The organism is Agrococcus sp. Marseille-Q4369 (genome assembly GCF_018308945.1).
Classification (GTDB): Bacteria; Actinomycetota; Actinomycetes; order Actinomycetales; family Microbacteriaceae; genus Agrococcus.
Map to the genome: position 1 here is coordinate 1,059,202 of NZ_CP070501.1, position 55,363 is coordinate 1,114,564.

The 55,363-nt window shown below is 73.3% G+C and carries 54 protein-coding genes (2 of these 54 running past the window's edge); 20 read left to right on the forward strand and 34 right to left on the reverse strand.

Features of this window, described 5'->3' with window-relative positions; all coding sequences use genetic code 11:
* The 7 genes from JSQ78_RS05345 to JSQ78_RS05375 all read right to left on the reverse strand — a co-directional run.
* Window positions 1–228: the start of a 3-hydroxybutyrate dehydrogenase gene (locus tag JSQ78_RS05345; RefSeq protein ID WP_211449980.1), read on the reverse strand. It extends 519 nt beyond the left edge of the window; only the first 228 of its 747 coding nucleotides appear in the window; the start codon lies at window positions 226–228; its stop codon lies beyond the left edge, outside the window.
* A complete protein-coding gene (locus tag JSQ78_RS05350; protein ID WP_211449981.1) occupies window positions 225–890 on the reverse strand; it encodes a TetR/AcrR family transcriptional regulator in 666 nt (221 codons plus the stop codon). The genes JSQ78_RS05345 and JSQ78_RS05350 overlap by 4 nt, the downstream gene beginning before the upstream one ends.
* Window positions 887–1,927: an AMP-binding protein gene (locus JSQ78_RS05355; protein ID WP_211449988.1), complete on the reverse strand. Its 1,041-nt coding sequence runs from the start codon at window positions 1,925–1,927 to the stop codon at window positions 887–889. Before JSQ78_RS05355 ends, JSQ78_RS05350 begins: the two co-directional genes overlap by 4 nt.
* A 2-nt stretch (window positions 1,928–1,929) precedes the next feature.
* Complete coding sequence (locus JSQ78_RS05360) at window positions 1,930–2,280, reverse strand: ArsR/SmtB family transcription factor (RefSeq protein WP_211450528.1); 351 nt, start codon at window positions 2,278–2,280, stop codon at window positions 1,930–1,932.
* A gap of 68 nt (window positions 2,281–2,348) precedes the next feature.
* A complete protein-coding gene (locus JSQ78_RS05365) occupies window positions 2,349–3,509 on the reverse strand; it encodes a heparan-alpha-glucosaminide N-acetyltransferase domain-containing protein (RefSeq protein ID WP_211449990.1) in 1,161 nt (386 codons plus the stop codon).
* Window positions 3,510–3,793: 284 nt separating this feature from the next.
* Window positions 3,794–4,780 carry a class II fructose-bisphosphatase gene (gene glpX / locus JSQ78_RS05370; RefSeq protein ID WP_031223965.1) on the reverse strand — a complete coding sequence of 329 codons (987 nt, stop codon included), beginning with the start codon at window positions 4,778–4,780 and terminating at the stop codon, window positions 3,794–3,796.
* A 106-nt stretch (window positions 4,781–4,886) separates the two neighbouring features.
* The gene (locus tag JSQ78_RS05375) at window positions 4,887–5,492 is read right to left on the reverse strand and encodes a DAK2 domain-containing protein (protein ID WP_211449992.1); all 606 of its coding nucleotides are present in this window, start codon (window positions 5,490–5,492) and stop codon (window positions 4,887–4,889) included.
* Between the two features lie 118 nt (window positions 5,493–5,610).
* On the opposite strand from JSQ78_RS05375, the gene fbaA reads away from it, so the two are divergent.
* Entirely contained in the window at window positions 5,611–6,636 is a 1,026-nt protein-coding gene (gene fbaA, locus JSQ78_RS05380; protein WP_211449993.1) for a class II fructose-bisphosphate aldolase, read from the forward strand.
* Between the two features lie 57 nt (window positions 6,637–6,693).
* Here fbaA and JSQ78_RS05385 read toward each other — a convergent pair whose 3' ends face one another.
* From JSQ78_RS05385 to JSQ78_RS05395, 3 genes are read right to left on the reverse strand one after another with little or no spacing between them, the layout of a single operon-like run.
* The gene (locus JSQ78_RS05385; protein WP_211449995.1) at window positions 6,694–6,873 is read right to left on the reverse strand and encodes a hypothetical protein; all 180 of its coding nucleotides are present in this window, start codon (window positions 6,871–6,873) and stop codon (window positions 6,694–6,696) included.
* A 4-nt stretch (window positions 6,874–6,877) separates the two neighbouring features.
* Window positions 6,878–7,189 (reverse strand): hypothetical protein, encoded by a 312-nt coding sequence (locus JSQ78_RS05390; protein WP_211449997.1) that lies wholly within the window; start codon window positions 7,187–7,189, stop codon window positions 6,878–6,880.
* A gap of 44 nt (window positions 7,190–7,233) precedes the next feature.
* On the reverse strand, window positions 7,234–8,256 hold the full coding sequence (locus JSQ78_RS05395) for a 4-hydroxy-3-methylbut-2-enyl diphosphate reductase (RefSeq protein WP_502756139.1): 1,023 nt from the start codon (window positions 8,254–8,256) through the stop codon (window positions 7,234–7,236).
* 83 nt (window positions 8,257–8,339) lie between these two features.
* Between JSQ78_RS05395 and xseA the strand changes: the two genes are divergently transcribed.
* Window positions 8,340–9,563 carry an exodeoxyribonuclease VII large subunit gene (gene xseA / locus JSQ78_RS05400; RefSeq protein ID WP_211449999.1) on the forward strand — a complete coding sequence of 408 codons (1,224 nt, stop codon included), beginning with the start codon at window positions 8,340–8,342 and terminating at the stop codon, window positions 9,561–9,563.
* Window positions 9,564–9,674: 111 nt separating this feature from the next.
* Here the strand turns inward: xseA and JSQ78_RS05405 are convergent, their stop codons facing one another.
* Window positions 9,675–10,946 (reverse strand): MFS transporter, encoded by a 1,272-nt coding sequence (locus JSQ78_RS05405; protein WP_211450001.1) that lies wholly within the window; start codon window positions 10,944–10,946, stop codon window positions 9,675–9,677.
* Window positions 10,943–12,133 (reverse strand): acetylornithine deacetylase, encoded by a 1,191-nt coding sequence (gene argE / locus JSQ78_RS05410; protein ID WP_249295942.1) that lies wholly within the window; start codon window positions 12,131–12,133, stop codon window positions 10,943–10,945. The genes JSQ78_RS05405 and argE overlap by 4 nt, the downstream gene beginning before the upstream one ends.
* A gap of 102 nt (window positions 12,134–12,235) precedes the next feature.
* Here argE and JSQ78_RS05415 point away from each other — a divergent pair, with 102 nt between their 5' ends.
* The 3 genes from JSQ78_RS05415 to JSQ78_RS05425 are packed head-to-tail and all read left to right on the forward strand — an operon-like array spanning window position 12,236 to window position 14,563.
* Entirely contained in the window at window positions 12,236–12,478 is a 243-nt protein-coding gene (locus JSQ78_RS05415) for an exodeoxyribonuclease VII small subunit (protein WP_211450002.1), read from the forward strand.
* Window positions 12,475–13,110, forward strand: a complete 636-nt coding sequence (locus tag JSQ78_RS05420; protein ID WP_211450004.1) for a DUF4245 family protein — start codon at window positions 12,475–12,477, stop codon at window positions 13,108–13,110. Before JSQ78_RS05415 ends, JSQ78_RS05420 begins: the two co-directional genes overlap by 4 nt.
* A 49-nt stretch (window positions 13,111–13,159) precedes the next feature.
* Window positions 13,160–14,563, forward strand: coding sequence for a class II fumarate hydratase (locus JSQ78_RS05425; protein ID WP_211450006.1), 1,404 nt, complete (start codon window positions 13,160–13,162; stop codon window positions 14,561–14,563).
* 90 nt (window positions 14,564–14,653) lie between these two features.
* Here the strand turns inward: JSQ78_RS05425 and JSQ78_RS05430 are convergent, their stop codons facing one another.
* From JSQ78_RS05430 to JSQ78_RS05445, 4 genes are read right to left on the reverse strand one after another with little or no spacing between them, the layout of a single operon-like run.
* A complete protein-coding gene (locus JSQ78_RS05430; RefSeq protein WP_211450008.1) occupies window positions 14,654–16,219 on the reverse strand; it encodes a zinc-binding metallopeptidase family protein in 1,566 nt (521 codons plus the stop codon).
* Entirely contained in the window at window positions 16,216–17,817 is a 1,602-nt protein-coding gene (locus JSQ78_RS05435; RefSeq protein ID WP_211450531.1) for a thiamine pyrophosphate-binding protein, read from the reverse strand. Before JSQ78_RS05435 ends, JSQ78_RS05430 begins: the two co-directional genes overlap by 4 nt.
* Before the next feature lie 20 nt (window positions 17,818–17,837).
* A complete protein-coding gene (locus JSQ78_RS05440) occupies window positions 17,838–19,505 on the reverse strand; it encodes an amidohydrolase (RefSeq protein ID WP_211450010.1) in 1,668 nt (555 codons plus the stop codon).
* 1 nt (window position 19,506) lies between these two features.
* Window positions 19,507–20,856, reverse strand: coding sequence for an MFS transporter (locus tag JSQ78_RS05445; RefSeq protein ID WP_211450011.1), 1,350 nt, complete (start codon window positions 20,854–20,856; stop codon window positions 19,507–19,509).
* A gap of 236 nt (window positions 20,857–21,092) precedes the next feature.
* Between JSQ78_RS05445 and JSQ78_RS05450 the strand changes: the two genes are divergently transcribed.
* The 3 genes from JSQ78_RS05450 to JSQ78_RS05460 are packed head-to-tail and all read left to right on the forward strand — an operon-like array spanning window position 21,093 to window position 24,597.
* On the forward strand, window positions 21,093–22,013 hold the full coding sequence (locus JSQ78_RS05450; RefSeq protein ID WP_211450013.1) for an Lrp/AsnC family transcriptional regulator: 921 nt from the start codon (window positions 21,093–21,095) through the stop codon (window positions 22,011–22,013).
* 35 nt (window positions 22,014–22,048) lie between these two features.
* Entirely contained in the window at window positions 22,049–24,112 is a 2,064-nt protein-coding gene (locus JSQ78_RS05455) for a prolyl oligopeptidase family serine peptidase (RefSeq protein ID WP_211450015.1), read from the forward strand.
* Complete coding sequence (locus JSQ78_RS05460; RefSeq protein ID WP_211450016.1) at window positions 24,109–24,597, forward strand: tetratricopeptide repeat protein; 489 nt, start codon at window positions 24,109–24,111, stop codon at window positions 24,595–24,597. Before JSQ78_RS05455 ends, JSQ78_RS05460 begins: the two co-directional genes overlap by 4 nt.
* Window positions 24,598–24,632: 35 nt before the next feature.
* On the opposite strand, the gene JSQ78_RS05465 is transcribed toward JSQ78_RS05460, so the two are convergent.
* From JSQ78_RS05465 to JSQ78_RS05480, 4 genes are all read right to left on the reverse strand, one after another.
* A complete protein-coding gene (locus JSQ78_RS05465) occupies window positions 24,633–25,292 on the reverse strand; it encodes a methionine ABC transporter permease (RefSeq protein ID WP_026373933.1) in 660 nt (219 codons plus the stop codon).
* Window positions 25,289–26,320 carry a methionine ABC transporter ATP-binding protein gene (locus JSQ78_RS05470; protein ID WP_026373932.1) on the reverse strand — a complete coding sequence of 344 codons (1,032 nt, stop codon included), beginning with the start codon at window positions 26,318–26,320 and terminating at the stop codon, window positions 25,289–25,291. The genes JSQ78_RS05465 and JSQ78_RS05470 overlap by 4 nt, the downstream gene beginning before the upstream one ends.
* A 69-nt stretch (window positions 26,321–26,389) precedes the next feature.
* Window positions 26,390–27,298, reverse strand: a complete 909-nt coding sequence (locus JSQ78_RS05475) for a MetQ/NlpA family ABC transporter substrate-binding protein (RefSeq protein WP_211450018.1) — start codon at window positions 27,296–27,298, stop codon at window positions 26,390–26,392.
* A gap of 82 nt (window positions 27,299–27,380) precedes the next feature.
* The gene (locus JSQ78_RS05480) at window positions 27,381–27,926 is read right to left on the reverse strand and encodes a prepilin peptidase (protein WP_211450020.1); all 546 of its coding nucleotides are present in this window, start codon (window positions 27,924–27,926) and stop codon (window positions 27,381–27,383) included.
* Between the two features lie 176 nt (window positions 27,927–28,102).
* Between JSQ78_RS05480 and JSQ78_RS05485 the strand changes: the two genes are divergently transcribed.
* From JSQ78_RS05485 to JSQ78_RS05500, 4 genes are read left to right on the forward strand one after another with little or no spacing between them, the layout of a single operon-like run.
* On the forward strand, window positions 28,103–28,912 hold the full coding sequence (locus tag JSQ78_RS05485) for a DUF4397 domain-containing protein (RefSeq protein WP_211450022.1): 810 nt from the start codon (window positions 28,103–28,105) through the stop codon (window positions 28,910–28,912).
* A 1-nt stretch (window position 28,913) separates the two neighbouring features.
* On the forward strand, window positions 28,914–29,666 hold the full coding sequence (locus JSQ78_RS05490) for a class F sortase (RefSeq protein ID WP_211450024.1): 753 nt from the start codon (window positions 28,914–28,916) through the stop codon (window positions 29,664–29,666).
* Window positions 29,667–29,695: 29 nt separating this feature from the next.
* The gene (locus tag JSQ78_RS05495; protein ID WP_211450026.1) at window positions 29,696–30,265 is read left to right on the forward strand and encodes an RNA polymerase sigma factor; all 570 of its coding nucleotides are present in this window, start codon (window positions 29,696–29,698) and stop codon (window positions 30,263–30,265) included.
* Entirely contained in the window at window positions 30,249–31,007 is a 759-nt protein-coding gene (locus tag JSQ78_RS05500; protein WP_211450028.1) for an anti-sigma factor, read from the forward strand. The genes JSQ78_RS05495 and JSQ78_RS05500 overlap by 17 nt, the downstream gene beginning before the upstream one ends.
* Before the next feature lie 6 nt (window positions 31,008–31,013).
* Here JSQ78_RS05500 and JSQ78_RS05505 read toward each other — a convergent pair whose 3' ends face one another.
* The 3 genes from JSQ78_RS05505 to uppS all read right to left on the reverse strand — a co-directional run bounded on the left by JSQ78_RS05505 (window position 31,014) and on the right by uppS (window position 34,432).
* Window positions 31,014–32,063 carry a DNA glycosylase AlkZ-like family protein gene (locus JSQ78_RS05505; protein WP_211450030.1) on the reverse strand — a complete coding sequence of 350 codons (1,050 nt, stop codon included), beginning with the start codon at window positions 32,061–32,063 and terminating at the stop codon, window positions 31,014–31,016.
* Between the two features lie 67 nt (window positions 32,064–32,130).
* Window positions 32,131–33,465 (reverse strand): RNA 5'-3' helicase PhoH2, encoded by a 1,335-nt coding sequence (gene phoH2 / locus JSQ78_RS05510; protein ID WP_211450032.1) that lies wholly within the window; start codon window positions 33,463–33,465, stop codon window positions 32,131–32,133.
* A gap of 190 nt (window positions 33,466–33,655) precedes the next feature.
* Window positions 33,656–34,432, reverse strand: a complete 777-nt coding sequence (gene uppS / locus JSQ78_RS05515; RefSeq protein WP_211450034.1) for a polyprenyl diphosphate synthase — start codon at window positions 34,430–34,432, stop codon at window positions 33,656–33,658.
* A gap of 73 nt (window positions 34,433–34,505) precedes the next feature.
* Here uppS and trhA point away from each other — a divergent pair, with 73 nt between their 5' ends.
* A complete protein-coding gene (trhA, locus tag JSQ78_RS05520) occupies window positions 34,506–35,261 on the forward strand; it encodes a PAQR family membrane homeostasis protein TrhA (protein ID WP_211450532.1) in 756 nt (251 codons plus the stop codon).
* Window positions 35,262–35,282: 21 nt separating this feature from the next.
* A complete protein-coding gene (locus tag JSQ78_RS05525; RefSeq protein WP_211450035.1) occupies window positions 35,283–36,344 on the forward strand; it encodes a trypsin-like serine peptidase in 1,062 nt (353 codons plus the stop codon).
* 6 nt (window positions 36,345–36,350) lie between these two features.
* Here JSQ78_RS05525 and secA read toward each other — a convergent pair whose 3' ends face one another.
* The 6 genes from secA to mtrA form a co-directional block, all read right to left on the reverse strand.
* A complete protein-coding gene (secA, locus tag JSQ78_RS05530) occupies window positions 36,351–39,152 on the reverse strand; it encodes a preprotein translocase subunit SecA (protein ID WP_211450037.1) in 2,802 nt (933 codons plus the stop codon).
* Window positions 39,153–39,265: 113 nt separating this feature from the next.
* Window positions 39,266–39,949: a ribosome hibernation-promoting factor, HPF/YfiA family gene (hpf, locus tag JSQ78_RS05535; protein ID WP_211450039.1), complete on the reverse strand. Its 684-nt coding sequence runs from the start codon at window positions 39,947–39,949 to the stop codon at window positions 39,266–39,268.
* A 60-nt stretch (window positions 39,950–40,009) separates the two neighbouring features.
* The gene (locus JSQ78_RS05540) at window positions 40,010–40,708 is read right to left on the reverse strand and encodes a ComF family protein (RefSeq protein WP_211450041.1); all 699 of its coding nucleotides are present in this window, start codon (window positions 40,706–40,708) and stop codon (window positions 40,010–40,012) included.
* Window positions 40,709–40,771: 63 nt separating this feature from the next.
* Window positions 40,772–42,418, reverse strand: coding sequence for an LpqB family beta-propeller domain-containing protein (locus JSQ78_RS05545; protein WP_211450043.1), 1,647 nt, complete (start codon window positions 42,416–42,418; stop codon window positions 40,772–40,774).
* A complete protein-coding gene (mtrB, locus tag JSQ78_RS05550; RefSeq protein WP_211450045.1) occupies window positions 42,415–44,100 on the reverse strand; it encodes an MtrAB system histidine kinase MtrB in 1,686 nt (561 codons plus the stop codon). Before mtrB ends, JSQ78_RS05545 begins: the two co-directional genes overlap by 4 nt.
* A gap of 3 nt (window positions 44,101–44,103) precedes the next feature.
* Window positions 44,104–44,790 (reverse strand): MtrAB system response regulator MtrA, encoded by a 687-nt coding sequence (mtrA, locus tag JSQ78_RS05555; protein ID WP_211450048.1) that lies wholly within the window; start codon window positions 44,788–44,790, stop codon window positions 44,104–44,106.
* Window positions 44,791–45,019: 229 nt separating this feature from the next.
* Between mtrA and JSQ78_RS05560 the strand changes: the two genes are divergently transcribed.
* From JSQ78_RS05560 to JSQ78_RS05570, 3 genes are read left to right on the forward strand one after another with little or no spacing between them, the layout of a single operon-like run.
* Complete coding sequence (locus JSQ78_RS05560; RefSeq protein ID WP_211450050.1) at window positions 45,020–46,747, forward strand: carbon starvation CstA family protein; 1,728 nt, start codon at window positions 45,020–45,022, stop codon at window positions 46,745–46,747.
* A 3-nt stretch (window positions 46,748–46,750) separates the two neighbouring features.
* Window positions 46,751–47,044: a cory-CC-star protein gene (locus tag JSQ78_RS05565; RefSeq protein WP_211450052.1), complete on the forward strand. Its 294-nt coding sequence runs from the start codon at window positions 46,751–46,753 to the stop codon at window positions 47,042–47,044.
* Complete coding sequence (locus JSQ78_RS05570) at window positions 47,035–48,006, forward strand: ArsA family ATPase (protein ID WP_211450054.1); 972 nt, start codon at window positions 47,035–47,037, stop codon at window positions 48,004–48,006. The genes JSQ78_RS05565 and JSQ78_RS05570 overlap by 10 nt, the downstream gene beginning before the upstream one ends.
* A gap of 133 nt (window positions 48,007–48,139) precedes the next feature.
* Here the strand turns inward: JSQ78_RS05570 and JSQ78_RS05575 are convergent, their stop codons facing one another.
* Together JSQ78_RS05575 and JSQ78_RS05580 are read right to left on the reverse strand one after the other, a co-directional pair.
* On the reverse strand, window positions 48,140–49,948 hold the full coding sequence (locus tag JSQ78_RS05575; protein WP_211450055.1) for an ABC-F family ATP-binding cassette domain-containing protein: 1,809 nt from the start codon (window positions 49,946–49,948) through the stop codon (window positions 48,140–48,142).
* Window positions 49,949–50,134: 186 nt separating this feature from the next.
* Entirely contained in the window at window positions 50,135–51,055 is a 921-nt protein-coding gene (locus tag JSQ78_RS05580; protein WP_211450533.1) for a 4-(cytidine 5'-diphospho)-2-C-methyl-D-erythritol kinase, read from the reverse strand.
* Window positions 51,056–51,133: 78 nt separating this feature from the next.
* On the opposite strand from JSQ78_RS05580, the gene JSQ78_RS05585 reads away from it, so the two are divergent.
* The gene (locus JSQ78_RS05585; RefSeq protein ID WP_211450057.1) at window positions 51,134–51,346 is read left to right on the forward strand and encodes a hypothetical protein; all 213 of its coding nucleotides are present in this window, start codon (window positions 51,134–51,136) and stop codon (window positions 51,344–51,346) included.
* 119 nt (window positions 51,347–51,465) lie between these two features.
* Here JSQ78_RS05585 and rsmA read toward each other — a convergent pair whose 3' ends face one another.
* The gene (gene rsmA, locus JSQ78_RS05590; RefSeq protein WP_249295997.1) at window positions 51,466–52,293 is read right to left on the reverse strand and encodes a 16S rRNA (adenine(1518)-N(6)/adenine(1519)-N(6))-dimethyltransferase RsmA; all 828 of its coding nucleotides are present in this window, start codon (window positions 52,291–52,293) and stop codon (window positions 51,466–51,468) included.
* A 177-nt stretch (window positions 52,294–52,470) separates the two neighbouring features.
* On the opposite strand from rsmA, the gene JSQ78_RS05595 reads away from it, so the two are divergent.
* The gene (locus tag JSQ78_RS05595) at window positions 52,471–53,427 is read left to right on the forward strand and encodes a hypothetical protein (RefSeq protein WP_211450061.1); all 957 of its coding nucleotides are present in this window, start codon (window positions 52,471–52,473) and stop codon (window positions 53,425–53,427) included.
* A 10-nt stretch (window positions 53,428–53,437) separates the two neighbouring features.
* Here the strand turns inward: JSQ78_RS05595 and JSQ78_RS05600 are convergent, their stop codons facing one another.
* Window positions 53,438–54,262 carry a TatD family hydrolase gene (locus tag JSQ78_RS05600; protein WP_249295999.1) on the reverse strand — a complete coding sequence of 275 codons (825 nt, stop codon included), beginning with the start codon at window positions 54,260–54,262 and terminating at the stop codon, window positions 53,438–53,440.
* Window positions 54,263–54,554: 292 nt separating this feature from the next.
* Between JSQ78_RS05600 and JSQ78_RS05605 the strand changes: the two genes are divergently transcribed.
* Window positions 54,555–55,031, forward strand: coding sequence for a hypothetical protein (locus JSQ78_RS05605; protein WP_211450064.1), 477 nt, complete (start codon window positions 54,555–54,557; stop codon window positions 55,029–55,031).
* Between the two features lie 4 nt (window positions 55,032–55,035).
* Here the strand turns inward: JSQ78_RS05605 and JSQ78_RS05610 are convergent, their stop codons facing one another.
* Window positions 55,036–55,363, reverse strand: the 3' portion of a protein-coding gene (locus tag JSQ78_RS05610; protein ID WP_211450066.1) for an SRPBCC domain-containing protein. 155 nt of this gene lie beyond the right edge of the window; the window shows 328 of its 483 coding nt (coding positions 156–483); its start codon lies beyond the right edge, outside the window; the stop codon is at window positions 55,036–55,038.

The following is a 55,363-nucleotide window of genomic DNA, read 5'->3' on the forward strand; positions in this document are numbered from 1 at the left end:
CACGAGGATGTCGGCCTCGAGCGAGAGCGACTCGAGCGAGGCGACGGCGAGGAGGTCGACCTCCCACGACTCGCCGCCGAGCTCGGTCGCGAGCGACTCGGCGGCGGCGGCGTCGCGGTCGGCGATCACCACGTGCGCGCCCTCCGCGGCGAACGAGCGGGCGATCGCGGCGCCGATGCCCGCGGCGCCGCCCGTGATGACGGCCCTGCGGCCGGAGAGCGTGCTCATGAGTCCTCCTGGGTTGGAGCCGCGGTGGCGGCAGCGGTCAACTGCGACGGGGCGGTGCCGAGCGCGCGCTGCACGAACGCCACCATCTCGTCGAACACATCGTCGGGCACGGGTGTCGCGCCGGTGCCGTACGCGCCGTCGTCCCCCGTCGGCCACAGCACGTAGCGCATCCCGATCATCTCGCCGACGCCCATGAGCGCCCACGCGGCGACCTCGGGGTCGACGTCGCCGATCTCGCCGGCGGCGCGGGCGCGCTCGAGGCCCTCTCGGTAGCCCTCGACGATGCGCTCGTAGTGCGCGCGCATCGCGCCGGGCGAGACGAACTCGGCCTCGCGCACGACGCGGTAGAGCGCGGGGTGCTCGGCGGTGAAGGCGAAGAACTCGCGGAAGCCCTCGCGCTCGGCCTCGGCGCGGTTCGAGCCGCGCGCCGCGCCGTCGCTCATCGCCTTCCGCACGCGCCGGTTGAGGTCGTCGACGAGCTGCTCGAAGAGGTCGAGCTTCGACTCGAAGTAGAGGTAGAACGTGCCTTGCGCGACGCTCGCGCGCTCGGTGATGCGCGCGATCGAGGCGGCCTGGTAGCCCTGCTCGGCGAAGACGCCCTCGGCGGCCGCGAGCAGCTTCGCCTTCGTCTGCTCGCCGCGCTTCGTCCGCGGCTGGTTCATGACACCGCTCCTTGCTGCTCGAGCGACGCGGCGAGCGCGCGGCGGAGCGGCTTGCCCGTGCTCGTGCGCGGGATGCCGTCGACGACCACGAAGCGCTTGGGGTGCTTGAAGTCGGCGATGCGGCCGTCGAGGTGCCCGCGCAGGTCCTCCTCGGTCGCCACCCCCTCGAGCACGAGCCACGCGACGACCTCCTCGCCCCAGCGCTCGCTCGGCACGCCCGCGACGGCCGCCTCGGCGACCGCGGGGTGCTCGAGCAGCGCGAGCTCGACCTCGATGGGCGCGATCGACTCGGCGCCCGAGCGCACGATGTCCTTCATCCGGTCGACGACGCGGATGCGGCCGGCCGCGTCGCGTTCGACGAGGTCGCCCGTGCGCAGCCACGACCCGCACCGCGCCTCGGCGGTCGCCTCGGGGTCGCGGAAGTAGCCCTGGAAGACGGCGGGCCCGCGCACGAGCAGCTCGCCGCGCCCCGGCGCCGACTGCACGCGGCCGTCGACGAGCAAGGCGACGTCGACGTGCGGGTAGGGGCGGCCGGCGGTGCCGTCGTCGCCCTCGTCGCGCGCGAGCGAAACGTTCGGCGCCGCCTCGGTGAGCCCGTAGCCCTGCCGCACGGGCACGCCGTGGCTGCGCAGCAGCTCGGTCGCGCGCGGGTCGAGCATGCCGCCGCCGACGATCGCGGCCTTGAGGCTCGAGAGGTCGCACGCGAGGAAGTCGGGGTGCTGGACGAGCGCGCGGTAGGTCGTCGGCACGCCCATGGTCGCGGTCACGCGGTGCCGCTCGTCGGCCTCGAGCACCTCGCCGGCGATCCCGAGCTCGCCCGCGGCGTCGACCCACACCCAGCGGAACGAGCCGCCGGTGCGCATGTCCATCTCGCACACGGGGAACACGGGGAACTCGGTCTCGGGGTCGGGGCCGAGCAGCCACGAGCGCACGATCTCGGGCTCGGTGTAGGCCCGCCAGACCTCGGCGGCCGGGGCGCGGAAGTCGCGCTCGTAGGCGATGGAGGTGTCGTCGGGCATGGTGAATCGGGTCTTCATGGTCACTCCTTGTCGCTTCCCGACTGGAGGTGCGACTCGAGGCGGTCGCGTCGGGCATCGACCTGGACCTCGAACTGCGAGACGAAGACGGCAGCGCGGATGAGCGGCGCGAGCTCGATGATGCGGGGGATGCGCTGCGCGTCGCGCTCGGCTCGGACGAGGCCGGCCTCCTCGAGCACCTTGCAGTGCTTCGAGACGGCCGGCTGGCTGAGCCCGGCGAGCGCGGTGAGCTCGGTGACGGTCGCGGGCCCCGACCGCAGCCGCAGCAGGATGCGGCGGCGAGTGCGGTCGGAGAGCGCTGCGAAGATGCGGTCGAGCTGCTCGTCGTCGAGCCGCTGCTCTCGCATTTCCATCACCACCCAGTTCTATAACCACCTAGCAATGTACGACTGCGCGACCGACACGTCAAGAGGCGGATGCGTCACTCGCTCGGCGTCGTCGCGGGGCGTTCGCGCTCCCCCGCGGCTCGCGTCGCCGCGGCGCCGACGAGCCGCTCGAGCGGTCCGCGACTGCGCGTCACCGCGAGGATCGCGCCGATCGCGATCGCGATGCCGAGCTGCGCCGCCCACGCGCCCCAGCCGAGCGAGAGCTCCGGCTCGGCGAGCGCGAGCGTCGAGAGCAGCACGACGTGCACGACGTAGATCGTGAGGGGCGCGGCGCCGGCGGCGCGGAGCGGCTCGAGCACGCGGAGCGCGGCAGCCGGGAGGGATGTCGCGAGCAGGCCGAGGAGCGCGATCGCGACGAGCCCGATGCCGACGGTGCGTGCCATGTCGGCGGGGGTGCCGGTGTGGGGCGCGGCGACGAGCTGCCAGGCGGGCTCGGCGCCTTGCGCGGCACCGTAGCCGTTCATGAGGATCGAGTCGCGCACCGCCGCGACCGGCAGCTCGAGCACCGTCTCGGCGACGAGCCGCAGGCCGAGCTCGCTCGCCGCGACGCCGGCCGCGATGAGCGCCGCGCCGATCGCACCGATCGCGGCGAGCGCCCGCCGCTCGCGGCCCCGCGCGCGGGCGGCGAGCAGCGCGCGGGCGAGGAGCATGCCGATCAGCAGGTACGCGAGCCAGGTCACGACCGGGTAGACGCCCGTGAGCACGACGTCGACCGCGGCGGCGAGCAACGCGTCGCCGGGCCCCTCGGGCTCGACGAGCTCAGCGGGCAGGCTCTCGCGGGCGATCGCCGCGAGCGAGCCGCCCGCCGCCCACAGCGCCGCCGCGAGCGCGGCGATCGCCCACGACGGCAGCGTCAGCAGCAGCCCGGCGAGCGCGATGGAGACGCCGAAGGGCACGAGCACGACGAAGACCGCGGTCGCGAGCGGCGCCACGAGGACGCCGAGCACGGCGACGACCGCGCCGCGCGCGAGCGTCGAGCGGATCGCGCCCCGCCGATCCCCCGCCGCGAGCCGCTGCCGCGCGGCGAGCACGACGCTCACACCGCCCAGCACGGCGAACAGCGTCGACGGCGGTCCGTCGACGAGTGCGACGACGCCCGGCGCCGGCTCTTCCCAGAGGACGGTGTGCGCCGCCATCATCCCCGCGACGGCCGCGAGCCGCGCGAGGTCGATGCCCACGAGTCGCGTGCCGGCCACGGCACCATCGTGCCGCACGCGCGGTGGAGCTAGGGGCGGAGACCCTTTCGGGTCTCCGCCGCGACCCCAGCGCCGACGCCCGTCTCGGGCGTCGGACGGCGACTCACGCATTCGCGACTCAGGCTGCTCTCGTGCCACGACCGGACCCGTTCGCGCGGACTCGACCCGCTCTCGGCGACCCGACCGCTTCCGGCAGCGAGTCGACCCGTTCTCGCCCACTCGACCCGCTGCAACGGCTCTACTCGGCGAGAAGCGGTCGAGTCGTCAGGCAGCGGCTCAGGCGATCAGGCCTTCGACTCGAGCCACTTGTCGCTGCGGTGCTCGGCGATGACGCGGCGCGCGGTGCCGGTCTTCGAGCGCAGCACGAGCGACTCCGTGCGGATGAGCGGCCCCTTGCGGCGCACGCCGTCGAGCAGCTGCCCGTCGGTGACCCCCGTCGCGACGAAGTACGTGTTGTCGCTCGCGACGAGGTCGTTCAGCCCCAGCACGCGGTCGAGGTCGTGCCCCGCCGCGACGACCTTGCGGTGCTCCTCGTCGCTCTGCGGCGCGAGGCGGCCCTCCATGAAGCCGCCGAGCGCCTTGATCGCGCACGCGGTGATGACGCCCTCGGGCGTGCCGCCCGCGCCGACGCACATGTCGATGCGGGTCTCCCAGCGCGCAGCGTTGATGCCGCCGGCGACGTCGCCGTCGCGCATGAGGCGCGTGCCGGCGCCCGCCGAGCGGATCTCGTCGATGAGCTGCGCGTGGCGCGGCCGGTCGAGGATCGCGACGACCATCTCGCCGACGTCCTTGCCCTTCGCGCGAGCGAGCTCGCGCAGGTTGTCGCCGATCGACTGCTCGAGCGAGATGACGCCGTGCGCCTCTGGACCGGCGACGAGCTTGTCCATGTAGAAGGCGTCGACCGGGTCGTACATCGTGCCGCGATCGGCGACCGCGATGACGCTCAGCGCGTTCTGGCGGCCGGCCGCGGTGAGCGACGTGCCGTCGATGGGGTCGACGGCGATGTCGCACGAGGGGCCGCGGCCGTTGCCGACGTGCTCGCCGTTGAAGAGCATCGGCGCCTCGTCCTTCTCCCCCTCGCCGATCACGACGACGCCGTCGAACGCGACGGTCGCGAGGAACGTGCGCATCGCGTTGACCGCGGCACCGTCGGCGGCGTTCTTGTCGCCGCGCCCGATCCACGGCACCGCGCGGATCGCCGCCGCCTCGGTCGCCCGCACGAGCTCCATCGCGAGGTTGCGGTCGGGGTGCTCGAAGACCGGTGCCGTCATCGAATCGGAGCTGGTCGCCACGGTGTCCTCCATCGGTTGGCCTTGCCCTTGAGCCTAGTGATGCGGATGCGTTGGCCCGGCCATGCGGGCGCGGCACGCCCGCGCGTCACGCGTCGGCATCCTCGCTCAGCTCGGCGATCGTCGCGGCGAGCGCCCCGAGGATGACCGCCGACGAGGTGGCGCCGGGGTCGGGGTAGCCGATGTCGGGATTGGATGCGTCGAAGCGCGCCTCGAGCGCGGCCGTCTCGAGCGCGGCCTCCTCGGCGATGCCCGCCGCGCGCGCGGCCGCGACCGTGACCGTCTCGCCGCGCACGAGGTGGTCGCGTGCGTCGTCGAGGGCGGGCACGAGCGTGTCGACGACCGACTTGTCGCCGACGTTCGCGTCGGTCATGCCGTGGAGCGCCGCGAGCGCCGCGTCGATCATCGCGACCGGCCCCTGCCGCTCGACGGAGGCTGCGGCGCCGAGCACGGTGCCCCACAGCGGGTTGGAGAAGCCCGCGCCGGCGCGCCACGCCTCGGCGGCGTCCGAGAGCGCTGCGCCCGCGGGAGCGCCCGCGGCCGCGTCGCGCGCGGCCGTCGCGCCCGAGAGCATGTGCTGGCCGTGGTTGCCGTCGCTCGCGACGGCGTCGAGCCCGTCGAGGTCGTCGCTCGCCTCCGCGAGCGCCGCGACGATGCGGTCGAGCGCCGCGCGGACGATGTCGTCGTGCTGCATGCTGACCCTCCTCGAGCCGCGGGGCTCGCCCCCGGCGGATGCCTGAAGCCTAGACTGAGACCGATCCCGCGACGCCGCGCCTGGCGGCTCGCGCCACAGACGAGTCAGGAGCCGCACGATGCCCGTCGCAACGCCCGAGCAGTACGCCGAGATGCTCGACAAGGCGAAGTCGAACGCCTTCGCCTACCCCGCCATCAACGTCTCATCCTCCTCGACGATCAACGCCGTGCTGCAGGGGCTCGCCGAGGCCGGCTCCGACGGCATCATCCAGGTCACGACGGGCGGCGCCGACTACTTCGCCGGCCAGAGCGTCAAGAACCGCGCGGGCGGGGCGATCGCGTTCGCGCGCTTCGCCACCGAGGTCGCGAAGGCCTACCCCATCACCGTCGCGCTGCACACCGACCACTGCCCGAAGGACGCGCTCGACGGCTTCGTCATGCCGCTGCTCGAGGCGAGCGAGGAGGAGGTGCGCGCAGGTCGCGCGCCGCTCTTCCAGTCGCACATGTGGGACGGCTCGGCGGTGCCCCTCGAGGAGAACCTCGAGATCGCGAAGCAGATCCTCCCCCGCACGCACGCGCTCGGCCAGGTGCTCGAGGTCGAGATCGGCGTCGTCGGCGGCGAGGAGGACGGCGTGAGCCACGAGATCAACGACCAGCTCTACACGACGCTCGACGACGCGATCGCGACGGTCGAGGCGCTCGGCCTCGGCGAGCACGGCCGCTACATGGCGGCGCTCACGTTCGGCAACGTGCACGGCGTCTACAAGCCGGGCAACGTCAAGCTGCGCCCCGAGCTGCTGGGTGAGATCCAGGCGGGCCTCGCCGAGAAGTACGGGACGCATGCGAAGCCGCTCGACCTCGTCTTCCACGGCGGCTCGGGCTCGAGCGACGAGGAGATCGCCGAGGCGGTGCGGAACGGCGTCGTGAAGATGAACATCGACACCGACACGCAGTACGCGTACACGCGCTCCGTCGCGGGCAGCATGTTCTCGAACTACGACGGCGTGCTGAAGATCGACGGCGAGGTCGGCAACAAGAAGGTCTACGACCCCCGCTCGTGGGGCAAGACGGCCGAGTCGGCGATGGCGCAGCGCGTCGTCGAGGCGACGCAGCAGCTCGGCTCGGCCGGCTGGTCGAGCAAGTAGGCAGACACGACGATGGGCCCCGCCGCGGCGGGGCCCATCGTCATGTCTCTGGAGAGCTCAGTGCTTCGTGCCGAACTGCAGCCGGTTGCGGAGCTGGATCTCGGCGTTGGCCTGCGCCGCGGGATCGCCGTCGTGGGCGCCCGGCAGCGCGTCGTCGCCGTACGTCTGCACGCCCGAGCCGGTCAGGCCCTGCCAGAACCGCTTGAGCCGTGCCATGAAGCCCCGTCGCTCCGCCATGGTGCTACTCCCAATCGCCCGCATCGATGATGCTGTCGGTGCCCTCGGGCATCGTCGTGTCGTCGACGCCGTTGTCGTCGGAGTCGACGCCGGCCTGCGTGCCGCCGTGCTCGTCGGGGATGTCGGCGGGGTCGTCGCCCTCCCACTCCTCGTCGCGCGACTCGGCGCCCTCGGGGGCGTCGTCGTCGCCGATCTCGTCGAGCTCGTCGGTGGCCAGCACGCGGTCGTCGTCCGCCGGGTCGCCCATCGACTCGTCGAAGTCCTCGCCCTCAGCCATCTGCTCGGCCCACTGGTCGTCCTGCTGCACGTCTGCCATGCGGCGAGCGTATCCATGCAGGCTGGATGACGCCAGGAAGTCGGTCAGCCCCGACGGCTCGGCCGCAGCTCCTTGGGCAGCGAGAAGATGAGGTCCTCCTCGGCGGTGCGCACCTCGGTGATGTCGCCGAAGCCGGCGTCCTCGAGTTCCATGAGCACCTCGCGCACGAGGCCCTCGGGCACGCTCGCACCGCTCGTGACGCCGATCGTGCGCACGCCCTCGAGCCACTCCTGCTGGATCTCGGTCGAGAAGTCGACGCGGTGCGCCGCCTTCGCGCCGTGCTCGAGCGCGACCTCGACGAGCCGCACCGAGTTGGAGGAGTTGGCGCTGCCGACGACGATCACGAGATCGGTCTCGGGCGCGATCTTCTTCACCGCGACCTGGCGGTTCTGCGTCGCGTAGCAGATGTCGTCGCTCGGCGGGTCCTGCAGGTTGGGGAAGCGCGCGCGCAGCCGCCGCACCGTCTCCATCGTCTCGTCGACCGAGAGCGTCGTCTGGCTGAGCCACACGAGCTTGTCGGGGTTCTGCACCTGCACGGTGTCGGCCTCGTCGGGGTTGTTGACGATCGTCACCCGATCGGGCGCGTGACCCGCGGTGCCCTCGACCTCCTCGTGGCCCTCGTGGCCGACGAGCAGGATCTCGAAGTCGTCGCGCGCGAAGCGCACGGCCTCGCGGTGCACCTTCGTCACGAGCGGGCACGTCGCGTCGATCGCGGAGAGCCCGCGGTCCTCGGCGGCCTGCACGACGGCGGGGCTCACCCCGTGTGCGCTGAAGATGACGCGCGCGCCCTCGGGCACCGCATCCACCTCGTCGACGAAGATCGCGCCCTCCGCCTCGAGCGACGAGACGACGTGCTTGTTGTGCACGATCTCCTTGCGCACGTAGATGGGCTCGTCGTACTGCTCGAGCGCCTTCTCGACCGCGAGCACCGCACGGTCGACGCCGGCGCAGTAGCCGCGCGGCGTGGCGAGCAGGATGCGCTTGGGCGCGTCGGTCGGGACGGCCTGCAGGCGACCCCGACGGAGCACCGGACGCGGGGCGTCGAGGGGCACTCTGCCGTTCGTGATCGTCACCGGGCCAGTCTACGATGCCCACCTATGGGCTGCCCCGGCCCCCGGGCTCGACGTGGGGCGGCCGCGAGAGGAGCGCGATGGCCGAGCGGATCACGGGCACGCCGGACGAGCCGTGGAGCGTCGACCGGCTCGGCGCGGAGCTGAAGTCGTACATCGGCCGGCTCGGCCACCTGTGGGTCGAGGGCGAGATCACGCAGTGGTCGGCCTCGCGCGGCAACGTCTTCGGCAAGCTCAAGGACGTCTTGGGCGACTCGACCGTCGCGTTCAACGTCTGGAGCTCGACGCTCGCGCGCATCGAGGGCGACTTCGGCCAGGGCGACCGCGTCGTGCTGCTCGTCAAGCCCGACTACTGGCCGCGCGCCGGCACGCTCTCGATGATCACGCAGCAGATCCGCCACGTCGGGCTCGGCGACCTGCTCGCGCGGCTCGAGGCGCTGCGCCGCTCGCTCGCCGCCGAGGGGCTCTTCGACGCCTCGCGGAAGCGCCCGCTCCCGTTCCTGCCGGGGCGCATCGGCCTCATCACGGGCCGGGACTCCGACGCCGAGAAGGACGTGCTGCGGAACGCCCAGCTGCGCTGGCCGGGTGTCGAGTTCCGCGTGGAGCACGCCGCGGTGCAGGGCGATGCGACGGTGCCGACCGTGCTCGCGGCGCTCGAGCGGCTCGAGGCCGACCCCGAGGTCGACGTCATCATCATCGCCCGCGGCGGCGGCGACTTCCAGAACCTGCTCGGCTTCAGCGACGAGCGGCTCGTGCGCGCGGTCGCGGCGGCGACGACGCCGGTCGTCTCGGCGATCGGGCACGAGGCCGACCGGCCGCTGCTCGACGACGTGGCCGATCTGCGGGCCTCGACGCCGACGGATGCGGCGAAGCGGGTCGTGCCGGATGTCGCGGAGGAGCTCGCCCGCATCGCGCAGGCGCGGGCGCAGCTGCGGCAGCGCGTCACCCAGCACGTCGCTCGCGAGGCGGAGCGGCTCGAGGCCGTCCGCTCGCGCCCGGCGCTCGCGCGCCCCGAGTCGATCGTCGACGCGCGCGAGGAGGACCTCGCGCGGCTCACGGCGCGCTCGGATGAGCTCGCCGCGCGCCTCGTCGACGTCGCCCACCAGCGGCTCGACTACCTCAAGCAGACGCTCAGGGCGCTCAGCCCGCAGGCGACGCTCGATCGCGGCTACGCGGTCGTGCAGACGCGGGCGGGCTCGGTCGTCCGCGACGCGGCAGCGCTCGCGGCCGGCGACGGCCTGCTCGTGACGCTCGCGCGCGGCACCGTCGACGCCGAGGTGCTGGCCGCCCACGCCGAGGCGTAGGCGGTGGTGCTGGCCGCCCACGCCGAGGCGTAGGCGGTGGTGCTGGCCGCCCACGCCGAGGCGTAGGCGGTGGTGCTGGCCGCCCACGCCGAGGCGTGAGCGGCCGCCGCCTCACGCGAGGCGGTAGTGCCGTCGCACGAAGTGCAGGCCGACGAGCGAGAGCACCGCGATCGCCATGTAGTAGATGCTCGGGGTGTTGAGGTTGCCGGTGACCTCGAGCAGCCAGGTGAGCACGAGCGGCGCGATGCCGCCGAGCACCGTGACGCCGACGTTGTAGGTGACCGAGAGGCCAGTGCCGCGCACCTCCGCGGGGAACATGTTCGAGAGCAGTCCCGGCAGCGGCGCGAAGTAGAACGTCATGATGATGCCGAGCAGGCCGATCGCGATCACGAGGCCGGCGACGCTCTGCAGGCCCACGATGATCTGAAAGATCGGCCACGCGAGCACGAGCGCCGCGATCGCCGCCCACGTCATGATGCGCGCCGGGCCGACCCGGTCGGCGAGCCGACCGACGTAGGGCGAGCCGAAGATCGTGATCGTGCCCGCCACGACGCCGCCGAGGTAGGCGGCGGTCGGCGGGATGCCGAGGTTCGTGATCGCGAACGTCGGCATGTAGAGGATCATGTAGACCGAGATGGTCGCGACGCCGATGACGGCCGAGCCGGCGAGCAGTCGGCCCCAGTGCTCGCGGAAGAGCGAGCCGAGCGGCGACTTGCGGCGCTCCCGAGCGCCGAGCTCGTCGGGCTCCGCGAGCCGGGCGCGGATGTAGAGGCCGACGGGACCGATGAGCAGGCCGACGAAGAACGGCACGCGCCAGCCCCAGTCGTTGAGCGCCTCCTCCGAGAGCCACGTGTTGAGCGCGAAGCCGAACGCCGAGGCGAGCAGCATCGACGCGCCCTGCGCCGCGATCTGCCACGAGGCGTAGAACATCTTCTTGTGCGGCGCCGTCTCGATGAGGAACGTCGTCGCGGTGCCGAACTCGCCGCCCGCCGAGAAGCCCTGGATGAGGCGCGAGAGCAGGATGATCACGCCGCCCCAGACGCCGACCATCGCGTAGGTCGGCGCGACGGCCATCAGCAGCGTGCCGACCATCATGAGCATGAGGGTGAGGGTCAGCGCGTTCTTGCGGCCCTTGCGGTCGGCGTAGCTGCCGAGGATCATGCCCCCGAGCGGGCGGATGAGATAGGTCGTCGCGAAGGTCGCGAACGTGTAGATGAGCCCGTACTCGCCGGCGTCGGGGAAGAAGTTGCGGGTGATGACGACCGCGAACGACGCGTAGACGATGATGTCGAACCACTCGAGGGCGGCGCCGATCGAGCTCGAGATCACGGCCTTCCGCGCGGCGGCGAGCCGCTCGGGAGTGGCCTGGACGGTGGCGGTCATGCGGTCTCCTGCGTGCTGAGGTCGGCGATGAGCCGGTCGACGAACGCCTCGCAGCGCGCGATCTGCTCGAGCTCGATGAACTCGTCGGGCGCGTGCGCTTGGGCGATGTCGCCGGGGCCGCACACGACGGTGGGGATGCCGGCCCGGGCGAAGAGCCCGGCCTCGGTGCCGTACGTGACCTTGTCGTCGCTCGGCTCGGCGCCCCACGCGGCGGCGAGGGCGACGATGTCGGCGTCGGCGGGCGTGTCGACGCCGGGCGCGGCCGCGGTGGTCGTGAGCGTGACGCTCGCGCCCGGGTGCCGCTCGCGCATGCCCGCCTCGATGCGGCGGCACTCGGCGCGGAAGCGCTCGACGAGCGCCTCGTGGTCGACGGTCGTGAGCGCGCGGAACTCGAAGTGCACGGTGCACTCGGCGGGGATCGTGTTGATGGCGATGCCGCCATCGATGCGGTTGACGCTCACGGTCGTGAACGGCACGACGTAGCCCTCGTCGAAGGGCCCGTCGACGCGCAGCTCGTCGGCGACGCCCTGCACGAAGCGCACGAGCTCGGCCGCCGCGACGATCGCGTTCTCGCCCTGCGGCGTGAGCGACGAGTGCGCGGCGACGCCGCGCACATCGACGCGGAAGACGTTCATCGACTTGTGGCCGCGCACGATGCGCATGCTCGTCGGCTCCCCCACGACGCAGCCGCGGGGCTCGATGCCCCGGCGCTCGATCTCGGCCACGAGGTCGATCGCGCCGACGCATCCGACCTCCTCGTCGTACGAGAGCGCGAGGTGGATGGGCTCGGCGAGCCGCGCGGTCGCCATCGCCGGCGCCTTCGCGAGCAGCACGCCGAGGAACGACTTCATGTCGGCGCTGCCGCGCGCGTAGAGCCGATCGCCCCGCACCTCGGGCTCGAACGGCGCGCTCGACCACGCCTGGCCGTCGACCGGCACGACGTCGGTGTGGCCCGAGAGCACGATGCCGCCGCGCACGGTGCCGTCGGCGGCGGGGATGGTCGCGAGCAGGTTGGCCTTCGCGCCGTCGGGGCTCGGCACGAGCGTCGACTCGATGCCGAGCTCGCCGAGCCGCGCGGCGACGTGCTCGATGAGCGGCAGGTTGGAGTCGCGGCTCGTGGTGTCGAATCGGAGCAGTCGCAGGGTCTCGGCCATGGTCGCGGCGGATGCGGAGGGCACGGTGAACACGTCCTGACGGTCGGCGGTGGGGATGGGTCGATCCTCGCAGGTGTCCCCCGATCGCGCCCGCATGGGCGCCCGCCGTGGGCGGCCCGGCGGTAGACTGGCGCGGTGACCACCCCCGCGAGCGACGCCGTCGCAGAGCTGACCTATGAGCAGGCCCGCGACGAGCTCGTGCGCGTCGTGCAGGCGCTCGAGTCGGGCGGGGCGTCGCTCGAGGAGTCGCTCGCGCTCTGGGAGCGCGGCAACGCGCTCGCCGACCGCTGCGAGCAGTGGCTGCAGGGGGCGAAGGCGCGGCTCGACGCCGCGCGCGCCGCAGGGTCGCCGGCCGCCGAGGGGGCCGCCGAGGCATGAGCCCGAAGCAGCCCAGGATCGTCGCGGAGCTCGGCCGCCCCGAGACGCCTGAGGAGACGGCCGCGCGCAAGGCGGCCGCGTCGAGGCGGCACCGCGAGAACCAGACCTTCTCGAACCTCCTCGTCGCGATCGCCGCGTGCCTCGGCGTCGTGCTCGTCATGGTGCTCGTCGTGCTGCGGCCATCGCCGCCGCCCCGCGAGCCCGTCGACGTCGCCGCCGCTGCCGCCTCGGCCGAGGCGAGCGTCGGTGCGACGCTCATCGCGCCGGTGCTGCCGGAGGGCTTCGACTCGAACGCGGCCGAGATCCGCGTCGGCGCCGACGGCGTCACGACCTGGTATGCCGGCTACGTGACGCCCGCCGAGCAGTTCGTCTCGTTCACGCAGGCGCTCGACGCCAATCCGACGTGGCTGCTCACCGCGACCGACGGTGCCCCGCAGACGGGCGAGCGCACGGTCGGCGGGCTCACGTGGACCGAGCACGACCAGCGCGACGCCGACGACCCAGGGAACTTCGCGTTCGTGCTCACGACCGAGCACGACGCATCCACCGTCGTCATCGCCGGCACCGCCGCCGACGACGAGATCCAGGCGTTCGCCGAGGCTGTGAGCGCTTCGCTCACGGCCGGCGAGTGACGCGAGAACCGAGCCCGGCAGGGCGAACCCGAGTGAGAGGCACAGCGCAGTGAACGACGTCGAGTACCGGATCGAGCACGACACGATGGGCGAGGTGCGGGTGCCGAAGCACGCGCTCTACGCCGCGCAGACGCAGCGCGCGGTCGAGAACTTCCCCATCTCGGGCTCGGGGCTGGAGCCCGCCCAGATCGTCGCGCTCGCGCGCATCAAGCGCGCCGCCGCGATCGCGAACCGCGACCTCGGGATCCTCGAGGCCTCGATCGCCGATGCGATCGTCGCGGCGGCCGACGAGGTCATCGGCGGCGCGCACCACGACCAGTTCCCGGTCGACACCTACCAGACGGGCTCCGGCACCTCCTCCAACATGAACATGAACGAGGTGCTCGCGAACCTCGCGTCGAAGCACCGCGGCGAGGGCGTGCACCCGAACGACCACGTCAACGCGTCGCAGTCGTCGAACGACGTCTTCCCGACCTCGGTGCACATCGCCGTCACCGGCGCGCTCGTCGAGCAGGCGATCCCCGCGCTCGAGCACCTCGCCGAGGCGCTCGAGGAGAAGGCTGCGCTGTGGGCCGACGCCGTCAAGCCCGGCCGCACGCACCTCATGGACGCGACGCCCGTCACGCTCGGCCAGGAGTTCGGCGGCTACGCCGCGCAGATCCGCTACGGCATCGAGCGCATCGAGGCGGCGCTCCCCCGCGTCGCCGAGGTGCCGCAGGGCGGCACGGCCGTCGGCACCGGCATCAACACGCCGCTCGGCTTCCCCGAGAAGGTCATCGCCGAGATCGCCGCCTCGAGCGGGCTGCCGATCACCGAGGCTCGCAACCACTTCGAGGCGCAGGCGAACCGCGACGGCCTCGTCGAGGCATCCGGCGCCCTCCGCACGATCGCGGTCTCGCTCACGAAGATCAACAACGACCTGCGATGGATGGGCTCGGGCCCCAACACGGGCCTCGGCGAGGTCGCGATCCCTGACCTGCAGCCGGGCTCGTCGATCATGCCGGGCAAGGTCAACCCCGTCGTGCCGGAGGCCGTGCTCATGGTCGCCTCGCGCGTCATCGGCAACGACGCGACGATCGCGTGGGCAGGCGCGTCGGGCTCGTTCGAGCTCAACGTGCAGATCCCGGTGATGGGCACGGCGCTGCTCGAGTCGATCCGGCTGCTCTCGAACGCCTCGCGCGTGCTCGCCGACAAGACGATCGCGGGCCTCGAGGCGAACCTCGAGCGCGCCGCCGCGCTCGCGGGCATGAGCCCGTCGATCGTCACGCCGCTCAACCGCCTCATCGGCTACGAGGCCGCCGCGAAGATCGCGAAGCACTCGGTCAAGGAGGGCATCACGGTGCGCGAGGCGGTCATCGACCTCGGCTACGTCGAGCGCGGCGAGCTCACCGAGGCCGACCTCGACAAGGCGCTCGACCTGCTCTCGATGACGCACCCGGGCGTCGCGAAGTAGCCCACCCGGTCACCGAACTTCCCCGAACCGCGCGGTTCGAGCCTCGAGACCCGCGGTTCGGGGAAGTTCGCCGTTGCGGGGGCGGTGGGGCTACCAGCGGCGAGCGTCGCCCGCGCCGGCGTAGTCGGGCCAGGGCAGCTCGATCGGCGGCTCGAAGTCGGCGGGCAGGAGCGGCGGCATCGGTTCGGCCGCGACGCGCTCCTCGAACTCGGCCTTCGCCGCCGCGAGCAGCTCGGGTCGCGTCAGGAGGTCGAGGAAGGTGCCGGCGACCGTCTTGCCGGCGGTCACGATCGTCGGCGCGATCGTCGCGGGGATGCCGCCGAGCGCGTTCATGACCCACGCGGGGTACGGGCCCGCGCCCTCGACGGGCTGCAGCGCGGGCCGGGAGACGTAGAAGCGCACGAGCGGCGCGTAGTGCGACATCTCGACGTAGTCGTCGCTCGTCCAGTTGCGCTGCCACGCCGGCATGTGCTCGCGGAGCAGCCGCTCCGCCTCCTGCGGCGCGATGAGCCGCTCGGTCTCGGCGAGGAACGGCCGCTCGCTCGGCTCGAGGCCGAGGCTCCGCTGGATCTCCTGCGCGACCTCGATCGCCTCGGCGCCGTAGCTCGGCGCGCCGACCTCCTCGAGGTTGGCGTAGAGCACCTCGGCCATCGCGTGGTTCGTGCGGCCCGGGCGGCTGCGCGCGACCCAGCGCTCCTCGACCTCGCAGTGGCCCATCATCGCCGCGGCCTGCGCGTTGCGGTCGAGCACGGCGAGGATGTGCTCCGCCATCTCGACGTCGGGCGTGCGCCACGAGAGCTGCAGGCGGGCGACGCGCTGCGGCAGGTTGTCGGCGGTCGCCTGGCCGTCCGTGAGGATCGCGTCGGAGAAGCTCCAGCCGCCCGTCGCGGGCAGCATCGAGTCGAGCATCGTGCGCGAGGCGGTGTACATCTGCATGAGCGCGACGTTCGCGCCCGGCGCCCGCGCCGCGGAGTGCGAGGCGGGGATGGGCGAGTTCGGATCGGCGCTCGAGCGCTGCCACGACTCGGGGTGGTCGCACACGAAGGAGTAGACCTTCGAGTAGTACGCGCCGCACTGCGTGTCCCACCGCGCGGTGTTGCACAGCGGCAGCATGTAGAAGGGGTGGAACGAGACGATGGCGTCGGCGTCGTCGTAGTAGCCGCGCAGGCCGTGCACGACCTTCGAGCCGTGCATCTTCTCGGCGGGCTCGCCCGTGTAGTGGAGCGTGCCGCCGATGCCGTGCTGCTGCATCGCGTGCTTCGTCGCGAGCACGCCGGCGAGGGTCGAGATGCCGAGCGCCGAGTGCGGGTCGGTGTGGCCCGGCGCGAACCGCGAGAGGCCCTCGCGCGGCTCCTCGCTCGTCGAGGCCGCCTGGCTGTTGCCCGGCACGGCGTCGTACTCCGCGTAGGTGAGGAGCGTCGGGCCGTCGCCGTTCGACCAGCGGGCGCTGAAGGCGGTCGGCATGCCGGCCGAGCCGTCCTCGACCTCGAAGCCCTCGGCCCGGAGCAGCTCGACGTACCAGCGCTGCGAGCGGTACTCGCGCCACGCGGGCTCCGCGAGCTCCCAGATGCGGGTGTGCCACGCGGTGAGCTGCTCGAGGTGCTCGTCGATCCACGCCTGCGCGGTCGCCTTCGCCTCGGCGGTCAGCTGCGTCATTCCGTCTCCCCTGCGATGTCGGCCGGACCGGCGTCGAACCCTGCCTGCTCGATGTGGATGAGCTGCAGCCCGCCCGCGGCGACGGCCGCGTCGACGGCCTCGCCGAGCCCCGCAGCGTCGGTGACCCGACGGCCCGTGCCGCCGAACGCATCCGCGAGCCTCGCCCAGTCGGGCTGCGCGAGGTCGACGCCGACGGGCGCGATGCCCGCGTCGAGCTCGTTCTGCTTGATCTCGGCGTAGCCGCCGTTGTCGACGACGATGACCGTGACGTCGAGCCGCTGCTCGACGATCGTCATGAGCTCCTGCACCGAGAACATGAGGGCACCGTCGCCGACGACCGCGAAGGTCGGCCGCTCGGGGCTCGCGACGCGGGCGCCGAGCGCGGCGGGGAGGCCGTAGCCGAGCGTCGCGTAGGTCGCCATGTAGAGCGCGGTGCCGGGCTCGCGCACGCGCAGCGCGTTGACGAGGCCCCAGTAGGCGATCTGCGAGGAGTCGGTCGCGACGATCGCGTCGGCGGGGAGCGCCGCGGCGATCGCCTCGGCGATCGCGGCGTTCTCGGGCGAGAGCTCGGCCGACTCGGCGCGCACGCGCTCGAGCGTCGCCGCGACCTCCGCGGCCGCGTCGCGCGGCTCGCCCTCGCCGAGCTCGGCGACGAGGGCCGCGAGCACGGCGCGCGCGTCGCCGACGAGGCCGACCTCGGCCTCCTGGTTGCGCTGCAGCTGCGACTCGAGCACGTCGACGCGGATGACGCGCCCGCGCGCCTCGAGCCGGTCGACCCACAGCTCGGCCTCGCCGAGCTTCGAGCCGACGACGAGCAGCACGTCGGCGTCGCGGGCCCGGTCGCGGGCCGCGGCGAGGCGGAGGTTCGCACCGAGCGAGAGCTCGTGGTGCTCGTCGAGCACACCCTTGCCGTTGAGCGTCGTCACGACGGGTGCGCCGAGCCGCTCGGCGAGGGTGCGCAGCTCGTCGCGCGCGCCGCGCGAGCCGCCGCCCGCGAGGATGACGGGATCGGCCGCGCCGCGCAGCAGCGCGGCGGCGGCCGCGACGAGGCCCGCGTCGACCGCGGGGAGGGGCGCGGGCTCGCGCGCCGCGAGGTCGCTCTCGGGCAGCCCGGCTTCCTCCGAGAGCAGGTCGAGCGGCAGCTCGAGGTAGACGGGCCGGGGCCGGCCGGTCGCGAAGCGCGCGAACGCGTCGTGCACCGCCTCGACGGCCTCGGCTGCCGACTGGGCGCGGCTGGCCCGCTCGACGATCGCGCTCGCAGCGCCGAGCTGGTCCTTCGTCTCGTGCAGCGTGCCCGCGTCGGCGAACTCGCGGCCGCGCTCGGGGCCGGGCGCGAGGAGGATCATCGGGCGCGACTCGGCGAACGCCGTGCCGGCGGCCGAGAGCGCGTTCAGCAGCCCCGGTCCGCTCGTCGTGATGACGACGCCGGGAAGCCCCGTGCGCTGCGACCAGCCGTCGGCCGCGTAGCCCGCGCCCTGCTCGTGCCTCGTCGTGACGGGGCGGATGCCGAGCTCGGCGAGCGGCCGGTAGAGCTCGAGGTTGTGCGTGCCGGGGATGCCGAAGACGGTGTCGACGCCGTAGGCGCGCAACGTCGCCATGACGGCGTGGCCGACCGTGCTCACGGCTGCTCCGTCGAGAACCGGACCGAGCCGTCGACCCACGTCTCGAGCACGCGGATCGCCGCGAGCTCCTCGCCCGGCACCGCGAGCGGGTCGGCGGAGAGCACCGCGAAGTCGGCGCGCTTGCCGGCCGCGAGCGAGCCGAGCTCGTGCTCGCGCCCGATCGAGACGGCGCCCTCGAGCGTGTGGGCGCGGAGCGCCGCCGCCGCGTCGATGCGCAGCGCGTCGGGACCGAGCTTCGTGCCGCGGCGCGTGACGCGCGTGACGGCCGCCTGCATCGCCTCGAGCGGCCGCGGCTCGGCGACGGGAGCGTCGGACGAGATCGTCACCGGCACCCCGGCGGCGACGAACTCGCCGAGCGGGTTGAAGCGCTCGCCGGGCGTGCCGATCGCCTGCTCGACGCCCTCGCCCCAGTTGTAGTGGTGCTGCGGCTGGTTGACGGGCCGGATGCCGAGCTCGGCCATGCGGGCGATGTCGCCCTCGGTGGGCAGGCCGCAGTGCTCGATGCGGTGGCGCGCGTCGGCGTCGGGCCGCTCGGCGAGCGCCGCCTCGAGCGCGTCGACGACCATCGCGATCGCCGTCGGCGACTGCGCGTGCGTCGCGGTCTGCAGCCCCGCGGCGTGCGCGCGGCGCACGAGCCCCGCATACTCCTCCGGCTCGTGGTAGAGCTGCCCCGTGCGGCACGGGTCGCCCACGTAGCCCTCGGGGAAGTAGGCGGTCCAGCCGCCGAGCGTGCCGTCGGCGTAGAACTTGATGCCCGTCGCCGAGAGGAAGGCGTTGCCGAAGGGGCCGGTGATGCCGAGCTCGATCACCTGGTCGAGCAAGTGGGAGAGGAAGTACATCGAGACGCGCATCGAGAGCGCGCCGCGGTCGGCCATCTCGAGGTAGGCGGCGAGCTCGCGCTTCGACACCTGCGCGTCGCCGATCGCGGTCACGCCGCCGGCGAGGAACTCGCGCTGCACGAGGTCGAGCTGCCGCTGGTGCTCGGCCGGCTCATCGGCGAGGTGGAAGTTCGGCCCGTGGTGGCCGATCTTCACGCCGGAGAGGCCCGTGAGCACGTTGCACGCCGCATCCGAGAGCTCCCCCGTGAGCTCGCCCGATGCATCCCGGAAGAACTCGCCGCCCTCGGGGTTCGGGGTCTCGCGCGTGACGCCGTAGCGCTCGAGCGTGAAGGAGTTCACGACGCCGCCGTGCCCGGAGGCGTTCATGACGTACACCTCGCGGTCGCGGGCGACCTCGTCGAGCTCGTGCCGCGTGGGGTGGCGGCGCTCGGCGAGGTTGCGCTGCTCGTAGCCGTAGCCGCGGATCGGCACGCCGGCCGGCAGCCGCCTCGCGCCCTCGCGCAGCAGCTCGACGATCTCGGGGATCGAGCCGGCCTTCGAGGGCGACACGTCGATCCAGGTGAGGAGCTGCCCGTACATGAGCGGATGCGCGTGGGCGTCGACGAAGCCCGGCACGATCGTGGTCCCCGGCCGGTCGATGCGCTCGGCGTCCATCCCGGCCGCGGCCGCCTCGACCTCGGAGAGCTCGCCGATCGCGAGGATCCGGCCGCCGGCCGTCAGCATCGCGCGCGCCTCGGGCTGCGCGTCGTCGACGGTCAGGATGCGGTCGGCGGTGATGATCGTCGGGCGCGAGTCCCGGTCGTCGAAGGTCGCGAGGCGGCGCACGTCACTGCTCCCTGGGGTTGCGGATGGCGGTGGTGTCGAGGCGGGGCTCGAACGACTGCGTCACGGGTGCCTCGTCCGAGTGCTGCGGCGCGAGGTAGGTCGAGACCCACGCGACGAGCCCGAGGAAGGCGTAGAGGCCGATGACGGTCCAGATGTTGCCGGTCGCGGCGAAGAGCGCGGCGGCGACGACGGGCGACAGGCCGCCCCACACCGCGGCGCCGACGCCGTACGAGAGCGACATCGAGGTGTAGCGCGACTGCGGGCGGAACATCTGCGACATGAGGGCCGACAGCGGCGCCCACGTGCCGCTCATCGTCAGGCGGATGGCCGAGACGAGCACGTAGATGAGCGCGACCTCGTGCGCGCCGATCGCGAGGATGAGCGGCACGATGAGCAGCACCGACAGGCCGATGCCCAGGTACATGAGGCGCTTGCGGCCGAACTTGTCGCCGAGGTAGGCGAGCGGCAGCGTCACGAGCGCCTCGACGAACGACGCGACCGTCATGGCGCCGAGGATGATCGCGGCCTCGAGGCCGACCTCGGGCGACGTCGCGTAGCTCTGCACGTAGGTCGTCGCGAGGTAGTAGCCGCCCGAGGCGATGCCGACCATGCCGAAGCCGAGCAGCATCGGGTACCAGTTGTTCTTGAGGGCGAAGACGAGCGGCGTCGACTGCTGGCGCTCCTGCACCTTCTCCTCGAACACCGGCGTCTCCTCGACGCGCCAGCGCACCCACAGGCCCACGCCGATGAGCACGATGCTCGCGAGGAACGGCACGCGCCAGCCCCACGTCAGGAGCACGTCGTCGCCCATCGCGGCGAGGATCCAGAAGGCGCCGGTCGCGAGCAGCGCGCCGAGCGGGTTGCCGATCTGCGTGAAGCCGCCGTAGAAGGTCTTCCACTTCGGCGGGGCGCTCTCGACAGCCATGAGGCTCGCGCCGCCCCACTCGCCGCCGACCGCGAGGCCCTGGCAGATGCGCAGCACGATGAGCAGGATCGGCGCGGCGATGCCGATCGTGTTGTAGTCGGGCACGAGGCCGACGAGCACGGTCGCGACGCCCATGAGCATGAGCGTGATCGTGAGCGCGGGCTTGCGGCCGAGCCGGTCGCCGACGTGGCCGAAGATGATGCCGCCGAGCGGGCGGGCGAAGAACGCCACCGCGTAGGTCGCGAAGGATGCGAGCGTGCCCATCGCGGGATCGGCGTCGGGGAAGAAGACGGTCGGGAACACGATCGCCGCGGCGGTCGCGTAGACGTAGAAGTCGTACCACTCGATCGTGGTGCCGACCGCTGCAGCGGTGCCGGACTTCAGCGCGCGGCGGTGCGTGTTGGGGTGCGCGGCGGCGGTGGTCATGAGAGCTCCCTCGCTCAGTGATGCGCCAGCACTGCGTGCGGCGATGCGATGACGATAGGCCAGGCCGCGGGATGCCGCGACCCCAGATCTGCGGCGGGAGCGCCCGCCGCACCGACGATGTGCGCGCGAGCAGACGCATCCGACCGAGGATGCGTCACGTACGATGGCGAGCACCGGCGATCTGCGCCGCTCGCGCCGCAGAAGCGCGGACTTCGCCACACCGATGAGGAGCGAGCATGGCAGCGGAGGGCGGCAGGGACGGCAGCCGGATCGACGCGGCGCTCACGCGCGCGCTCCAGGCCGACGGCCGCGCGAGCATCAGCGAGCTCGCCGCGACGGTCGGCGCGAGCCGCGACCTCGTCTCGCAGCGGCTGCAGCGGCTGCACCGCGACGGGCTGCGCGTCGTCGCGGCGCTCGACCCCGGCGTCGTCGGGCACCACGTGCTCGTGCACACGATGCTCGCGGTCGACGGCCCCGTGCGGCCGGTCGCGCAGCTCGTCGCCGAGCTGCCCGACGCCGTCTTCGTCTCGATGACGAGCGGCGCGCTCCCGCTCGTCGTCGAGTCGCGCCACGGGAGCGTGACCGAGCTGCACGAGGCGCTCGACGGCATGCGGGGGCTGCCGACCGTGCGGCGCGTGCGCGTGACGACGTACGCGGAGGTGCTCAAGGGCTTCTTCGTCTCGAAGCGCCGCGACGAGGTCGTGCTCGACGAGCTCGACCGGGCGCTCATCGCGCAGCTGCAGCAGGACGGCCGCGCGAGCTACCGCGCGCTCGCCGACGCGGTGCACCTGTCCCCCTCGTCGGCGAGGGCGCGCGTGCACCGGCTCATCGACGCCGGCGTGCTGCGCATCTCGGCGATCCAGGCGGGCGGACCCTCCCCGAACCGGCTCGCGATCGGCATCGGCATCACCGCGATCGGCGGCACCGCGCCCATCCGCGACTACTTGCTCGGCTCGGCTGCGATCGACTTCGCGGCTCGCTCGCACGGCGTCTTCGACTTCATCGCGACCGTCTCGGGCCCCGCCTCCGCGCCGCTGCTCGACGTCATCGAGGAGCTGCGCAGCATCGAGCAGGTGAGCGCGCTCGAGTCGTGGAGCCACTACGACGTCATCAAGGAGGACTACGCGCGCACCCTCGGCCGCATCCTCGCGCGCTGACGCGACGCAGGCCGACACGGACGTAGGGTGGCCGGATGCGCTATCCCGAGGTGAGAAGAGACGGCACGGTCGAGACGATCCACGGGGAGGCGATCGCCGACCCGTACCGCTGGCTCGAGGACGGCGACTCCGCCGAGACTCACGCATTCATCGAGGCGCAGAACGCGTTCGCCGAGCCGATCCTCGCGGCGCTCCCCTCGCGCGACGCGTTCCGGGCGCGAGTCTCGGCGCTGCTCACGGCGCCGACCCGCGGCTGCCCGTGGGAGCGCGGCGGCCGCGTCTTCGCCTGGCACGGCGGCGAGCAGAACCAGCCGGTGCTCGTGGTCGCCGACTCGGTGGACGGGCTCGACGGCGCCGATGGCGAGGAGCCGAGGGTGCTGCTCGACCCGAACGCGCTCTCGGCCGACGGCACGGTCGCCGTCAACGTCGCGAGCGTCTCGCCCGACGGCGCGCTGCTCGCCTACGGCATCTCCGACGGCGGCTCCGACTGGCGCACGATCCGCGTGCGCGACGTCGCGACCGGTGAGGACCTCGCCGACGAGATCGCCTGGTCGAAGTGGAACCCGCCCGTGTGGCTGCCCGGCGGCCGCGCATTCAGCTACTGGGCCTACGACGCCCCGACGGGCGACGCGCTCACCGACGAGATGGGCGCGGGCCGGCTCATGCGGCACGAGATCGGCGCCGACCCCGCCGACGACGCCGTGCTCTTCTCCCGCCCCGAGGAGCCGCGCCTGTTCGCGCGCCACTGGCCGCGCGACGACGAGTGGTTCGTGCTCTCGACCGACACCGGCTCGTCGAGCGGGAACGACCTCGCGGTGCGCCGCCACGGCGAGGGCGCGCTCCGGCAGCTCGTCGAGGGCCACGACCACGAGTGGAGCGCGATCGGCATCCGCGGCGGCCGTCTCTTCGCCGTGACCGACGAGGGCGCGCCGCGCTACCGGCTCGCGGCCTTCGACCTCGCGACCGGCGAGAAGTCGACGATCGTGCCCGAGCACCCCGAGGACGTGCTGCTCGACGCGAGCCTCACCGAGCGCGGCCTCGTGCTCGAGTACTCGCACGACGCGAGCCACCGCATGCAGCTCGCGAGCCTCGACGGCGAGCTCGGGGACGCGGTGCCGCTCGGCGAGGGCGTCTCGATCACCGGCTCCGAGTCGTCGAGCGGCAGCGGCACCGTCTTCGCCTCCACCTCGAGCTTCGTCGACCGCGGCACGCGCCACGTCATCCGCGTCGACGGCGCTCGCCTCGTCGAGCACCGCACGCTCGCGACGCCCGGGCCGGCCGCGCCGCGCGCGGTGACCCACCGCATCCGCACCGCCTCGAGCGACGGGCAGCAGGTGCCGGCGTTCCTCGTGCGTCCGGCCGGCGACGCGGGCGACGCGCCCCGCCCGACGCTCATCTGGGGCTACGGCGGCTTCAACATCCCGATGAACCCGGCCTTCCGCGCGGTGCTCGCGGCGTGGGTCGACGCGGGCGGCGTGCTCGTCGTGCCGAACCTGCGCGGCGGCGGCGAGTTCGGCTCGGAGTGGCACAAGGGCGGCACGAAGGAGCGCAAGCAGCAGGTCTTCGACGACCTCTTCGCGATCGCCGAGCACCTCATCGAGACCGGCGTGACGACGCGCGAGCAGCTCGCGCTGCACGGCCGCTCGAACGGCGGCCTGCTCGCGGGCGCGGCGCTCACGCAGCGGCCCGAGCTCTGGGCGGCGGTGCTCCCGGGCGTCGGCGTGCTCGACATGCTGCGCTACCACCGCTTCACGATCGGCTGGGCGTGGGCGAGCGACTACGGCGACCCCGACGAGGCCGAGGCGCACGAGTACCTCCGCGCCTACTCGCCGCTCCACAACGTGCGCGCCGGTGTCGCCTACCCGCCGACGCTCATCACGACCGGCGACCACGACGACCGGGTCGTGCCCGCGCACTCGTTCAAGTTCGCCGCCGAGCTGCAGCGCGCCCAGGCGGCCTCGGCCTCGGACGCGCCCGTGCTCCTCTCGGTCGACACGCGCGCCGGGCACGGCATGGGCAAGCCGAAGGACGCGGCGGCGCTCGAGTTCGCCGACCAGCTCGCGTTCGCGGCGCACCACACGGGGCTCGAGCTCGCGTGACGACCGAGTGGGATGCGCGCGTCGACGCGCTCTACGACGACGAGTCGATCGACGACGACACGCGCATCGAGCGGATCGAGGGGCTCGTCGCAGAGGCACCGCACGTCGCGGTCGGGCTCTTCGAGCTCGCCGGCGCGCACGACTCGGCGGGGCGCGAGGCGGAGGCCGATGTGCTCTACCGCGCCGCCGCCGACGCCGGGCTCGCTGAGGCCGACACCGCGCGCGCCGCGCAGCTCGTCATCCAGCACGCCTCGACGCTGCGGAACCTCGGTCACATCGACGAGGCGATCGCGATGCTCGAGGCCGCGCCCGCGCATCCCTCGACGGGCGCGGCGCGCGACGCGTTCCTCGCGCTCGCGCTCCACGGCGCCGGCCGGCACGACGAGGCGCTCCGGGTCGCGCTCGAAGCGCTCGCGCCGACGCTGCCGATCTACCGCCGGTCGGTGCTCGCCTACGCAGCCGACCTCACGCATCCGCCCGTCTGACGCGCGCGCCGCCCGCTGCTGAGGCAGGGCTGCTCTCAGCGCCGCATGATGCGGCGCGCGAGCCAGTTGCCGAGCACCTGGATGAGCTGCACCACCACGACGATCACGAGCAGCGCCGACCACGTCACGAGCGGGTCGAACTGGCGGTAGCCGTAGGTGATCGCGTAGTTGCCGAGCCCGTCGCCGCCGACGAGGCCCGCGACCGCCGACATGTCGACGATCGCGATGACCGCGAAGGTGTAGCCGAGCACGAGCGGCCCGAGCGCCTCGGGGAGGATGACGGTGCGGATGATGCGCCAGGGGCTCGCGCCGGTCGAGCGCGCCGCCTCGATGACGCCCGTCGGGATCGACACGAGGTTCTGCTCGACGATGCGCGCGATGCCGAAGGTCGCGGCGAGCGCGATCGCGAAGATCGCGTACTCGGTGCCGATGCCCTTGCCGACGACGAGGCGCCCGATCGGCTGCATCGCCGCGAGGAAGATGATGAAGGGGATGGGTCGGAACGTGTTCACGAGCACGTTCAGCACCCACCAGACGACGGGCTGCTGCAGGATGCCGCCGCGCCGGGTGACGTAGAGGCCCGTGCCGATCACGAGCCCGCCGAGCCCGCCGAAGATGAGCGAGACCGCCACGATCCACAGCATGATCCCGGTCTGCTCGAGGAGCGTCGGGAGGATGCTCGCGAGCTCGTTCATCGCTGCTCCTCCACCCGCACGCCGCCGCCGACCTGCTGCAGCGCCCACGCGACGGCGTCCGCGTCGCCGCGCACCGCGATCGTCAGCAGCCCGTAGACGCGGCCCTGGATGTCGTCGACCCCGCCGTGCACGAGGTTGAAGTCGACGCCGGCCTTCGCGAGTGCCGAGAACACGCGCGCCTCGGAGGCGCCCTCGTCGGTGAAGGAGATGGTGAAGAGGCGGCCCTCGTGCTTCGCGCGCAGCTGCTCGAGCTCGTCGCCGGCCGGCAGCGCGCGCACGACGGTCTGCACGAAGCGCTTCGCGACGCTCGTCGCGGGACGGGTGAAGACGTCGTAGGTCGCGCCCACCTCGACGACCCTGCCCTCCTCCATGACCGCGACCCGGTCGGCGATGCGCGTGATCACCTCCATCTCGTGCGTGATCACGACGATCGTCACGCCGAGCTCGCGGTTGACGCGCGCGAGCAGGTCGAGCACCTCGACGGTCGTCTCGGGGTCGAGCGCGCTCGTCGCCTCGTCGGCGAGCAGCACCTGCGGATTCGTCGCGAGGGCGCGCGCGATGCCGACGCGCTGCTGCTGCCCGCCCGAGAGCTGCTCGGGATAGGCGTCGGCGCGGCCGGCGAGCCCGACGAACTCGAGCAGCTCCGCGACCCGCCGCCGGCGCTCGGCGCGCGCGACGCCGATGACCTCGAGCGGGTAGCCGACGTTGCCGGCGACGGTGCGGGAGGTGAGCAGGTTGAAGCGCTGGAAGATCATGCCGATGCCGGTCTGCTGCTCGCGCAGCCGCCGGCCGCGCAGCTCGGTGATCGGCACGTCGCCGATCGTGATCCGGCCGCTCGAGACGGGCTCGAGCTGGTTGATGAGCCGCACGAGCGTCGACTTGCCGGCACCCGAGTAGCCGATGATCCCGAAGATCTCGCCCTGCTCGATGCGCAGCGAGACGTCATCGACCGCGACGATCTCGTCGCCGCCGCGCTTCGCGGACGGGAACCGCTTCGAGACCCGGTCGATCACGATGTGCTCGGCCATGCCGCTTCCTCTCGCTCGTGGTGCAGGAGCGGGGCGGGAGCCCAGTCGACCCCCACCCCGCGCCGTCGACTATCGCTGCTCGAGCTCCGCCTGCACGGCCTCGAGCGCGGCCTGCAGGTCGGCCTTCGGCGTGACGGTGAAGATGCCCGAGCCGCCCGAGGCCTCGAGCGCCCCCGCTTGCACGTCCTCGTTCGTCTGGTAGATCTCGACCAGGCGGTTCAGCACCTCGTCGTCGGCGTTCTCGGCCGTCGTGGCGAAGATGTTGATGTAGGGCGCGGCCGCGGGGTCGTTCGGGTCGTCCTGCGCGATCGCGTCCTCGGGCGCGAGACCCGCGTCGGTGATGAAGTCGTTGTTGATGATCGCCGCGGCGACGTCGGGCAGCGACGTCGCGGTGAGCGCCGCGTCGACGGCGCGCACGGTCACGCGCGACTCCTCCTGGATGACGTCGGCGACGGTCGAGTAGGGGCTCCCGCCGCCCTCGAGCGCGACGAGCCCGGCCGACTGCAGCACGAGCAGCCCGCGCGCCTGGTTCGTGTCGTCGTTCGGCACGATGACCTCGGCGCCGTCGGGGATCTCGTCGGGCGATGCGTACTTGTCGGAGTACAGCCCGATCGGGTAGATCGCGGTCGAGCCGATCGGCTGCAGGTCGTCGCCCGCCTGCACGTTGTAGTTCGCGAGGTAGATGATGTGCTGGAACTGGTTGATGTCGAGCTCGCCCTCGCTCACGGCGGGGTTCGGCTGGTTGTAGTCGGTGAAGTCGACGATGTCGAGCTCGATGCCCTCGGCCTCGACGGCCTCCTCGTAGGTGGCCCAGTAGGGCTCGGAAGCGCCGACGACGCCGAGCTGCACGGGGTTGTCGGCCGAGCCGAGGGCCGCGGCGGCGTCGCCGGCACCGGCGCTCGCGCTGCAGCCGACGAGGGCGGCGGCGAGGCCGAGCGAGCCGGCGATGGCGAACGGGCGGATGCGTCGGGTGGACATGGGCGGACTCCTTCGTGGGATGGGACTCCCCCAACGCTAGGAATCAGACAGCACCGACCGCGAGCCGGGGCGTCACGGATCGTCACACTGCGCCGGGCGCCCCGAGGAGCACGGCCGCGAGCGCGTGGCCGGCGAGGAGCGACGGCCCGAATGCGAGCGACCGACGACCGGCGGCGAGCGCGACGACGCCGGCGAGGCCGCCCACGGCGACGGATGCGGCGAGGGCGGCGAGCGGGACGGTCCACCCGAGCGTCGAGGCCGCGAGCGCGAGCGCCGCGCCGAGCTTCACGTCGCCCATCCCCATACCGCCCGCGAGCGCCATCGCGAGCAGCACGCCCGCGCTCGCGAGCGCCGCGAGCGGAGCGAGATCGCCCGCGGCGAGCCGGGCGGCCGCCGCGGTCGCCGCGACGAGCAGGAGCGGGAGCGTCACGGCGTTCGGCAGCCGGTGCTCGGCGACATCGACGCGCCACAGCAGCGGCGCGGCGAGCGCGGCAGCGGCGAGCGCCACGGCCGCGACCGCGTCGAGCCCGGCGGCGACCGCCGCCCACGCGGCCACGAGCGCGAGCGGCACGCCGAGCGCGTCGACCCTCCTGAGGCGTACGGGCGGTGCGGTGGTGGTGCTCGGCACGGGGTCACGGTAACCGCGACCGAGCGGGGCGCGCGGGCGCTCTCCACAGCGCCGAGGCGGCGCGACACGCCCGGGATGTTCGATTTCGAAGTACCTGCAACCGATGGCGGGGTCCGCGCCGATATGGGGGCAGAGAGGGCGCACCGAGTGCCCGAACCGAGATCAAGGAGAACACCATGAAGCGCAAGCTCGCGATCGGCGCCGGCGCCGCTCTCGCTCTCGCCACGCTCGGCGGCGCCCCCGCGTTCGCCGCGGAGGGCGACTCGACCGTGTCCGTCCTGCACGGCGTGCCCGGCCTCACGGTCGACGTCTTCATCGATGGCGACGAGGCCATCAGCGACTTCGCCCCCGGCACGCTCACCGACCCGATGATGCTTCCCGCCGGCAGCTACGACATCCAGGTCTTCGCCGACGGCGGCACCCCCGACACCGCGGAGCCCGCGATCGAGGCGATGGGCGTCGAGGTGCCGGCGAACGCCAACCTCACCCTCTACGCGCACCTCACCGAGGCCGGCGAGCCCGCGCTCGCCGCCTTCGCGAACAGCACCGAGCCCGTCGCGGCCGGCGAGGCCCGCTTGACCGTCCGCCACCTCGCCGCGGCCCCCTCCGTCGACATCCGCGCGAACGAGACGGTCGTCGCCCCCGGCCTCACGAACCCGAACGAGGCCTCGCTCGTCACGACGGCCGGCACGGTGTCGGCGGATGTCGTGCTCGCGGGCACGACGGACGTCGCGATCGGCCCGGCCGAGCTCGAGCTCGCCGAGGGCGTCCACACGATCGTGACCGCGTGGGGCTCGGCCGCTGACGGCGACCTCGCGCTCGCGGTGCAGACGGTCGAGGCGCACAGCGCCCCGAGCGGCGTCCCCTCGGGCAACGGCGGCGCGGCGTCGCCGTCGGCCATCGCGCTCCTGCTCGCCCTCGCGGGTGCGCTCGGCCTCACCACCATCGCGGTGCGGCAGCAGCAGCTCGCGAAGCAGCGCGGCTGACATGAGCACCACCGACGGGCTCCCTCCGCGCACCCCGCGGCGGGAGCCCGCTCGGCGCGCGTGGCGGCCGGCGGCCGTGCTCGCCGCGATCGTGGCGGCCGCGGCCACCGCGATCGGCGTGTGGCTCCTGCTGCCCGACTCGCTCGAGCCCGCCTCGCCGACGACGTCGATGACGCCGATGGCCGAGCCGACCCGCACGAGCGCGCCGAGCGCATCCGCCCCTCCCGATGCAGCCTCGACCGCCGCTCCCGTGCCGACCGCGGTCGGCGCTCGCGACGCGTCGATCGGCGCCGCCCAGGCCACGGTCGACGCCCCCACGCGCGTGCAGGTGCCGTCGGTCGGCATCGACCTCGAGGTCATCCCGGTCGGGGTGCGCGAGGACGGCCAGATGGATGTGCCCGAGCTCGTGCGCGAGGTCGGCTGGTACCGCTTCGGTCCCGCGCCGGGCGCCGATCGCGGCTCGGCCGTGCTCTCGGCCCACGTCGACAGCGACCGGGGCCGCGCCCCGATGGCCGAGCTGCTGGGTGCCCGCGCCGGCGAGCGCGTCGAGGTCGCGACCGCCTCGGGCGCCGACTTGCGGTTCCGCATCGTCGCCGTCGAGCGGTTCTCGAAGGACGAGCTGCCGCTCGAGCAGCTCTTCGCGCGCGACGGCGACCCGCTCGTGCGGCTCATCACGTGCGGCGGCGAGTGGGATGCCGCGGCCGGCGCCTACGAGGACAACATCGTCGTCACGGCAGTGCCCGATGCGCCGTGACCCAGCCCGAGGAGTGATACGTTCTGGCCGTGTCGAGCGAGGAGGCTGCGGAGGCCGAGCGCCTCTCGAGAGCCTTCGCCCACGATCCATCTCCCGAGGCGCTGCGGCAGGCGTACGAGCGCTGGGGCGGGATGGTCTACGCGATCGCCTGCCGCGCGATGGCGCCGCACGACGCCGAGGACGTCGTGCAGCAGACCTTCGTCTCGGTCTGGCGATCGCGCGAGTCGTACGACCCGGATGCGGGACCCCTGGGAGCGTGGATCGTCGCGATCGCGCGCCGCAGGATCGCCGACCACTGGCGCTCCCGCTCGGCGAGCGAGCTCGCCGTCGACCCGGAGACCCTGCACGGGGCGCTCGAGGTCGGTGAGGGGGATCCGGTGTCGGACGCGGTCGAGGATGCGCTCACGGTGCAGGAGGAGCTCGAGCGGCTCGGGGAGCCGGCCCGCACGATCGTGCGGCTCGCCGTGATCGACGACCGCTCGACCGCCTGGATCGCCGAGCGCCTGTCGATGCCGGCCGGCACCGTGAAGAGCCACTTGTCGCGAGGACTGCGACGGCTGCGAGACCGATGGGAGGAGTCGCATGCAGCATCTGCCTGAGGAGTCGCTCGTCGCGCTCGCCCTCGGCGAGGCCGTCGAGGGCGGCGAGCACGCCGCCGAGTGCGCGACCTGCAGCGCCGAGATCGCTGCGTTCCGCGCCGCCGCGCAGCGCGTCCGCGCCGCCGAGGTCGTGCCGGTCGCGCCGCCCGCCGGCGTGTGGGACCGCATCGCGGCGGAGCTCGACGAGCCGAGCGCGACGCTCGCCGCGCCGATCGGCGCGAGCGACGCATCCGCCGGCTCCCCCGACGCGTCCGAGTCGGCCGGCGCTCCCGTGACGTCGATCGACGTCGCCCGCAGGCGTCGGCGCCGGTTCGGCCTCGGCGCGCTCGTCGGGGCCTCGCTCGCCTCGGCAGCGGCCGCCGCGAGCATCGCCGTGCTCGTCGTCACGCAGCTCGGCAGCGACCCCCGTTCGACGAACGTCGCCCAGGCGACGCTCGACCCGCTCCAGTCGACCGTCGCGGCGGCGCGCGCCGAGGTCGTCGAGCGCGACGGCCAGCGGCTGCTCGTCGTCGACGTCGACGAGCTGCCCGAGGTCGACGGCTACCTCGACGTGTGGCTGCTCGACCCCGACGCGCAGCAGATGGTGAGCCTCGGCGTCATGGACGCCTCGACGACGCAGCTCGCGCTGCCGGGCGGCCTCGACCTCGATGCCTTCCCCATCGTCGACGTGTCGGTCGAGCCGTTCGACGGCGATCCGACGCACTCGGGCGACAGCCTGTGGCGGGGAGCGCTCGAGAGCTGAGCGGCGTCAGCGGTGCGGCCAGCGCCGCAGCGCCCGATCGATCGCCGCGCGCGTGCGGTCGCCGACCGGCTCGACGAGCTCGAGCAGCGGCTCGACCGGTCGGCCGCGCGACACCGGCAGCCGCCAGGTGCCGACCGCGACGCCGTCGACGAGCACGAGCGGGCGGAAGACGCCGTTGCCGCCCGGCACCGCGGCGCGCAGCACCGCTTCGCTCACGCCGCGCGAGGGGCCCTCGTAGCCGAGCAGCCACTCGTCGAACGCGGGCACGAGCGTGACGCCGGCGCGACCGCCCGGCTCGGCGCCCGCCTCGACGAGCAGCTCCTCCTGCCCGAGCCGCACGCGCTCGAGTCGGCTCGCGCGCTCGAGCGCGGCGCGCACGGGGCGCTTCGCGGCGCCGAGCCACCAGGCCGCGTCGTCGGCGCGCACGGGACCGCGGGCGATCGCGAAGCGCTCGAGCGCGGCATCGAGCGACGCCTCGGGGTCGGCGACGGCCGGCGGCGCCCCGCCGACGAGCAGCTGCTCGTCGCCCGCGAAGGGGCCGAAGCGCACGAGCCCGTCGTAGGCGCAGAGCGCGAGCAGGTGGTAGCCGTTGCCGCCGGCCGTGCCGATGCCGGCGGCCGCCCACGCCTCGAGCATCGCGCCGCGGCGCACCGGGCCGGCTTCGAGCGCGGCGACGAGCACCGCGGCGGCGTGCTCGGCGGTCGCCTCGTCGATGCCGCGCTGGGTGCACATCCGCCACTCCCGCCGCCGCATGCGCTCCGCCGTCGCGGCATGCAGGACGGCGAGGTCGTCGGGCGCCGCGACGAAGAGCGTGCCGCGCATCGCCCAGGACCGCACGAGCAGCCCCGCGTCGAACGCCGCGCGCACGTCGGCGAGCGTCGTGCCCGGCGCGGAGCGGATCGCGATCGCGCGCAGCACTCCCGGCAGGTCCTGCCCCTGCATCGCGACGAAGCGGCGCACGACCTCCACCGGCGAGAGCGTCGAGCCGAGCAGCCGCTGCGAGGCCAGCCGCGAGCGCCGCGCCTGCACCGGCGTCAGCGAGCGGGGCTCGGCCATGCTCCCACGGTAGCCCCGCCCGCCCACGCGCACCGACGCATCCGCCGCGTGCGCACGCCCGCGCGCCTCAGTCCTCGAGCAGGCTCGTCACGAGCGCGGCGATGCGGGAGCGCTCGGAGCGCTGCAGCGTGATGTGGCCGAAGAGGTCCTGGCCCTTGAGCGTCTCGATGACGCTCGCGATGCCGTCGTGCCGCCCGACGCGCAGGTTGTCGCGCTGCGCGACGTCGTGGGTGAGCACGACGCGCGAGTTCTGCCCGATGCGGCTCAGCACCGTGAGCAGCACGTTGCGCTCGAGCGACTGCGCCTCGTCGACGATCACGAACGCGTCGTGCAGCGAGCGGCCGCGGATGTGCGTGAGCGGCAGCACCTCGAGCATGCCCCGGTCGGCGACCTCGTCGAGCACGTTGTCGCTCACGAGCGCGCCGAGCGTGTCGTAGATCGCCTGGCCCCAGGGGTTCATCTTCTCGTCCTTGTCGCCCGGCAGGTAGCCGAGCTCCTGGCCGCCGACCGCGTAGAGCGGGCGGAAGACGATGACCTTCTTGTGCAGCCGCCGCTCGAGCACCGCCTCGAGGCCCGCGGCGAGCGCGAGCGCCGACTTGCCGGTGCCGGCCGAGCCGCCGAGCGAGACGATGCCGACCTCCTCGTCGAGCAGCAGGTCGATCGCGAGCCGCTGCTCGGCCGAGCGGCCGTGCACGCCGAACACGTCGCGGTCGCCGCGCACGAGCGAGACGACGCCGGGGCGGGTGACGCGGCCGAGCGCCGAGCCGCGCTCGGAGGAGATGACGAGGCACGTGTTGCTCGGCATGTCGGCGACGAGCGGCGTCTCGAGCCGCTCGTGCTCGTAGAGCCGGTTGATCTCGTCGCCCGAGAGGGCGAGCTGCTCGGTGCCGGTCCAGCCCGAGTCGACCGCTTGCTCGGCGAGGTACTCCTCCGCCGACAGGCCGATCGACGCGGCCTTCACGCGCATCGGCAGGTCCTTCGAGACGACGCACACGTCGAGCCCGTCGGCCGCGAGGTTCGAGGCGACCGCGAGGATGCGCGAGTCGTTGTCGCCGAGCTGCAGCCCGCTCGGCAGGATCTGCTGGTTGGAGTGGTTGAGCTCGACCCGCAGGCTCCCGCCTCCCTCGGTCGGCACCGGGAAGTCCAGCCGCTGGTGCTCGATGCGCAGGTCGTCGAGGTTGCGGAGCGCCTTGCGGGCGAAGTACCCGATCTCGGGATCGTGCCGCTTCTTCTCGAGCTCCGCGATGACGACCACCGGGATCACGACCGAGTGCTCGGCGAAGCGGTGGATGGCCCCCGGGTCTGACAGCAGCACGCTCGTGTCGAGCACGTAGGTGCGCTGGCGCGACTCGGTCTCGCTGACCTCGACCGCGCTTCCGGAGGTGGTGGTGCGTGCAGGCACGTTGCGCTCCCTTCCGACCGGGGTCGGATCTCACGCGGCGCTCGCTCCGAGGTGCTCGCTGGCGCGAAGGCCGCTCGCTCGCCGGGCGAAGCTGCCCGACACGGCTGAATGTACGCGCGCTCCCGATGCGCCGCGTCGGAAGACACACCGCCGTCGCCCAGAGTTCACCTCGATGGGAGGTTGAGGGTTCTCAGCGCCCGTAGCGCCGCTCCCGCAGCCCGTAGGAGCGGATCGCGCGCAGGAAGTCGACCTCGCGGAGGTCGGGCCCGAGCGCCTCGACGAAGTAGAACTCGCTGTGCGCGCTCTGCCACAGCATGAAGTCGCTCAGCCGCTGCTCGCCCGAGGTGCGGATGACGAGGTCGAGATCGGGCTGGCCGGCGGTCGAGAGGTGCTCGCCGATGAGCTCGGGGCTCAGCCGCTCGGCGATCTCGGCGGGGCTCGCGCCGTCGGCGGACTCGAGGATGCGCTTGACCGCCTCCACGAGCTCGTGCCGGCCGCCGTAGCCGACCGCGAGGTTCACGACGATGCCCGGCTCCCCCTCGGTGCGCTGCACCGCCGCGGTGAGCGCGGCGCACAGCGGCTCGGGCAGGCCGCGCGGGTCGCCCACGTGACGGATGCGTCGGCCCGGCGTGTGCGAGAGTCCGTCGGCGAGCTCGGCGATGATCTCGCACAGCTCACCGAGCTCCTCGCTCGCGCGGCCCGTGAGGTTGTCGCGCGAGAGCAGGTAGAGCGTCACGACCTCGACGCCGACCTGGGCGCACCACTCGACGAACTCGTGCAGCTTCGCGGCGCCCGCGCGATGACCGTGCCCGACGCTCTCGAGCTTCTGCTCGCGCGCCCAGCGCCGGTTGCCGTCGATGATCATCGCGAGGTGGCGCGGCACGGGGCTGCCCTGGAGGTCGCGCCGGAGCCGCCGCTCGTAGTAGCGGTACACGAGTCGTGACCCGGGGGCGCTGCGCAGTCGCACGCGTCGAATCTACCCGGGGCGCCGCCGGATGCCCGCACCGGCACTGCGTACGCCGTACGCTGTAGCCATGCCCATGACCTCCGATCCCGAAGCCGACGGCCTGCGGCGCGAGCCCGATCCCGCCGCGGCCGACGACGTGCCGCACCTGCCGCTCATCGAGGCGGCGGGCGACGCGATCGCCGAGGCCGAAGCCGAGGCGAAGCCCTCGTGGCGCGGCTGGATCCACGCCGCGACCGCCCCGCTCGCGCTCGTCGCGGGCATCGTGCTCGTGCTCGTCGCCGACGGCGCGAGCGCGCGGCTCTCGACCGCCGTCTACGCGCTCTCGAGCGTGCTGATGTTCGGCGTCTCGGCGGTCTACCACCGCTTCACGTGGCAGGAGCGCACGCGCGTGCTGCTCAAGCGCTTCGACCACGCCAACATCTTCCTGCTCATCGCGGGGAGCTACACGCCCATCTCGCTGCTGACGCTCCCCTCGCCGACCGACTGGATCCTGCTCACCGTCATCTGGGGCGGCGCACTGCTCGGCATCGCCTTCCGCGTCTTCTGGATCGGGGCGCCGCGGTGGCTCTACGTGCCGATCTACCTCGCGCTCGGCTGGGCGGCCGTCGCGTTCCTGCCGCAGATCTGGGCGGCGAACGCGCTCACCGCGATGCTCGTGATCGCCGGCGGCCTCGCCTACACGGTCGGCGCGATCATCTACGGGATGAAGCGGCCGAATCCCGTGCCGGGGCACTTCGGCTTCCACGAGATCTTCCACGCGTGCACGTTCATCGCGTTCGTGTGCCACTTCACGGCGATCCTCATCGTCGCCGTCGCGCCGCCCGCCTGACGCGCCGCTAGCGTGGTGCGGGTGCGCCTCCCCCGACTCGCGACCGCCGCCCTCGTGGCAGCGGCCGCGCTCACCGTGGGCGGCTGCGTGCTCCCCGCCCCGCCCGAGCGCCCCGTCGATCGCGCGGACCCCCGGGCGCCGACGACGCCGAGCGGCGCCGCAGCGCCCGAGGTCGTCCCCGTCGAGCCCGACGCGCCCATCACGACCGCCGACGAGACCGCGAGCGACACGGGCGAGCTCTACGCTGGCTTCCCGGGCGAGACCTCCGACGGGTTCCTCCCCGACGCGGCGGTCGACGTCGTGCTGCCGCCGACGACCGGCACGCCCGTCGTGCGAGCCGGCATCGCCCTGCCCGTGCACGAGGAGGGCGACGAGCTGCTGCCCGGCACGCAGCACGAGGGCAGCCGCAACCTGCTGCTCACGACGAGCGGCCGGCTCGAGCTCGCGGCGGGCGGCGCGGAGTACACGTGCAGCGGCACCGTCATCAACAGCGCCTCGGGACTCGTCGTGCTCACCGCCGCGCACTGCATCTTCGACGACGACACCCGCGACTGGTACGACCGCATCTCGTTCGCGCCCGCCTACGAGCGCGGCGACGCGCCCTTCGGCACCTGGGTCGCAGAGGACTGGTGGGTGCCGGAGCAGTACCTCGAGGCGAACGACCGCTGGCTGGACGGCGCCGACGACGACGGCTGGATGGGCTTCGACTTCGGCTTCATCCGCTTCGCTCCGCAGGCATCCATGACGCTCGAGGATGCGGTGGGCGGCCAGGGCGTGAGCTTCACGGCCGAGTCGAACGGCGTCGTGATCGCCGGCTACCCCGGCAACGACCCGTTCGACAGCGAGGTGCTGCGGCACTGCGCGGAGGACCGGCTCGACTACGGCGCGGGCGGCGACGCGAACTACGGCGCGGATTGCGCCATGGGGGACGGGGCCTCGGGCTCGGCGTTCGTCTCGAACCTCGACCCGAAGACCGGCGCCGGCCACATCACCGCGGTCTTCTCCAACGGCGGCGCGACCGGCGCCTACGGCCCGCCGCTCGGCGTCACCGCGTGGAACGGGCTGCAGTCGATCGACGACTGACGCGCGTCAGTCGTTCGGGTCGTCCTGCGACTGCCCGAAGGCACCGACCTTCTTCGGCGCGGCCTTCGCCTGCTTGTCGGCCGCGCGCCGCTGCTGCCGGTTGCCGCCCTGCGCCTGCGCCTTGGCCGCGACCGCCGGGTTGCCGCTCTTCGCACGCCCCTTCGCCGTGGCCGTCGCGAGCTCCTTGCCGCGCGCGTCGTGCACCGACGCCTCGCCGTCCTCGTCGGGTGCCGAGTAGGTGAGCTTCGCCGTGTCCTCCTCGACCTCCTCGAGGCCGCCGCCCTCGATCGCGGGCGCCTCGGGGCTCGCGCCCTGGTGCACCTTGACCTCGAGGTTGAACAGGAACTGCACCGACTCCTCGCGGATCGCCGACATCATCTGCTGGTAGAGCGCGAAGCCCTCGTTCTGGTACTCGACGACCGGGTCGCGCTGCGCCATCGTGCGCAGGCCGATGCCCTCGCGCAAGTAGTCCATCTCGTAGAGGTGGTCGCGCCACTTCCGATCGATGACCGAGAGGACGACGCGGCGCTCGAGCAGGCGCATCGCGGGCGAGCCGAGCGACGCCTCGCGGCGCTCGTAGGCGAGCTTCGCGTCGGAGACGAGCTGCTCGTAGAGGAAGTCGGCCGTCAGGCGCGGCTGCGCCTCGGCGACGACCTCGTCGATCGTGATGCTGACGGGGTAGAGCGTCTTCGCCTCGCTCCACAGCGCCTCGAGGTTCCACTCGTCGCTGTCGCCGCCGACCGCGTGCGTGTCGACGAGCTCGCGGATCGTGCCCTCGAGGAAGCCCTGCACACGCCCCTGGAGGTCGTCCCCGTCGAGGATGTGGCGGCGGTCGGAGTAGATCGCCTCGCGCTGGCGGTTCATGACGTCGTCGTACTTCAGGACGTTCTTGCGCATCTCGGCGTTGCGCGCCTCGATCTGCGCCTGCGCGGAGCGGATCGTGCGGGAGAAGATCTTCGACTCGAGCGGGATCTCGTCCTCGTCGGCGTCGACGGCCATGAAGCGCTGCGCGACGGCGCCGCCGAACAGTCGCAGCAGGTCGTCCTGCATCGAGAGGTAGAAGCGGCTCTCGCCCGGGTCGCCCTGGCGGCCGGAGCGGCCGCGGAGCTGGTTGTCGATGCGGCGGGATTCGTGCCGCTCGGTGCCGAGCACGTAGAGGCCGCCGGCCTCGACGACCTGCTTCGCCTCCGCCTCGACGGCGGCCTTCACCTCGGCGAAGACCTCGTCCCAGCGCTCCTCGTACTCCTCCGGCGTCTCGGAGGGGCTCAGGCCCAGCTCCTGCATGCGCGTGACGGCGAGGTGCTCCGCGTTGCCGCCGAGCATGATGTCGGTGCCTCGACCGGCCATGTTCGTCGCGACCGTGACGGCGCCGAGGCGACCCGCCTGGGCGACGATCGATGCTTCGCGCGCGTGGTTCTTCGCGTTGAGCACCTCGTGCGCGACGCCGGCCTTCGCGAGCAGCCCCGAGAGGTACTCGCTCTTCTCGACGCTCGTGGTGCCGACGAGCACGGGCTGGCCCGCCTGGTGGCGCTCGACGATGTCCTCGACGACGTGCTTGAACTTGCCCTCGACGGTCGAGTAGACGAGGTCGGCCTGGTCGATGCGCTGCACCGGCTTGTTCGTCGGGATGGGGACGACACCGAGCTTGTAGGTCGACATGAACTCGGCGGCCTCGGTCTCGGCCGTGCCGGTCATGCCCGAGAGCTTCTGGTAGAGGCGGAAGTAGTTCTGCAGGGTGACCGTCGCGACCGTCTGGTTCTCGGCCTTGATCTGCACCCCTTCCTTCGCCTCGATCGCCTGGTGGATGCCCTCGTTGAAGCGGCGGCCCTGCATGATGCGGCCGGTGTGCTCGTCGACGATGAGCACCTCGCCGTTCATGACGACGTAGTCGGAGTCGCGCTTGAAGAGCGCCTTCGCCTTGAGCGCGGTGTTGAGGAACGAGATGAGCGGGGTGTTCGCCGACTCGTAGAGGCTGTCGATGCCGAGCAGGTCCTCGACCCGCTCGATGCCCGGCTCGAGCACGCCGACCGTCCGCTTCTTCTCGTCGACCTCGTAGTCGACATCGGGGCGCAGGCGCTTGGCGATGCGCGCGAACTCGGCGAACCAGCGGTTCGCCTCGCCCGCGGCGGGGCCCGAGATGATGAGCGGCGTGCGGGCCTCGTCGATGAGGATCGAGTCGACCTCGTCGACGATCGCGAAGCCGTGGCCGCGCTGCACCATGGCCTCCTTCGAGTGGGCCATGTTGTCGCGCAGGTAGTCGAAGCCGAACTCGTTGTTCGTGCCGTAGGTGACGTCGGCCGCGTACTGCTCGCGCCGCACCTCGGGCGACTGGCCCGCGACGATGCAGCCGGTCGTCATGCCGAGCGCGCGGAAGACGCGGCCCATGAGCTCCGACTGATAGCTCGCGAGGTAGTCGTTGACCGTGACGATGTGCACGCCCTCGCCGGTGATGGCGTTGAGGTAGGCGGCGATCGGCGCCACGAGCGTCTTGCCCTCACCGGTCTTCATCTCGGCGATGTTGCCGAGGTGGAGCGCGGCGGCACCCATGACCTGCACGTCGTACGGACGCATCCCGAGCGTGCGCTTCGCGGCTTCGCGCACGGCGGCGAAGGCCTCGGGCAGCATCGTCTCGAGCGCCTCGCCGTCGGCGTGGCGCTGGCGGAACTCAGCGGTCTCCTGCGCCAGCTCCTCGTCGGTGAGCTCCTCGAACGCATCCTCGAGCTTCGCCACGTCGGCGGCGATGCGCTCGAGTCGCCGCAGCAGCCGGCCTTCGCCGGCGCGCAGCATTTTCTCGAAGAAGTTGGCCACGAGGGATGCCTCCCGTGCGTTGGGGGAAAGGGACGGTCCTTGACCGACTGCCCATCGTAGCAACCGGCGCCCGGCGGCGCCCCTGCGATGCTCAGGGGCGCCGCGGGGTCGCGTCAGGAAGCGGCCGCGGGCGCGCTCTCCTCGGTGGTCTCGGGCTCGGCGATCGAGTCGTCGAGCGAGATGACGCCGTAGGACCAGCCCTTGCGGCGGTAGACGACGGCGCACTCGTCGGTGGCCTCGTCGACGAAGAGGTAGAAGGGGTGCCCGACGAGCTCCATCTGGTCGACGGCGTCGCTCACGCTCATCTTCCTGGCCGGGAAGCGCTTCTTGCGGATGACGACCGGCGACCACTCCTGGTCCTGCTCGGGCTGCTGCTCGACGACGGGGTTGGAGCCGGTCGCGACCGCCTCGACGATCTCCGGGTCGGCGGGGGTGATCGCGACCTGCTCGAACCCGGTCACGACGGCCTCGCGCAGCGGGGTGCGGCGGCGGGCGCTGTGGTCGTGCCGCTTGTCGTGCACGCGGCGGGCGCGCTCCATGATGCGGTGGAACGCGGCGTCGAAGGCGATGTACTTGTCGGGCCCGTCGGACTCGGCGCGGATGATCGAGCCCGGCCCGTGCACGGTGATCTCGACGCGGCCGCCGGCGGTCGCATGCGGGTCGGCGTGGCGCGAGAGCCTGACGTCGAGGGCGGTGGCGCGCGGCAGGAGCTGCGTGACCTTGGCGAGCTTCTCCTCCGCGTAGGCCCGGAACCTGTCCGTGATGTTCGCGCCCCTCGCGCCGAATGTGATCTCCATCGTTGCCTCCCATCAGGTACGGCGTCGGCGCCAGCGGCTGCGGGCCGACTTGCGTGGCGATCACCATACCCCGCCCGTCCGGGCGTCGGCCGGGCGCGCCGAGAGGCGTCGCTCGGTGCGCGCGACGGCGACGATCGCGACCGGTCGGCAGCCCGCGGCGCGCAGCGCTCGCACGCCCTCGCGGGCCGTCGCGCCGCTCGTGACGACGTCGTCGACGAGCACCGCGGCGGCTCCGGCCAGCCGGGCGCGATCCCGCCGGCCGAGCTCGAGCGAGCCGCGAGCCGCGAGCGCCCGCTCCTCGGCCGATCGCTCCTTCTGCGCGCCGGGAGGGGCGCGCCCGGCGACGCGCCGGAGCGGCACCGCCGTGAGGCCCGCGCCGCGCAGGACGAGCTCGACGGGGTCGAAGCCGCGCTGTCGAAGCCCGGCCCGGCTCGAGGGCACGCGCACGAGCTCCCCCGCCGGCGCGGACGCGATCGCGAGCGCGAGGCCCGCGCCGAGCGCTCGCGCCGTCGCCCGGTCGCCGCGCTCCTTGCACGCACCGACGAGCGCTCGCACCGCTCCCTCGTAGCGCGCGGCGGCGACGAGCGGCACGCCGTCGAGCAGCTCGTGCTCGGGGCCGGCGAGCAGCAGTCCCGCGCATGCCCGGCAGACGGGGGTGTCGAGCGCACCGCAGCCGGCGCACTCGACCGGCCAGAGCACGCTCGCGGCCTCGCGCAGCGCCGGGACCAGCGCCGACAGCCGCACCGAGCCCATCCGCATGCCCGCACGGTCGCATCCCGGCGCGCGGGCGCGCTCAGGCGATCGGCGCGGCTGTGGAGAGGATCACTGCTGCGTCGCGACGAGACCGATGGCTCCGAGGCCCGGCACGGGGCTCCACACGCTGCCGCGGAGCGCGAGCAGCGAGCCGTCCACGCCGAGCGCGCGGAGCGTCGCCGCGCCCTCGCTCCCGCCGACGACCGCGCGCACGGGCTCCCCCGGTGCGGGCAGCTGCTCGGAGGCGCCGCCGACCTCGAGCAGCACGACCTGCGACTGGTCGCCGGCCGCGGCGAGCACCGCGAGCTGCGTCGGGCTCGTCCACGTCACGTCGCTCGCGGCGCCGTCGATGCGCGGGAGCGCATACGGCTCGCCGAGCGAGACGGGGCGGCCCGCGACATCGCGGATCACGGCCGCGACCCACACCTGGCTCACGCTCCCGTCGACGGTCGTGATCGCGAGCCGCGCGCCATCCCGCGAGAGCTCGATCGCCGCGATGCGATCGGCCCCGGGCGGCAGCTGCAGCTCGGCGCGCTCCCCCGCGCGCCACGCGAGCAGCCGCTGCGGCGCCGCGGCCTCCTGCAGGATCACCCAGCCGCTGTCGTCGGTCGTCGCGGGCAGCGCGGCATCGGCCGAGATCGCGACCGGGCCGGCGCCGGGCTCGAGCCACAGCGCGATCGTGCCGGTGGTCGCGACCCCGCCGGCGGCACCGACAGTGTAGTCGCTCGCGCCGATCGACGCGAGCGTCGGCCCGACGTCGTCGATGGCCGAGGAGCCGCCGCCGATCGGCCGCAGCGTCGAGCCGTCGAGCACGAGCGGCCGCTGGTCGACGTCGCCGTCGTCGAGCGGAGCGGCGTCGGCGCTCGACGCGGTGAGCCCGGCGAGTCCGTCGACCTCGACGCGCACCTCGCGCACGCCGAGCGAGCGCAGCGAGAGCGCGAGCTGCGCCGCGAGCTGCTGCAGGCTCCCGCTGCCGCGCTGCTCCACCTGGGCGAAGTCGAGCGTCACGGTCGCGACGGTGCCCTCGACCACCGGCTCGCCGACCCGCTGCGCCTCCGGGGCGCCGGCCGTCGTGACGGCGGGCGAGAGCCAGGTCGAGGGGCCGTCGAGCAGCGCGTCGACCATGCGGCCCGCGAGCGTCGAGGCGGTGCGCTCGAACCAGCGCACCTCCGGCACCGCGCGCGTGCCGTCGGGCGTGAGCCACGCGAGCGCGTGCGAGCGGAAGAGCTGGGCGAAGTGGAAGGCGGAGAGCACGATGCCGTCCGGCGCCTGCGCGATCCTCCACTCCCCCGCGACCCGCAGCATCCGGAACTCGAGCATCCGCTCGCTGCCGACGAGCTCGAGCGCGCCGCCCGCGTCAAGCTCGGAGACCGCCGTGACGACCGCCGTCGCGGCCGTCTCGCCGCCGAGCGAGACCTCGGGCTGGCCCGAGCGCACGATGACGCCCGCCTGGGGGCGCCAGCGCTCGGCCTCGCCCGAGACGAGGTACTCGCGCGCGATGGCGAAGTCGTCGTCGGGGGTGATCGCGGCGGCGAGGAAGCCGCGCACGATCTCCTCCTGCGTCGCCCCGACGCGCGGCGACTCGGCGATGAAGACGAGGTCGCTCGACCGCTCGGCATCGTCGACGCGGCCAGCCGTCACGGGCCCCGAATCGGGGATCGCGACGCAGCCGGTGAGCACGAGCAGCGCGGCGAGCGCTGCGATGGCGCGCTTCATCGCTCCACCTCCTCGGTCGTCGTGCGGGTCGCGGGGTCGACGAGCGCGATCGGCGCGCTCGCCATGTCCTCGTCCGCCGCTCTCGCGGGCTCCGCAGGCGGCGGCGCCTCGGCGGGCGGCAGGTCGATCGGCGAGACGACCGTGCGAGCGCCGGCGCGCGGGAGGGTGAGCCGGAACGCGGTGCCCTCGCCGGGCCTCGACCACACGTCGATCCAGCCGCCGTGCAGCGCCGCGTCGTCGCGGCTGATCGAGAGCCCGAGGCCCGTGCCGCCCGTGCGGCGCTGCCGCGACGGGTCGGCGCGCCAGAAGCGGTCGAAGACGCGCGACGCCTCCTCCTCGGTCATGCCGACGCCGTGGTCGCGCACGGCGATCGCGGCCGCGTCGCTCGACGAGTCGACCGTCACGACGATCGGGTGGCCCTCGCCGTGATCGATCGCGTTGCCGAGCAGGTTCTGCAGGATCCGGCGGATGCGGCGCGGGTCGACCTCTGCCTCGAAGTGCCCTCCGGGCGCGACGAGCCGCAGCTCGCTGCCGCGCTCGGCGGCGAGCGGCTCGAGCGCCGAGATCTCGCCTTGCGCGAGCCGCACGAGGTTGGTCGGCTCGATCTCGAGCTGCGCCGCGCGGGCGTCGAAGCGGCTGAGCTCGAGCAGGTCGGCGAGCAGCCGCTCGAAGCGCTCGATCTGCGTGTGCAGCAGCTCGACCGTGCGCCCGGCGACGGGGTCGAACGCCTCCCGCCGGTCGTGCAGCACGTCGCCCGCGAGCTTGATGGTCGTGAGCGGCGTGCGCAGCTCGTGCGAGACGTCGCTCACGAAGCGCTGCTGCACGGTCGAGAGCGTCGCGAGCTCGTTGATCTGCACCTCGATCGAGTCGGCCATGTCGTTGAACGAGCGCCCGAGCGTCGCGACCTCGTCGTCGCCGCGCACGGGGATGCGCACGTCGAGCTCGCCCGCGGCGATGCGCGCGGCCGAGTCGGCCGCCTGCTGCACGGGCCCGACGACCATGCGCGCGACGAACCACGTGATGAGGCCGATGAGCGCGATGAGCGCGAGCCCCCCGAGCACCATCGTGAGCTGCATGAAGCCGAGCGTCGCCTGCGTCGACTGCAGGCTTGTCTGCAGGTAGAGCTCGTAGCGGCCCGCGAGCGGCACGTCGACGGTCGTGCCGACGACGATCGCGGGCTCGGAGCTGCCGCCCTGCTCGAGCCGCACCGATTGGTAGTAGGGCGTGGTGTCGGATGCGGAGGCGACGGATGCGCGGAGCTCGCTCGAGAGCAGGTCGGTGTCGAAGGCCTGCGACTGCACGTCGTTCATCTGCAGGAGGGTCTCGCCCTGCCGGTCGCTGCGGAGCATCGCGTACTCCGTCGACGTGCGGCTCGCGATGAGGCCGGTGACGGCGTCGAGCGCGCGGTCTTGCAGCGCATCCACCTCTCCGCTCGTGAGCGTCGCGGTGACGGCCTCGTCGAAGATCTGCTGCATCTCGCCCGAGGCGCGCACCGCCTCGACGAGCGCCTCGTCGCGGCGCGTCTCGAAGAGGTTCTGCCCGACCGAGAGCGACATGTAGCCGAAGACGCCGACGAGCGCGAGCGTCGAGAGCGCCATGCTCGCCGCGACGACGCGCCACTGCAGCGAGCGCCGCAGCACGCGGGTCGCCGTCTCCCAGATCGGGCGGCGTCGCGCGGCCATGGCCTAGCCGGTGGGGGCGCCGGCGCGGTAGCCGACCCCGCGGACGGTCGTGACGACCACCGGGTTGTCGACGTCACGCTCGACCTTGGAGCGCAGCCGCTGCACGTGCACGTTCACGAGGCGCGTGTCGGCCTTGTAGTGGTAGCCCCACACCTGCTCGAGCAGCATCTCGCGCGAGAACACCTGGTTGGGCTTCTGCGCGAGCGTGACGAGCAGCTCGAACTCGAGCGGCGTGAGCGCGATCGCCTCGCCGCCGCGCGTGACGCGGTGGCCCTCGACGTCGATCTCGAGGTCGGCGACGCGGAGGACGCCGCCGTCCTCCTGCCGCGGCGCCCGCAGTCGCGTGCGCACGCGCGCGACGAGCTCCTTCGGGTTGAACGGCTTCACGACGTAGTCGTCGGCGCCCGACTCGAGCCCGAGCACGACGTCGGTCGGGTCGCCCTTCGCGGTGAGCATGATGATCGGCACGCCCGACTCCTCGCGGATCTCGGTGCAGATCTGGATGCCGTCCTTGCCCGGGAGCATGAGGTCGAGGAGCACGAGGTCGGGACGGACGTCGCGGAACCGGTCGAGCGCATCCGACCCGTCGGCGCAGTGCTCGAGGCGGTAGCCCTCGGCCTCGAGCACGATGCCGATCATCTCGGCGAGCGCGAGATCGTCGTCGACGACGAGGATCGTCTGCTCAGCCATCGAGCGCTCCCCTCCAGGGCCGCGGGACGGCGCGGCTCCCGTCAGGGTAGCCGAGTCCGCCTCGAGGATGCCTCCCGCGTCCGGCTCGTCGAGCAGCCCGGGCGACGGCAGCGCGCAGGGCCGGCCCTGAGGCGCGTCCTCCTAGGCCGCTCAGAGGTGCCGCTAGGGTCGTTGACAGCGGGCGTCCCCCGCTTCCAGTGCAACGGCGCATGCAAAGAGAGGGAAGCCCATGGGTTCTCTGGTCCTGATGCTGATCGGTCTGGCGATGTTCGCGGTCGGCTACTTCGTCTACTCCAAGTACCTCGCGCGCCGGGTCTTCCGGCTCGACGCCGCGTTCAAGACCCCCGCGCACGAGCTGCGCGACGGCGTCGACTACGTGCCGACGAACAAGTTCATCCTCTGGGGCCACCACTTCACGTCGGTCGCCGGCGCAGCCCCGATCGTCGGACCCGCCATCGCGGTCATCTGGGGCTGGCTGCCCGCGTTCCTGTGGGTCACGATCGGCACGGTGTTCTTCGCCGGCATGCACGACCTCGGCACGCTCTGGGCGTCGCTGCGCAACAAGGGCAAGTCGATCGGCGCGCTCTCGGGCCGCTACATCGGCAAGCGCGGCGCGAACCTCTTCCTCGTCGTCATCTTCCTGCTGCTGCTCATGGTGATCGCGGCGTTCGCGGTCGTCATCAAGAACCTGCTCATCAGCACGCCGACCGCCGTCATCCCCACGTGGGGCGCCATCATCGTCGCCCTCCTCGTCGGTGTCGCGGTCTACCGGATGCGGTGGCCGCTCATCCCCGTCACGATCGTCGGCGTCGTGGCGCTCTACGCGCTCATCGGGCTCGGCGACAGCATGCCGGTCGTGCTTCCCGAGAGCTTCCTCGGCATGTCGCCCGCGACGTTCTGGATCCTCGCCCTGTTCGTCTACGGCGCGATCGCGTCGCTGCTGCCCGTGTGGGTGCTGCTGCAGCCGCGCGACTACATCAACGGCGTGCAGCTCTTCGTCGGGCTCATCCTGCTGTTCGGCTCGGTGCTCGTCGCGACCCTCTTCGGCGCCGTGAAGCCCGAGATCGTCGCGCCGATGTTCAACACCGACCTGCCAGCGGGCACACCGAGCCTCGTGCCGCTGCTGTTCGTCACCATCGCGTGCGGCGCGATCTCCGGCTTCCACGGCATGGTGTCCTCGGGCACGAGCTCGAAGCAGATCGACAAGGAGACCGACGCGCGGTTCGTCGGCTACTTCGGCGCGGTCGGTGAGGGCCTGCTCTCGCTCGGCACGATCCTCGCGGTCATCGGCGGCATCCAGTCGGCCGGCGAGTGGCGCGAGATCTACAGCGAGTTCGGCGCCGGCGGCGTGAACGCGTTCGTGCAGGGCGGCGGCGCGCTCATGCAGAACGGCCTCGGCCTGCCCGCGTCGCTGAGCGCTACGGTGCTCGCCACCATGGCGGTGCTGTTCGCGGCCACGACCATGGACACCGGCATGCGACTGCTGCGCTTCATCGTGCAGGAGATCGGCCAGACGCTGAAGGTGCGCATCACCAAGATCCCCGCAACGGTCGTGGTCGTGGTCGTGGGCCTCGGCCTGACGTTCTCCCAGGGGCTCGGCGGCGAGGGCGGACTGCGCATCTGGCCGCTGTTCGGCACGACGAACCAGCTGCTCGCGTCCCTCTCGCTCTCGATCATCGCGGTCATGCTCATCCGCAAGCGACGCAACCCCCTGCCCGCGATCATCCCGCTCGTGCTCGTGTTCGTGCTGTCGTTCTGGGCGGCGCTCGAGCAGCTCGTCGGCTTCACGGCCCCCGACAACCCCGATTGGCTGCTGTTCGCGATCGATGTCGTCATCATCATCGCGAGCGTCTGGGTCGCGGTCGAGGCGGTGCTCGCGATGCGCCGCGCCTTCAAGGCGGAGCCGGAGCCCGAGGACGAGGACGCCCAGCTCGCGGCCGAGCGCGAGACCGTCTGACGCGTGCCGTCGCACGCGCGGGCCCAGCGCCGGGAGCAGGCCTCCCGGCGCTGGGCCGCGCTGCGATCGGGTCTGCACGAGTTCTACGTCGGCCCCTACCGGCAGACGCTCCTGCGGGAGCAGCGCGACGAGGACGACCTGTTCATGATCGTCGTGCTCGGCGAGGCGCTCGGCGTGCCCGATCCCGCGGCCTACTACTCGGCTGAGCTGCTGCCGGCGGTGTGGCAGGACTTCCACGCCTGGCACCGCCGCATCGGCATCCCCGACTCGCCGCTCGACCACATCGCATGCTGCTGACGGTCGCGCGCTCGCGCCGCATCCTGTTCGTCGGCGGCAAGGGCGGAGTCGGGAAGACCTCGGTCGCCGCCGCGCTCGCGCTCGCTCGCGCGCGCGAGGGCGCTCGCGTGCTGCTCGTCTCGACCGATCCCGCCCACAACCTCGGCCACGTGTGGGGCGAGGCGGTGGCGGATGCGCCGACCCGGGTGCTCACGCTCGGCGGCGGCGTCGTCGACGCGGTCGAGATCGACCCGCTCGAGACGATCGAGCGGCACTTCGCCTCCGTCGCCGACACGATGCGGCACCTGCTGCCCGAGCGCCTGCACGCCTCGGCGAGCGCGCACCTCGAGCGGGCGCGGACTGCTCCGGGCAGCCACGAGTCCGCGGTGCTCGAGCGCATCGCCGAGCTCGTCGCGGGGGGCCTCGAGACGCACGACCTCATCGTCTTCGACACCGCGCCCTCGGGGCACACGCTGCGGCTCCTCGCCCTGCCCGAGCAGCTGACGGGCTGGACCGAGACGCTGCTGGCCAACCGCGACCGCTCCGACCGCTTCGCCGCCGCTGCGCGCAGCGTCGTCGGCACGCGCGACGAGCGGCCCTCCGCCGATGCGCAGCTCCGCCGCACGCTCATCGCGCGCCGCGACCGCTTCGCCCTGCTGCGCACGACCATCACCGACGCGGCGCAGACCTCGTTCGTCGTCGTCGCCATCGCCGAGCGGCTGCCGGTCGCCGAGTCGATCGACGTCGTGCGCCAGCTGCGGCAGCTCGGCGTCGACCCGGCCGCGATCGTCGTGAACCGCCGCTCCCCTGCCGATGCGGGCCCGCTGCTGGCCGAGCGGCGCGCTCAGGAGGAGCAGCACCTCGCCGCCCTGCGCGACGGGGCGGCCGGCATCCCGATCGCACAGGTGCCGCTGCTGCCGGGCGACCTCGCGGGCGCCGAAGCGCTCGGAGCGCTCGCGGACCGCCTAACCGCCGCGACCTGACCCGCGCTCCCGCCCGCCGGGCGCAGAGTCCCGACACTCTGCGCTGCGCGCGCCTCCCGACCGCAGAGTCCCGGCACTCTGCGCCAGAGCGCGCACCTCGAGCGCAGAGTCCCGGCACTCTGCGCGCAGCTCGTCAGGTCTCGAGGGCCTCGTGCGCCTCGAGCCACTGCTCCTCGAGCTGCTCGATCCGCTCGTCGACCGCCGCGAGCTCGGCCTGCAGCGCGGCGAGCGCGTCGAAGTCGGCGTGGTCGGCGTTCTCGAAGCGCTGCAGCACCCGCTCGCGATCGCTCGTCGCCTTCGCGAGCCGCCGGTCGAGGCTCGCGGCCTCCTTCTCCATCGCGCGGCGCTCGGCGCCCGAGAGTGCGGCGGCGTCGGCTGCGTCGGCGTCCGGTCTCGACGCGCCGCCTTCGGCGGCTGCTCGACCAGCGGAGGTCACCGATCCCTTCCCCGATCGCTCGAGGTACGCATCCACCCCGCCCGGCATGTGCACGAGCCGCCCGTCCATGACCGCGTACTGGTGGTCGGTGACGCGCTCGATGAGGTAGCGGTCGTGGCTCACGACGATGAGGCAGCCCGCCCACGAGTCGAGCACGTCCTCCATCGCGGCGAGCATGTCGGTGTCGAGGTCGTTCGTCGGCTCGTCGAGGATGAGCACGTTCGGCTCGTCGAGCAGGATGAGCAGCAGCTGCAGGCGCCGCCGCTGGCCGCCCGAGAGGTCCTTCACAAGGGTCGAGAGCTCACCCGAGCGGAAGCCGAGCCGCTCGAGCAGCTGGCCGGGCGTGAGCTCCTTGCCGCCGCTCGCGTAGCTCGACTTGAGCCGCCCGACGACGGTGCGCACGGGCTCGTCCTCGTGCTGCTCGAGCTCCTCGAGCTCCTGCGTGAGCTCGGCGATCTTCACCGTCTTGCCGGTCTTCACGCGGCCCGAGGTGGGGCGGATGCGTCCGGCGATGAGGGCGAGCAGGGTCGACTTCCCCGCGCCGTTGCGGCCGAGCACGCCCGCGCGCTCGCCGGGGGCGATGCGCCACGTGACGTCGTCGAGGACGGTCTTCCCGCCCAGCTCGACCGAGGCGCCCTCGATGTCGACGACGTCCTTCCCGAGCCGGGTCGCGGCGAGCTGCGCGAGCTGGATGGGGTCGCGCACGGGCGGCTCGTCCTCGATGAGCTGCGTCGCCGCCTCGATGCGGAACTTCGGCTTCGCGGTGCGGGCGGGCGCGCCGCGGCGCAGCCACGCGAGCTCCTTCTTCATGAGGTTCTGCCGCTTCGCCTCGCTCGCGGCGGCCATCCGGTCGCGCTCGACGCGCTGCAGCACGTACGCCGCGTAGCCGCCCTCGAACGGCTCCACGACGCCGTCGTGCACCTCCCACGTGCCCGTGCACACCGCATCCAGGAACCACCGGTCGTGGGTGACGGCGACGAACGCGCCGCGACCGGTCGCGAAGCGGGCGTTCAGGTGGTCGGCGAGCCAGGCGATGCCCTGCACGTCGAGGTGGTTGGTGGGCTCGTCGAGGAAGAGCACGTCCCAGTCGCCCGCGAGCAGCTGGGCGAGGGCGACGCGGCGACGCTGGCCGCCCGAGAGGTCGCCGATGCGCGCGTGCCAGTCGAGGTCGCCGACGAGGCCGGAGATGAGGTCGCGGATGCGCGCGTCGCCCGCCCACTCGTGCTCGGGCCGGTCGCCGACGACCGCCTGCGCGATCGTGCCGTCAGGGTCGAGCGTGTCGCGCTGGTCGAGCACCCCGACCTGCAGGCCGCCGCGGCGCGTGACGCGGCCGCTCGTCGGCTCGAGCAGCCCCGCGAGCACGCGCAGCAGCGTCGACTTGCCGTCGCCGTTGCGGCCGACGATGCCGATGCGGTCGCCGTCCTCGAGGCCGAGGGAGATCGACTCGAACACGGTGCGGGTCGGGAACGCGACGCCGACGCGCTCGGCGCCCAGGAGATGTGCCATATCCCCTCCATCATCCCGCACGCCGCGCATCGGCGCCCGCCGACCGCATCCCGCCGCCCGGTCTGCCGCCGCATCCGCCGACCGGGGCGCTCGCGCCCGAGCGGGGCCGGCGCGCCGTGCCCGGTCGGGCGCAGGCGCCCCGGTCGACGGGGAGCGCGCGGGAGGGCGCGGGCGGATGCGTGGACGTCAGTCGATGAGGCGGGCGCCCGGCACGGGGCCGGTCACCTTGAGCGCGAGCACTTGCGACGCCGAGAGCGTCACCTGCAGCTCGATCGCCGACTCGAGGCTGTCGCACAGGAACGCGACCGTCGGCCCGGAGCCCGAGACGATGCCGGCGAGCGCGCCGGAGCGCTCGCCGAGCTCGAGCGTGCCGGCGAGCCGCGGCATGAGCCGCAGCGCCGGCGCCTGGAGGTCGTTCTGCAGCACCTCGGCGAGCATCGACGCGTCGCCGGCGCGCAGGGCTTGCAGCACCCGCGCATCCACCGTCGGCACGTCGTGCGCCGGCGCGATGTCGGCCGCGTGCAGCGCCCGGTGCTCGTCGAGCGCCCGGTAGACGTCGGGCGTCGAGAGCCCCGCGTCGGCGAGCGCGAGCACCCAGTGGAACTGGCCGCGCGCGAGCGCGGGCGTGAGCTGGTCGCCGCGCCCGGTGCCGACCGCGGTGCCGCCCGCGAGCGCGAACGGCACGTCGGCGCCGAGCTCTCGGGCGATCTCGATGAGCGCGTCGCGGCCGAGGTGCAGCCCCCACAGCTCGTCGCACGCGACGAGCGTCGCGGCCGCGTCGGCGCTGCCGCCGCCCATGCCGCCCGCGATGGGCACGTGCTTCTCGATCGAGAGCGCGACGCCGCTCGAGACGCGGCCGCGGCGCGCGAGCGCCATCGCGGCGCGGATCGCGAGGTTGTCGGCGCCCGTCGAGAGCTGCGCGTGCGGGATGGGGCCCGAGAAGCGCACCGAGAAGTCGCTCGCCTCGCTCGCCTCGACGATCTCGTAGAGGCTCACCGCCTGGTAGGCGGTCGCGACGTCGTGGTAGCCGTCGTCCTGGATCGCGCCGACGCCCAAGTGCACGTTGATCTTGCCGGGCGCCTTGGCCCGCACCGTGCTCCTGCCCATCACGCGTTCCAACCTAGTGCGACCGCGGGGTCGCTTCCTGCGCGCCCGCGGCAGCCGCGGCGGCGCTGCGCTCGCGGCATGGCGCACGCGCGCTCGTTCGACGACGACGACCCGCTCCTCGCGCGGCTGCGGGCGATCGCGCTCGCGCTGCCGGGCGCGCTCGGTCCCTACGGATGGGTCGCGGTCGACCGCCGCGGCGCCGACTGGGGGCGCGTGGCCGAGCTCGTCGACGCATCGTTCCGCGTCACGGCGCCGAAGCGCCTCGTGGCGGAGCTCGACGCCCGCGCCTGACGCGCGCGCCCGCTGCCCGCTGCCCGACCACCGCGCAGGTATAGGGCGCGCCGCTGGAACGGACCGCGCTTTCGAGCGGCTCGCCCTATACCTGCCGGCCGCGCGGCCGCGCGCCGGACTCAGCGCGCGGGCGCGGCCTCGGCGATGCGGATGAAGTCGGCGAGCTCAAGCGCCTCACCGCGCAGGGTCGGCTCCACCCCGGCGCGCTCGAGCACCTCGGTCGCGGCGGCCGCCGAGCCGTACACGCCCGAGAGCGCTTGCCGCAGCATCTTCCGCCGCTGCCCGAACGCCCCGTCGATCACGGCGAACGTCGCACGGCGAAGCTCCTCCGAGCCGCGCGAAGGCCCGCGCCGGAAGCCGACGAGCACGCTGTCGACGTTCGGCACCGGCCAGAAGATCTGCCGCGACACGTCGCCCTCGAGCGCCCACTGCCCCCACCACGCGACCTTCGCCGACGGCGACCCGTAGGTCTTCGAGCCGGGCCTCGCCGCGAGCCGGTGCCCGACCTCGGCCTGCACCATCACGAGCGCGCGATCGATCGTCGGGAACCGCTCGAGCAGGTGGATGAGCACCGGCACCGAGACGTTGTAGGGCAGGTTCGCGACGATCGCCTGGGGCGGGAACGGCAGCGACTCGAGCGTGAGCGCGTCGTGGTGCACGACCTCGAGCCGCGCATCCGGCTGCTTGCGCCCCACGGTCTCGGGCAGCAGCTCCGCGAGCCGCGGATCGATCTCGACCGCCGCGACCCGAGCGCCGGCCTCGGTGAGGCCGAGCGTGAGCGAGCCGAGCCCCGGCCCGACCTCCACGACATCGCGACCGGCGACATCCGCCGTCCGCACGATGCGGCGCACGGTGTTCGCGTCGACGACGAAGTTCTGCCCCCACCGCTTCGTCGGCGTCAGGTCGAGCCGCGCCGCGAGCGAGCGGATCTCGGCGGCCCCGAGCAGCGTCTCCGCGCTCCCGCGGCCCTGCGCCGCCGCGTCGCTCGACTGCCCAGGCGTCTCCTCCGTGCTCACGCGTCGAGCCTATGCCGAGCGAGGTGCGTGGCCGTCCGCAGCCGCATGCGGCAGGATGCGACGAAGGGACGCGCGACACGACGCGCGTCGCGGCCGAGGGAGACCGCCATGGCGAGCACCACGAAGTTCCGGATGCGTCGGGGCGCGCGAGCGCGCGCGCTCGCCGCCGTCGCGCTCACGGGGGCCGCGGCGCTGCTCGCCGCGTGCAGCAGCACGACGCCCGGGCAATCGGAGGCACCGAGCGCGCCCGGCGCCAGCAGCGGCGACGCCCCGGTCGCGATCGAGCCGGAGATGCTCGCGAGCGACGGCCTGTTCGAGCGCGTCTCCGCCGACGGCGTCGCGGTGCTGTGGTCGGAGCCCGGCGAGTCGCTCGCGGTCGTCATCGGCGGGTCGGGCGGCGGGGGCGGCTGCATCCCGCAGCCCAACGCCGCCGAGCTCGTCGACGAGGTCGTCACCGTCGCGTTCGACCCGCCCGACCCCGCGATGATGTGCACCGCCGACTTCACGCTCCACGGCTGGACGCTCGGCCTGCCGGAGCCCGTCGACGCCGAGGCGCCGCTCGACGTGCAGCTCACCGACCTGCAGGAGCAGCCGCTCGACGTGCAGGTGGGCCCCGACGACGTGCTCACGGAGCCCGCCGACCCCCAGCCCTCGCTCATCGACGACCCGCCTGGCGCGACCGCGCCGACGCCCATCCCCGAGGAGCAGCTGCCGGCGATGGACACGGTCATCCCGCCGGGCACGCTGCCGCAGGTCGCGGTCAAGTGGCTCGAGCCGGGCGCCTCGCTCGCCGTCATGACGATCGGCTCCGTCGTCGCCCCGGCCTGCAACGCGACGCCGGTCGGCGCGACGGTCACGGGCCCCGGCTCGATCGAGGTCGCGTTCGAGCTGCCGGACGGCGACATGGACTGCCCCGCCGACGGCGGGCTCTACGGCTGGGAGTTCCCGCTGCCGGAGCGGGTGCCCGCCGCGCTCGGCGTCGAGGTGACGGTCACCGGCACGATGCACGACGGCCGCGAGGCCGTCATCGCCCTCGCCCCGGAGGACGTGCTCGAGCAGCCGTGACCGGCGTGGCTCAGTCCCAGCTGCCGTAGGCGCGCAGCGTGTTCTCGGCCGTCTCGGCCGCGAGCTCGTCGACGTCGACGCCGAGCCGCTCGGCCATGGACCGCACGGTGAGCGGGGTCAGGTACGGGCTGTTCGGGCGCCCGCGGAAGGGCGCGGGCGTCAGGAACGGCGCATCCGTCTCGACGAGGATGCGGCTGCGGTCGGCCACCTCGAGCGCACCGTGCAGGTTCTTCGCGTTCGAGAACGTCACGGTGCCCGCGAACGAGAGGTACCAGCCGTGCTCGGCGGCGGTGCGCGCGAGCGCCGCATCGCCCGAGAAGCAGTGGAAGACGGTCGTCTCGGGCGCACCGACCCGGAGCAGCGTCTCGACGACCGCGTCGTGCGCGTCGCGGTCGTGGATCTGCAGCGCGATCCCGTGCCGCTTCGCGATCTCGATGTGCGCCTCGAACGACTCGTGCTGCGCGCGCCGGCCGTCCTCGCCCGTGCGGAAGAAGTCGAGCCCCGTCTCGCCGACCGCGCGCACGCGCGGCTCGGCCGCGAGCCGGTCGATCACCGCGAGCGCCTCGTCGAGCGTGCCGGCCTCGGCGTAGCCGGGCGCCTCGTTCGGGTGGAGGGCGACGGCCGCGAGCACGCGCCGATCCTGCGTCGCGAGCGCGGCCGACCACTCCGACGACTCGACGTCACCGCCCACCTGGATGACGCCAGCGACTCCGGCCCGGCCCGCCGCATCCAGCGCCTTCCAGTACGGGAAGTCGTCGCCGTCCTTGATCTCGAGGTGCGTGTGGTTGTCGTAGATCGGCACGCCGAGCGGCTCGGGCACGTCGGGCCGCGTCATGTCGCGCTTGCCGTCGTCGAAGCGCTCGCGGATGTACTCGCCGCCCGGCAGCACCGTCTCGCCGGGCGTCTCGGGCACGTCGAGGGGCGCGGTTCCGTCGTGGTCGGCAGGCATGCTCCCAAGCCTACGAGGGCTCGAGCAGAGCGAATGCTTGGTTCGCGTCCAGGCCGCGCGAGGGCTCGCTTGCGAACGTGGAGCACGACCGACCACGTTCAGGAGGACCCACCGGATGCGCTTCCGCCTCGCACTGCCCGTCATGATCGCAGCGAGCCTTGCCACTGCGGGGTGCACCATGAGCGGCCAGGGGGCCGCGAGCGAGAGCCCGGTCGGCTTCTCCGAGGCGTCGGATGCGTCGTCCTCGTCGAGCGCGCAGGACGCGTCCACGATCGCCGCCGAGGCGCTCGAAGCGGTCCGTGGCGCGGCGCCCGAGGAGCTCAACCCGGGCGAGCCCGGCGTGCCGCTCGAGAGCGGCGCGTCGGTCGACGACGTGCTGCGGCTCGGCGCGGTCGTCGTCTGGATCGAGGAGCCGAGCCTGTTCGCGGTGTCGCTGCCCGTCGCGGAGGACTGCTGGCCGGCCGCCGGCGACCCGGTGCCGAGCAGCGAGCGCTCCATCGTCGTCGCGTTCCTGCAGGACGATGCGTGCGCGATGCCGACCACGGCGCGCACCTACCGGCTCGAGGTGCCGACCGAGGTGGAGGCCGACGCCGGCCTCGACCTCTCGGTCGTCGGGTTCGAGGAGGAGTACGCGCTGCGCCTGCCCGCCTCGTAGCGCGTCAGCGGGCGAGCAGCGCGAGCGCCTCGTCGAGGCGCTCGAAGTCCTCGTCCATCCCGCCGTCGATGCCCGAGGCGACCATCGCGTCGCACGCCGCCTTCGACGCGTAGGTCGAGGTGATCTCGAGCGCGCTGCGGCCGCCCGGCAGCTCGCGGAACTCGAGCACCTCGAGCGTCGGCCTGCCCGGCTCCTGCTGGAACTCCCACGTGTGCACGATCCTGCCCGCGACGACCTCGTGGTAGGAGCCCCAGAAGCGCCACTCGCCGCCTGCCTCGCCCTCCCCCGTCTCCACCGTGTAGTCGAAGCGGCCGCCCGTGTGCGGCTCGAAG

Coding starts and splice junctions, on each gene's coding strand:
- JSQ78_RS05505 (WP_211450030.1), bottom strand. CDS start 32,063: ATGGCCGAGCCCCGCTCGCTGACGCCGGTGCAGGCGCGGCGCTCGCGG.
- fbaA (WP_211449993.1), top strand. CDS start 5,611: ATGCCCGTCGCAACGCCCGAGCAGTACGCCGAGATGCTCGACAAGGCG.
- JSQ78_RS05545 (WP_211450043.1), bottom strand. CDS start 42,418: ATGAAGCGCGCCATCGCAGCGCTCGCCGCGCTGCTCGTGCTCACCGGC.
- JSQ78_RS05465 (WP_026373933.1), bottom strand. CDS start 25,292: ATGAACGAGCTCGCGAGCATCCTCCCGACGCTCCTCGAGCAGACCGGG.
- glpX (WP_031223965.1), bottom strand. CDS start 4,780: ATGACGGCACCGGTCTTCGAGCACCCCGACCGCAACCTCGCGATGGAG.
- JSQ78_RS05430 (WP_211450008.1), bottom strand. CDS start 16,219: ATGACGCAGCTGACCGCCGAGGCGAAGGCGACCGCGCAGGCGTGGATC.
- JSQ78_RS05560 (WP_211450050.1), top strand. CDS start 45,020: ATGGGTTCTCTGGTCCTGATGCTGATCGGTCTGGCGATGTTCGCGGTC.
- JSQ78_RS05405 (WP_211450001.1), bottom strand. CDS start 10,946: ATGACCGCCACCGTCCAGGCCACTCCCGAGCGGCTCGCCGCCGCGCGG.
- JSQ78_RS05470 (WP_026373932.1), bottom strand. CDS start 26,320: ATGGCCGAGCACATCGTGATCGACCGGGTCTCGAAGCGGTTCCCGTCC.
- JSQ78_RS05595 (WP_211450061.1), top strand. CDS start 52,471: ATGGCGAGCACCACGAAGTTCCGGATGCGTCGGGGCGCGCGAGCGCGC.
- JSQ78_RS05385 (WP_211449995.1), bottom strand. CDS start 6,873: ATGGCGGAGCGACGGGGCTTCATGGCACGGCTCAAGCGGTTCTGGCAG.
- JSQ78_RS05420 (WP_211450004.1), top strand. CDS start 12,475: ATGAGCCCGAAGCAGCCCAGGATCGTCGCGGAGCTCGGCCGCCCCGAG.
- JSQ78_RS05540 (WP_211450041.1), bottom strand. CDS start 40,708: ATGCGGATGGGCTCGGTGCGGCTGTCGGCGCTGGTCCCGGCGCTGCGC.
- JSQ78_RS05500 (WP_211450028.1), top strand. CDS start 30,249: ATGCAGCATCTGCCTGAGGAGTCGCTCGTCGCGCTCGCCCTCGGCGAG.
- JSQ78_RS05445 (WP_211450011.1), bottom strand. CDS start 20,856: ATGACCACCGCCGCCGCGCACCCCAACACGCACCGCCGCGCGCTGAAG.
- JSQ78_RS05580 (WP_211450533.1), bottom strand. CDS start 51,055: ATGGGCAGGAGCACGGTGCGGGCCAAGGCGCCCGGCAAGATCAACGTG.
- JSQ78_RS05605 (WP_211450064.1), top strand. CDS start 54,555: ATGAGCGGCCAGGGGGCCGCGAGCGAGAGCCCGGTCGGCTTCTCCGAG.
- JSQ78_RS05455 (WP_211450015.1), top strand. CDS start 22,049: ATGCGCTATCCCGAGGTGAGAAGAGACGGCACGGTCGAGACGATCCAC.
- JSQ78_RS05435 (WP_211450531.1), bottom strand. CDS start 17,817: ATGGCGACGTTGCGCGCCTACGGCGTCGACACCGTCTTCGGCATCCCC.
- JSQ78_RS05390 (WP_211449997.1), bottom strand. CDS start 7,189: ATGGCAGACGTGCAGCAGGACGACCAGTGGGCCGAGCAGATGGCTGAG.
- JSQ78_RS05375 (WP_211449992.1), bottom strand. CDS start 5,492: ATGCAGCACGACGACATCGTCCGCGCGGCGCTCGACCGCATCGTCGCG.
- JSQ78_RS05490 (WP_211450024.1), top strand. CDS start 28,914: ATGAGCACCACCGACGGGCTCCCTCCGCGCACCCCGCGGCGGGAGCCC.
- JSQ78_RS05570 (WP_211450054.1), top strand. CDS start 47,035: ATGCTGCTGACGGTCGCGCGCTCGCGCCGCATCCTGTTCGTCGGCGGC.
- JSQ78_RS05355 (WP_211449988.1), bottom strand. CDS start 1,927: ATGAAGACCCGATTCACCATGCCCGACGACACCTCCATCGCCTACGAG.
- trhA (WP_211450532.1), top strand. CDS start 34,506: ATGACCTCCGATCCCGAAGCCGACGGCCTGCGGCGCGAGCCCGATCCC.
- JSQ78_RS05475 (WP_211450018.1), bottom strand. CDS start 27,298: ATGTCCACCCGACGCATCCGCCCGTTCGCCATCGCCGGCTCGCTCGGC.
- mtrA (WP_211450048.1), bottom strand. CDS start 44,790: ATGGCTGAGCAGACGATCCTCGTCGTCGACGACGATCTCGCGCTCGCC.
- JSQ78_RS05360 (WP_211450528.1), bottom strand. CDS start 2,280: ATGGAAATGCGAGAGCAGCGGCTCGACGACGAGCAGCTCGACCGCATC.
- xseA (WP_211449999.1), top strand. CDS start 8,340: ATGGCCGAGCGGATCACGGGCACGCCGGACGAGCCGTGGAGCGTCGAC.
- JSQ78_RS05575 (WP_211450055.1), bottom strand. CDS start 49,948: ATGGCACATCTCCTGGGCGCCGAGCGCGTCGGCGTCGCGTTCCCGACC.
- JSQ78_RS05600 (WP_249295999.1), bottom strand. CDS start 54,262: ATGACGCGGCCCGACGTGCCCGAGCCGCTCGGCGTGCCGATCTACGAC.
- JSQ78_RS05585 (WP_211450057.1), top strand. CDS start 51,134: ATGGCGCACGCGCGCTCGTTCGACGACGACGACCCGCTCCTCGCGCGG.
- JSQ78_RS05450 (WP_211450013.1), top strand. CDS start 21,093: ATGGCAGCGGAGGGCGGCAGGGACGGCAGCCGGATCGACGCGGCGCTC.
- mtrB (WP_211450045.1), bottom strand. CDS start 44,100: ATGGCCGCGCGACGCCGCCCGATCTGGGAGACGGCGACCCGCGTGCTG.
- JSQ78_RS05485 (WP_211450022.1), top strand. CDS start 28,103: ATGAAGCGCAAGCTCGCGATCGGCGCCGGCGCCGCTCTCGCTCTCGCC.
- hpf (WP_211450039.1), bottom strand. CDS start 39,949: ATGGAGATCACATTCGGCGCGAGGGGCGCGAACATCACGGACAGGTTC.
- JSQ78_RS05350 (WP_211449981.1), bottom strand. CDS start 890: ATGAACCAGCCGCGGACGAAGCGCGGCGAGCAGACGAAGGCGAAGCTG.